We start from the raw sequence: 52,104 nt of genomic DNA on the forward strand, positions 1-52,104 counted from the left end.
CTAGGCCGCAATATTAAGCCGAGGAACGGGACGGAGACCCCCGAATCACCAGGGCAAGCGCACCAAGCTCGGCTTAACGTTTTCCTCGGCATAATCGCTATTAAGCCGAGCTCGGCTTAACAGCGACAGAGGAGTGCAGTATCGAGCCATCCGCTATACCGAACGCCTTGCCGAGGCCGAAGCCGTCGCCTCCGTAGGAGCTAAGGGTGATAGTTACGACAACGCCATGGCAGAGGCACTCAATTCACTCTTCAAAGCCGAGCTGATCCGCAACAAGGGACCATGGACCGGGATCAACGACCTCGAAGTGGCCGTCGCTGAATACATTGACTGGTACAACCATCGCCGCCTCCACGGAGAGATCGGCTACATCCCACCGGTGGAAGCAGAAACCAATTTCTACTCAAACCTGCCCGCCATCAAAATGATGGAACGGGTCTAACAAACCCTCCACCAAACCCGGGGCTTGACAGAGGATCCAGCAAAGCTCTCGTACGGTTCGATTGATCACCAAAGTCCGGTAAGGGTCGGTTACGAGAACGCGGTCCGAGCTGGCAGCGCCACATTGCGACGCGAATACGCGGCCGTCTCTTTTGTGATTCACAGGCAGGGTCTGAATACGTGAGATCCGTCTCCCCCTAAGCGTTAATACATCGGTCTGCCCAGTCGCACGCGTTAGGCGGCGAAGGCCGGAAACACAAAATTGAGAAGCAATGGCGCGAGCAGAAAGGCGGGTTCTGCGAAGTCTGCTGGATATACCCCACGCAGCTCCTCGATGTCACCAGACGCGACCGGCGAGATCGACACGCCACTGAGGCAGATAGTCGCGTCAATGTTCGTGTCGAACTCATTCGCAGCGGAGGCTGTCCAGCTGCCGAGCAAGGTGAAATCGGCCATCACTATCTCCACGCCCAACTCCTCGTATACTTCGCGGAGGGCAGCCGAATCAGGCCTTTCCCCGCACTCCAACTTGCAGCCACTGGTCAAAACCACTACCGCGAACGGTCAATCCAAATTGCCGTCTCCGGTCAGTTTAAAGTCGCACCTGACAGTTTTCGGCGGCTTACCTGATGACCACGAGCACCCCTGTCATCTCCGCGGCGCAGCCACAGCACCAGCTCGGGATAGTTGACGTTCTACTCTTCACTGCGAAGCTCTGCCCTGGATGGCGGCGCAACATGACCGGCGCCATACTGAGACTCGCATTCACCGCGAAAAAACATCCGGTCTAGTGTCGAGTAGGAGACGGAAAGTGAAACCCTAACGAGATATGGGAGCAATACCATGAAAATCGGAGTCATAGGGGCCGGCGGAGTTGGTGCCTATTTCGCCGCTGTCCTTTCCAAAAGCGGCAACGAAGTACACCTCCTAAGCACTAAGCGCCACGTCGAACCAATAGCCACCCACGGGCTGACCGTCACCAAGGGAGATGGAAGCCCAAGCTTCAAAACTTCCCTCGCCAGTGTCAGTTCTCAGGCAGAGTCCATCGGGGCCTGCGACGCCGTGATCCTTGCCTGCAAAGCCGGTCAGGTCTCCGAGGCAATAGCCGCCGGCCGCGCGCTCATCGGCCGTGAAACAGCAGTTCTTCCACTTCAAAACGGCGTGACGGCCTCGGAACGAATCACCGAAACTGTGGGTCCGGGCCACGCACTCGGTGGAGTCTGCATGATCATTTCCTACCTAGAAGAGCCAGGGGTCGTGCACCATGTGGGTGGCCAAGCGGCGATTACCCTGGGCGAACTCGACGGCGTGACCACAGCCCGGGTCAAGCGGCTTGCCGAGGCCCTCAGCGCGGCTGGGGTGGCCGCCACCGTCTCGGCGGACATCGTGACCGATACTTGGCGGAAGTTCATGCTCATCACCTCCTACGGCGGAGTCGGTGCCCTCTGCCGGGAACCCGTTGGCCGGACCCGGAACAACGCGCTAACGCGGTCTCTGGTGCAGGATGCCATGCGGGAAGTCGCTGACCTGGCCAGAAGTTCCGGCGCCCACCTGGGGGAATCGGATGTGACCCGAATGATGGCGCAGTTCGATGCCTTCAGCCCCGAGAGCACGGCCTCGATGCAACGCGACTTGGCAGCTGGCCGGCTTTCCGAATTGGAAGAGCAAAATGGGGCGGTGGTCCGCCTCGCGCAAAAGCATCAGGTAGCGGTACCGATCCACACCACGATCTACCGTGCCATGACCCTGCTCGATGGAGCAGCCGATCATAACACTGCACAGGGCGCCTAGCGTATTTCAAAGGGTCACCCTTCATGCTCGTGGTACCCACCCTATTTGCGGCTTCCCCCGAGTACCCCTGACTGAGCGTGTCCCGCAGAGGGTTCCGCTTACGGACTAGGTGAGAGGCCCCGATCTTGTCATGCACAGGTCAATTCCCTCGGGCCCTTCAGCGCTGTCCAGAACCTGGTGCTGGTTAGACTGGCAGGCATGGTTCCGATGCATGGCGCACCCAAAGCGACCAGCCAAAGCGCTGTTCTGCATGATGCTGTTCGCCCCGACTGGTCGGCAGAGGTGGTTTCGTGGCTGTTAGGGTCACCCCCGCCCGGCAACCGGCTAGAAGTCTTGGATCTGGGAGCCGGCACAGGATTAGGAACCCGGACCATCGCAACTCTCGGACACGCCGTCACCGCAGTCGATACAGACCAAGACATGCTGTCAATACTCCGAAAGGTCCGCCACCAGCTCCCGCCCAGGATAGCTGGTCACATCACTACGGCTAGCGGATCGGCGGAACGCATCCCTTTAGAGGATCAGAGTGTCGACGCCATTACGTGCCTCCAAGCCTGGCACTGGGTAGACCCCGAACGAGCAACGTCTGAATGCGATCGTGTACTCAAGCCCAACGGCATGCTGGGCATGGCTTGGCATACTTGGGACCGCACCGACGAATGGGTGAGAGCACTTGCGGCAATCGTAGAGCCGGAGGGAGCTCCCGTTGACCAAACCCACAGCGTACCCCGAGAGTTTGCCGAACGAGGCACCTTTGCACGTAAGGATTTCTCTTTCAATTACGAGCTGCAGGTAGAGCAACTCGTTCAACTCGCCAGCTCATGGGCTTTCGTCGCACAGAGATCCGACCAACGCGCCGTCTTGGCGGAAATCCGGTGTCTCGGCGAACTAGCAGTGTCGTTAGACACGGGCGTTCTTAGATTCCCGCACATCACGGCCGCCTTTCGCCTACAACGACCAAGGAGCGACGTCTCGGTATAGACGGAGGAGCTTTTCACAACGGTGGCTCACCTACGTCGAAAAGTGTCCCAGTAGCGGTTCCGCTACGGACAAGCGGCTAGACAGCATGGTTGCCTCTTCAACAGACCAATAAACCGTGTGACTCAGGACAGGCACGAGGGAGAATATCGGCGAGTGAGTAGAACACGTCCATATATCGCGGCGGTGCGTTCCGCATGGCTCAGAGGCCTCCGGCGACCCGCAGGTTTGCTCCGGTGACGTAGCTTGCCTCGGCTGACAACAGCCAAGCCACCGCCCCTGCGATTTCGTCGCCCTCCCCGGCACGACCCAACGGGATGACGGAGGCTACCTGCGCGGGACGGTCGGGGTCTTGGTGGAATTGCGTCCAAACAGTTCCCGGGGAAACCGCGTTCACACGAATTTCGGGTGCCAGCTCCTTCGACAGACCGACGGTTAACGCATCCACACCCGCCTTGGCAGCCGCGTAGTGCACGTAGGTGTTCGGGCTCCCGAGCGTCGCTGCTGCGGACGAGATATTGACGATCGCCCCGCCCCCGAGCTTCCCGAGTGATGTTTGAGCGTATTTGCAACAGAGAATGATACTAAACAGATTGACATCTATGTCTCGGTGGATCGCTGCCAGATCGTTGTGTTCGAGCCGCCCCACCGCAGTCGCAGCGCCCGCGTTGTTGACCACGCCCGTAACTTTGCCGAATCGGTCGGCGGCATTAAACATCGCAGCCACTGACACTTCCTCGACGGTATCGACCTGCACGCACAGCGCTCGCTGATCCAGAGCACGGATCTCCACTGCAACAGATTCTGCAGACTCGGCATCGGACCGGAAACCAATCACGACATCACGGCCCGCTTGGGCCAGTCTCAGACAGATCGCTCGACCGATCCCGCGCCCGCCACCGGTCACCACCACCACTTCCGAGTTACTCATTTCACAATGGTAGCTGCGCTCCAAGGGCAGTCTTTCAGGAAGGGTTTTCTCTGAGGATGTCCGCCAGGGTGCCATATTGTCGAGGTTCGGGTGATGATCTTTCCTTCTGTAAGCAGTTAGATATTGGAGCCGATGGCTTTGCCGAGCTTGGCGATGGTCTGCTCATTGCGTCGGTAGTGGGAGAACTGGCCGATGCGAGTGCAGATCACGAGATCTGCGCGCTGCAGCGTCGCCATGAACTGTGAAGCGGTGGATTGAGACACTTCCGCACGAGCTTGGATATGCTTCAAGCACACTCCGACCTCCTCCGCTGGCCGGTCCTGCGGCGGAAATGAATTGCCGTCCTTGAGCCAGCCCAGAATCGCCAAGCGAGTTGGGTGGCCGAGCGCTTTGAACGCGCTCACCAGCTGATCATCACTAAGTTCTCCCATACCTCCACTCTAACTCTAAATCGTAATATCACGATCTCACGATGATGTGCTACAACTTAGATCGGTACATCACGATTTTACGATGAAGGAGAAGTCATGGCAACGAAAACTGCTTTGGTCGCCGGCGCGCGGGGTGTGATCGGCGGAAACCTGATCGAGCATCTGGACCGTGCTGGAGATTGGAAGATCATCGGACTATCACGGCGGGGAGGAGCCAGTCAGGGTTCGATTCGACATCTTGCCGTCGATCTCCTGGACAGAGAAGACACCGCAGTGAAGCTCTCCAGCCTGACCGGAGTCACTCATATTTTCTATGCCGCCTATCAGGATCGCACCAGCTGGGCAGAGCTCGTGCCACCCAACGTGGCGATGCTCACCAACGTTATCGATGCGATCGAACCCGTGGCCCCGCACCTGGAACACATCAGCTTGATGCAAGGGTACAAAGTTTACGGCGCTCATCTAGGGGCATTCTCTACCCCCGCCCGCGAAGACGATCCCCCGCACATGCCGCCGGAGTTCAACGTCGACCAGCAACAGTTCCTTCAACGCCGAAAGGTCAACGCCAAGTGGTCGTGGTCCGCACTCCGACCCTCAGTAGTGGCTGGTATTGGACTCGGTAACCCCATGAACCTGGCCATGGTGATTGCCGTGTACGCCTCCATCAGCAAAGAACTCGGCGTCCCCTTCCGGTTCCCCGGCAAACCCGGAGCCTACACAAGCCTGATCGAAATGACCGACTCAGGACTACTGGCTGAAGCGACCGTCTGGGCTGCAACGAACCCCGACAGCAGGAACCAAGCTTTCAACATCACCAACGGAGACATGTTCCGCTGGTCCTCGATGTGGCCAAAAATTGCCGCGTTCTTCGACCTCGACGTCGCCCCACCTCTGCAGATGAGCCTGAGCGACGTGATGGCAGACAAATCTGACATCTGGGATGCAATGGTGGCAAAGCACGCACTGACGAAAACGCCCTACTCTGACGTGTCCTCCTGGCAGTTCGGCGACTTCGTCTTTGCCTGGGACTACGACGTCATCGCCGACACCTCGAAGTCCAGACGTTTTGGCTTCCACACCTATGTCGACAGCGAGGCGATGTTCCTGAAAATCTTCCAAAACCTCCGAGACCAACGGATGATTCCTTAAGGAACCGGCAGAAGCTTCGCAGCCAAAGGGCCTGCCTGCAAGCTGTCCTGACGCGGCCGCTGCTCGAGCTGCGGCCGCGTCAAGACGGTGGTGGCTAACGACGAGACAGTGTTGCACGAGCTCGGATTGAGTCTCACGGATCTTTTACGCACCACGATCTATTGACGGACTACAAGGACTTTGAAGCGATCAATACCGTATATCCCAACCGTATATCCCAACCGCTTGCGTGAACCCTTCCCTGTGCGGACAACACTTCAAGTGGCGGCGCTACCGCTTGGTGCGAAGGTCCAAATCGATACCGTTATCGGTCTCTAGAATCTGATCGCTCAGGCTTCCCCTGCGGGCTCTCGTCTCGATCTCGCAGCGTCCCGGGCTTAGATTCCTTGACGGCCCCCAGCTGACCGCTAGGGCAGAGTAGTCAATATAGCGACAGTTACTGACCTCGTGCGGATGCAGCAGCAGCGGCCAACGGGTCTCGCGGTGCCCGGCCAAGAATCCGGGTGATGTCATCGGTGGTTTCATCAAGGAATCCGTGGGCATCGGCCGTGTGGATGGAGCCACCAGAGCCTCGGGTCGACGGTGGGTCGGATCAGCGGCGCGATCTACGGGCCCGGGTGCGGCTGTTCTCGAGCACATCTTGCGAGTACGACCAATGGGAGTTGCTATCATCGCAGAAGTGAAGACTTCTTCCTTGCCACTCACCCTTGATCCCCGCGCCGCACTGGTGATCGTCGACGTTCAAGAGGCCTTCGATGACGCCGCCTACTGGGGTCCGCGCGATAACCCCTCCTGCGAGGTGAACATCGGCGCCCTGCTGACGCGCTGGCGGGAAACCGGCCGCCCCATCGTTTTCGTTCGCCACGACTCCACCACGCCCTCCTCGCCCCTGCATCCGGACAACCCCGGCAACGCGTTCAAGGAAATTATCACCGGCGCCCCGGATCTCCTGGTGCGCAAGAACGTCAACTCCAGCTTTCACGGCACCCCTGACCTGCATTCCTGGCTGCAGGAGAACGGCATCAAGGAGCTGGTCGTTTGCGGAATCACCACCAATCACTGCTGCGAGACTACTGCCCGAGTCGGGGGCAACCTCGGCTATCGGGTGTACTTCGCCCTGGATGCCACCCACACCTTTGACCGCACCGCTCCGGACGGTGAGAACGTTGCCGCAGCTGTGCTGTCCCGGATGACCGGGGTGAATTTACACGAAGAGTTCGCCACGGTCGTCACCACCGCCGGCTTGCTCGAACAGGTACAGCAACCCGCCACCGCCCGGTAACCGGAGCGGACAGGACTGTCTGTCGCACGTTTTCCCTACGGGACGGCCACGCTGCGAAGTCTTCAACGCCAGCACGCCTTGTTTCGGCGGCGCGGTCCACGACCGGCTGAGGGTAGAGCTGAAAGGTTGGCGTCTCGAACGGAGCGAGAACGTGCTCGGTCTTCCATATTGGGCTGTTACCGCTCAGACGGTTTCGTTCTGTCCTGAGTCCGCCAGGGTGACGCCGGCGACGGACCAGTTCTCACGAGGGAGGTCGTGCAAAACCAACCGGATAATGTAGGGGCGGATTTCCATGGCTTCCAGGTAAGCGGCCGTCGGTGCAGTACGGAATCGGCGCTTTTTAAGCGGAGGAGGGGTGCGCACTGAAAGCCTGAATAAGCGGCTTGTTCAGGCTCTCACGCTGTCCGCGAAAGAACAGGTTAGGGTCGGGGCCCGCGGGCCCCGCAGTGAAGGCGCAAACAAGGGGCGGAAAGCCCGGAACCAATACCGACCGGTGCCCGGTAAAGGCACGGCAACTGCGACATTGCATGCGATGATGGCCGGCTTCATCCCACCTTGTACTTAAAACCACGGTGTGATCCAACGAATCCCAATCGCTCATAAAAGCGGTGTGCGTCCTGACGTGCCTCGTCAGACGTGAGTTGGACAAGCGACGCCTCAACGGCGGGGGCAGCACTTCCAGTGACCCACCGCATCATGGCTGATCCGACGCCACTTGACCTCTTGTCGCTGCGGACACGGACAGCTTCGATCAGAAGCCGAGTCGACCCACGTCGGGCCATGCCAGGTATCCGGGTGAGCTGCATTGTGGCCAGGGGCTCGTCTGTCTCATTCACGACAACGAGTAGGTCGTTGGAGGGGTCTGCGCCGATCGCGGTTAATGCAGACCGGTAAGCGGCGGCATCAGAATCGTCGGCCTTGTCACCCCTCGTTGCGCTGATTGCATCGTCCGCGAGAAGGAGCATCAGTGCACTGAGGTCATTGTCGGAGGCCCTGCGCAGGGTGAACTTCTGTGCCTTAGCGCTGAGGGTAACGGGTAGGTTCAGAGTACGAATCATTCTTTCAGTCTCCCATTTATCGTCCTGTGGAGCCGCCCGGTAAAGGATCCCCTTGTGAAGCACCGCAGTACCCATGTCCGCGCCCGTCGGCAAACCCGTACCGGCCCGCGACTCTCCGGCAGAAAAGCCTCGACCGAGAGTAGTTGGGTCTGTTTGCGTAATCTGAACAGATGCATGCAGCTATAGAGGTACGGCGCGCGGTGGAGTCGGACGCGGACGGCATCGCCCATGTCCACATCCAAGCGTGGCGTGAGGCATACGCTCACCTACTTGAAGAAGAGACATTGGCCGGCCTCCAGGAAAAGCCTCGAGCCGACCGCTGGCGAGACATTATTGGCGACGACGCAACCCACGTGTGGGTCGCCGTCGACGAAGAGGTCATCGTCGGATGGGCAACCGCAAGTGCCGGGCGAGACAACGACGCACCACACCCATTGGAGCTGGAGGGCATCTACGTGCTGGCGAGCCATTACGGCAGTGGAACAGGACAATCCCTTCTCAATGCCAGCATCGACCAACGGCACGCCTACCTCTGGATGGCAGCGGACAACCCACGTGCTCACGCGTTTTACCGGCGAAATGGGTTCACGCACGACGGCGCCACAGAGACTAAAAGCCTTGCCGGACATCCCGTAGAAGTGATCAGACTCAGTCGATAACACCCGGCGAACACAGAGATGTTCCGCTCAGCGTTCCCCTGCGGGACCCGTTTGCTGCACATGGAAGGGCAATTACTTCGCGACCAAGCTTGTCTGTTCCTGGTCACGTTGGCCCTGCTAACGGGGTGCTGCACCTCAGCTACCCCCAAGATGGCTCTTGGAGCTAAGGACATGGTTGAGTTCCAGCAACGAGGCCACGACTTTGCCCCGACCGGCTCTTACGCCAAGATGGAGCAGACCCAAAGGAGCGCAACGCCGCAGTGGGCTAATTCGATAGGGCTGTGACCCTGAAAGCCACGCGAGACGAGGTGTACTTACACGTTATACGCTGGCGTCATGGCACCACCGGAGAAAGGGCCGCTGAAGAATGACTCACGGCAATGGCCAGCAGGTTCGCTCGAGGGGATGCCGCCGAAAAAACGCCGATTCATCGTCTGGTGGCTCGTCTTCTCCTGCCTGTTGTATCCGGTCGTGGCCTTTCCATTGAAGCTTATTGGCGTCCCATATTCTATCGCGGTGTTACTTTCATTCCTCGTCTTCTTTGTCGTCGCTATCCCGGTCATAAGGGCTGCGCGGAGAGAGAAGCGCGAGCTCTTCCAGACAAAGGACGAGGAGCTCCCAGAAAATGACGCGCCAGGATCTGTTTCGCCCCATGCCTAACCAGGCGCAGTTGGGGCAACCTAAGAACCATGCAGGGTTCGTTGCAATGGCACTCAGCCTGCGGAAGTGTGGCCCGCGACATCATCATGGCCTGATTGCGAGTAACCGGAGATTAAAGGCGCAGGGCCCATCATCGTTGTTCACGAAATGGAGGATGGCCGCGCTATCGAGCTGGAAGGCCGGCGGGACGTGTAGCGGTCTGCAGGGGGTGTTGTTTGATGAGGCAAGAAACCGCAAGCACCCCACGCTTAGTGTCCATTTTACCAGCCGGTCGGGCGCGACAAGGCTAGCGGGGGCGTTCAGCCTTGGCCAGTTATGCTTCAGCCGTCGCCCGGGCTCGGCAGTGCTCATGGGCTGCATCTCTGCGGCAGCGTCGTGGGGAGTACATGACCTCATCGATTTCGCTGGGGTCATTACGGCGGACAAGGCGCCGGCATCGATGTCACCTTCCTTCACGTCGCTCGAGAAGGGCCCAGAAAACCGAGCGACACCCGTTACCACGAAGATGCCCACCCAGACGAATGACGCCAGCTGCGTGGCATCTCTTCGACCAACCATTCTGGTCGATGCGCGGGGCCTTGCGCCATGTCTTCTATCACTCTAAGAAATCCTCTGCGCAAGTTTGATTAACCGAATCGAACGACGGCAAAGCGCAGCACGCGTCCTGGCTGGAGGTAGGTGACGCCACTCTCGTGCGCGAAACAGGGGCGAAAATGGTGGCCCGTGACCATGCAGTTCGGTCATGGTTTGAATGTACCGTTTAGCCTCCGCGGGATTCTATCGATCGAAGCAACACCTATTTCAAGGTGATTCGATATGCATTTGAGTTCTTCTTCTCCAACAGGCATCAGGTTTTTGGCTTCAATTAAGCATGGACATGGTCTCAAACCTTCCGCACGGGCGGCCGGAATCCACCGGGAAGTCGGATATCGCTGGTTGCGTGAAAGTTATTTGGGATTCCGTCGCGATGGATTGAGCCCGGCCGAGGCAACGGAGACGTTGGGGTTCACGACCTCCAGGCTCCCGGCGTGGGAGGCGGCAGTCGGCGCGGCCTCAGGCCGCCATCATCTGCAGGTCAGCGTTGAAGCCGAAGCCACATTCTGGGAGGCATTTGTTGCTGGCAAAAACCTTGCCCAGTCGGCTCTTGCGGCTGGCGTTGGCCGCTCGACGGCGTACCGGTGGCTGCAGGCACGCTTCGACCGGCTCCGAGGCCAGAAGGTCACCCTGAAGCGTTGTCAGGCGCTGCTGCGGCTATCGGACCAGCGCTGCCACGGCTTGGAACATGAACGCCTCATCCGACTAGCAACGAAGCGAAATGCGGCTGCCGCGGCACAACACGCCGCCGTCTTGTCCTCGGGGCACTACGCGGACCAGGTGCTGACTTCAACGGTGTCGGAGGCGAAACAGCGCCGCGCCGATCGGAACACGAAGTATTGGCAGCACATGCGGGAAGGCAAAAGCAACGCGGAAGCATGCAGACTTCTGGGTATGCACCGACGGACAGGCACCATGCTGCGGCAAGCCAATAACTACCGAATCCCCTCCCATAAACCTGAAAAAGTAGCGGCGGGCCGCTACCTTGAGACGCGGGAACGGCTGCAGATCGCCGACCTGCTGGACCTAGGTCATTCCATGCGTGCGGTGGCCCGTGAGTTGGGCCGACATCCTTCCACCATCAAACGGGAATTGGACCGCCACAGGGATCTCGAAGGGCGGTATCTTCCGCACACCGCCGACCACGATGCCCGGGCGCAACGGGCCCGGCCCAAGGCCTACAAACTCGTTGCCAATTCACGGCTGCGCAGGCTCGTTCAACGCAAGCTAAACCGCTGCTGGTCCCCGGACGAAATCTGCGGATGGATGAAGAAGACCTATCCCGACGACTGCTCGCTGCGGCTCTGTCCCGAGACCATCTATCGGTCACTGTTACTGCGGGAGGGGCAGGGACTGAACAAGCGCTATGCCACCAAGCTGCGGACCGGTCGAAGGATCCGCAAGACCCGCTGGCGGAACCGGACTGGGCAAGGCTCAAGGATCCGCAACATGACGATGATCGACCAGCGTCCGGCCGAGGTTGAAACCCGTTTGGAGGCCGGCCATTGGGAGGGGGATTTGGTGATCGGGGTTGGATCCGTTTCAGCGATGGTGACCTTGCGAGAGCGGAAGACCCAGTATGGAATCGTCGTTAATCTGCCGCATGACCATACCGCGGCAAGTGTGAACGCAGCTATCATCGGTGCGTTCACAAAGCTGCCGCCTGCCTTGAAGCGAACGCTGACATGGGACCAAGGCGTGGAAATGGCGTCGCATGAGGATCTCACCGAGGAAACCGGGGTGCCGGTGTATTTCGCCGAGCGTTCCAGTCCCTGGCAACGCGGCGCAAACGAGAACTTCAACGGCCTTCTTCGCCAATATTTCCCCAAGGGCACCAATCTCGCCGTTCACAGCACCCAGCACGTCTCGAACGTCATGCGCGCACTCAACACGCGGCCCAGGAAGACCATGGGCTACGACACCCCCGCTGCACGGTTCAGGGCCGAACGCGGTGCATCAATTACAACTATGAGGTAGCCTCGAAATATCGGGACAACGGCCCCAATTTCATTCAATTGTTGCGTCGACCGATGGAATCCGCCCTCCCTTCACCGGGCATTATTGGGGGCGGGTCTTACGGGAATCGGAGGGTTGTGGAAACGCGCTATTTTTAGTCCGGAGAAATTAGGTGGCCCCTGCGCTGTTGGGGGACCGGCTAACGGGCGCTGGCACGGAGCGTTTTTCCAGCATCCGGACTCTTAGCCGCGTGGGGGCAGTGCCAGCCAGTTTTGCGACGCGGGCTATGGCTGTCAGCCGTTAGATACGCCGGCTTCGTCTCGAGGGGGAGCCGGACATGAGCGTTGTAGCGTTAGGGGCTGCACGGCTGCCGGGCAACGTCGCCGACCCCTTAAGGCATGAGTGCATCCACTACAAATGCCTGGGTCAGCTCCTTATGTCGATAGCGGCAACCAAGGGGAAAATAGCACGGCTGCCTGCCCGTATGGCGTGCGGGCAGGCAGCCGGTCATGGTGAGTATGGGCTGTTCCAAGCCCCTTGTGTTTGGGCTGGAATCGCCGGGGTTGTTTTGCGGGTCAGGGGCGGAAGAGCTCCTCGAAAGTTCCCGATGTGGTGGGCGAGCATGTGTTGTCCAGGCAGCCCAGGTGCCACAGGTGCTCGATGGTGGAGAGCAGGGTGTAGTGGTCTGAAAGCTTGTCCGTTGTCTTGTGCGGGCCTTCAGCTGAGTTGATCACGATCATCGGTGCGTGCCCGCCGCCGAGGACGGCGCCGTTCTGACCGACCGGGCTGCCCGGTCCGCCGGTGGATCCGGAGTAGTCGTTCTCGTCCCAGGCCAGGACGATACTGGATTTGGTCGTCTTCCACGTCGGGGAGTCCGTGATCTGCTGGACCGTCTGCTTGACGTAGGCGTCCCCGAGCTGGATCGCGCCGTGGTCAAGGCCCGAGTCCGGGAAGCCGCACTGGGGCAGGTTGATGAGGGCCGCCCCGGAGGGGGAGATCCCGTGCATGTCGTGGCACTGGTTCGGGCTGATCCAGACGAAGTTCGGCACGTTGCCGCTCGCCAGGTCGGTCTTGAGGTTGTTCTCCTGCGGCACGATGTTTTGCAGGCGCGGGCTTCCCGGGTAGTTGATGTCCGAGAAGTACATGAATGGGTTGTGCTTCTGGGCGTACAGCTTCACCGTGGCTGAGCCGATCGTGGGCGCGTACTCGACCTGGGAGCCGGCGCTCGGAAGGCTCTCCATGTACGCCTTCCAGCTCAGGCCCTTATTCTCGAGCTGGTCAACAATGTTCTTGCCCGAGAACATGTGCGGGGTGGACGAGGCGCTGTCGACCTGCGCCGGGGTGAGGAGCCCTGTGGCTCCCGGGTCGCCGGAGCCCGGGACGAACTCTTCCGGGGCGCACGTGACATTCGCCCCGGCCTTGCAGTCGTCCCAGATGCCCTGGGTGCTTCCCGAAATGGTTGCAAGGTAGTTCGGCATGCTCGGGTGGGTGACGCCGTGGTAGTTCGCCGCGGTGTTGTAGCGCCGGGCGAGGGTATTGATGTAGGGCGCGTCGGCGGTGTTGCCGATGACCTGGTCGTAGCCGTGGTTCTCCATCATGATGACGAAAACATGGTCAGGACCATTCGCCCCCTGCCCGCCGGCCTGGGCGACAGAGCCCGACGTCGTCTGCGCATCCGCGGGTGCAGCCGCACCGGCGACTGCAAATCCAGTGAACGCGACGGCGGCAGCAAACGCCGCAGCGCCTGCCCTCCGGCTCTTTAGCACATTGAGCATTGGATATTCCTTTCGGGTGCGCCCCGGACGGGCGCCTGTTTCTCGAATAAATCAGCAAGGTAAGGCACAGTCCTCGGCGAAGGGAACGGCAGTCGCCAGCACTCGCGCCGACACTGGTCCGGTTATCGGCCCAGCTGGGGATCGCTCGTGAGCTGACGGCCGTTCTCGAGCCGGCCGGCGAGGACGCGGACGAGCTTCGGGTCGCTGGCGGAGGTGATCGTCAGGTCGTACCAGCCGCCCTGGGTCGGGATAACGACGGGCTTGCTCTGGCCCGGGTTGAGCGAGAGGGTCTGGGTACCGGCGCCGTACGCATCCTTCAGGGTCAGGGCCATCCCTGCAGGGCCGGTGTTCTCGATCCGGAACTGCGCGTGCGGTGACTTGCCGTCAGTGGTGACGGTGACGCGGAGGTCCGCGGCCGCCGTCGTGCCGGCAAGGTGCCGGTACCAGCCGGCCGGGCCGTGCATGTGCACGTCGTACTCGGCACCGAGCGTCCAGGCCGCGTCCAGTGAGGCCGACGCCCCGATGGTGTATGAATACGGAGCCTGCGCCAGCAGGTTCGATCGGACCTGCACATGCGCGCCGAGGCTGCCCCGGTTCAACCAACGCGCCGTGAGTTTACCTGCCTCGATCTTCGTTTCGACGTCCAGGGCGTAACCGAGCGGGCGGGACGGACGCGTGCCTTTCTCCTGGGACGGCATTGAATTCGTCGCCGGGGGCGTCGGCACGTAGCTCGGGTGTCGGCTGTGGTCCACCGGCTTGTAGGCCGAGGTGTCCGGCAGGGCCGGGGCCGTACCGCCGGCCGCAGAGAAGTCGAACGCGCTGGTGAGGTCGCCGCTGACCGTGCGGCGCCACGGTGTGATGTTCGGCGACGCCACGCCGAAGCGGGTCTCGAGGAAGCGGATGATCGATGTGTGGTCGAACGTTTCCGAACAGACCCAGCCGCCCATGCTCCACGGGGAGACGACGATCATCGGCACGCGAACGCCAAGGCCGAAGTGTCCCGGGACGTCCTTGCTGCCGTAGAAGGTCGGGGTACCGTCGTACCACTCACCGGCCGTCGAGACCGTGGATGCACCCGGGATCTGCGGGGTGTTCGGGTGCGGCGGGACAACGTGGTCAAAGAACCCGTCGTTCTCGTCATACATGAACAGCACAGCCGTCTTGCTCCAGACATCCGGGGTGGAGGTGAGGATGTCCAGGACGTTAGCCGCGTACCAGGCGCCGAAGTTCGGCGGCCAGTTCGAGTGCTCCGAGTAGGCCTCCGGAGCCACAATGTAGGACACCTGCGGAAGTTTCCCTGCGGAGACGTCCTCACGGAAGATGCTGAAGAGGTCCTCTCCGGCCTTCGCGTTCGTACCGGTCCGCGCCTTCTCATACAACGGCGTGCCCGGCTTCGCGTCCTGGTACTGCTTGAAATACAGGAGCGAGTTGTCCCCATAGTTGCCGATGTACGGGTCACCGGTCCAGCCCTCATAGTGCGCCGGGTCCAGGCCCTCGCCGCTGTCCTGATAGACCTTCCAGCTCACGCCGGCCTTCTCAAGCTCCTCTGGGTAGGTGCTCCACCAGTAGCCTTTCTCGTCGTTCCACAGGTCCGGCCCGCCGCCCTTGCGGTCCGGGTCGTCGCCGCCAGCGAACATGAAGTAGCGGTTCGGGTCCGTCGGACCCAGCACGGAGCAGTGGTACTGGTCACATACCGTGAACGCGTCCGCGAGTGCGAAATGGAACGGAATGTCCTGACGCCCGTAAAAGGCCATGGTCGCATCCGACTTCGCGGGCAGCCACCGGTCATACTTGCCCGCGTTGAAGGCCTCGTGGGTCATCTTCCACGAGTGGTCGAGGTCCTCCATGAACTGCATGCCCAGGTTCGGCGCGTCCGGGTGGTACGGGAGGACATCACGCGTGCCGTTGTTCTGGTGAAAGGCGTCCTTGCCGCTGGGCAGGACCGCGGGGTGCGGGTCCGAGAACCCGCGCACACCCTTCAACGTGCCGAAATAGTGATCAAATGCCCGGTTCTCCTGCATGAAGATCACCACATGCTCAATATCCTTGATCGAGCCGGTAGCCCGGTTGGCCGGGATCGAGGCAGCGCGTGCAACGCTTTGGCCGAGCATCTCGGCGATCGCGGTACTCGCAGCACCCGCTCCCGCGAGCTGAAGAAAACGTCGACGATCGAGACCGGGCATGAATTGCTCCTCGTACTAGATATGGCTGGCGACCCCCCAAGGCAGTGTTCCAGCACCAGGTAAAGCACAGGTATCGACACGGTAAACTCTCGGTGGCGTCCACGATGGGAAAACACCAGCAGCAACCACGGGCAATGAACCTCCACGCAACGAACGCTCATGAGACAAAGACGTTCCCGGCTAACTCGTCCAGCGCGGGAGGCACCAGCAACCTCACCACCCCTGCCCCACGCACGTCCACAGTGTTGACGTCAACCCCTATGCCCCAGCTGCACCTCCAGGACCCTGGTGCTCAATTACAGCGAATCACCGAACTTTCGGTCATTCGCCGGAGTTGGACGGTGCCCGGTAAAGGATCGGCTTACGGGCGGCCACATGAGTGAGCTCATATGACGGATGAGCCATAAACGAGTCCTTGGGCATGCCCCTTGTGATTGGTCGTGTGTATGTGATGCAGTGAGTCGATGCATCGCATCCTTCTCCGCGAGGTTGTCATAGACGCCCCGGATGACGTGTTCACCGCAACTCGGCAATTCTGGTCCTCCGCGCTGCTCGCGGAAGCGAGGTTAGTGGAGGATTACCCCGAGTTCACTGGCCTCGCCCACCCGGCCGCGATGTCCTGGGTTGGACTCCAAATCGTGGGCGACGCAGCCGCGCGACTACACCTCGATATCGAAACCGACGACGTAGACGATGCTGAAGTACGACGACTGGCGGACTTAGGTGCAACAATCGTTGCCCAAAGGCGGGCATGGGTAGTGCTGAAAGACCCCGCCGGATTATTGTTCTGCGTTGTTTCCCACGACTCCCCCTGGTTCGAAGAGCGAGCACGCGTCGTTCCCTGACACACGCGATGCTGGCGAGAAACCCTCGATGATCATTAGGCTCAACCCATGACCGGATACCCGCAGCTGCTCCACACGGTCCTCGACACTACTGATGTGCGAGGACTGGCGGACTTCTACCGCCTGCTTCTCGGACTCCAGTACCGGCCAGGAGACGAGCCTCCGACAGAGGGCACGCTCGATGACGTCGATTGGTTGGTACTGACCGACGCGCACGGCAACCGCAAGCTCGCTTTCCAGCACGTTGATCACCTGAAGCGGACAACATGGCCCTTGCCTGATGTGCCGATGCAGATGCACCTCGACCTCAGCGTTCCCGACCGGGAAACACTCGCATACCAACACTCCAGAGCATTGGCGTTAGGAGCTGAGCTCCTCTTCCACCGCACGGAAGACCCCGACGAGCCGTTATACGTCTACGCCGATCCGGCCGGCCATCCGTTCTGCATTTTCGTCGCCTGAAGCAGACTCGAGTCTTTCCGCACGTTTGGCAGACGATGGGCTTGCGGGATTACTTGACCGGCCACATATCGCTGCGGAAACCGTGCCACTTACCGCTGCAACTCACATTTTTGCGGCCGGGGAGTGGGACGGGGTGTCGCGGTAGGGGTTCCCCTCTGGAACTGCCATGGAGCGGCTTTTCAGCTCCAGCGCGCGCATGAATCCACGGGTCGGTGTCCGACCGGCTTACCGGTCGTTTCTGATGCTTCCCGTTGAGTCCTGCCGTCGATCGGCTTGGTAGGGCTGTCGTGCGGGGCGTGGTCTTGGAGCTGGCCGGTTATTGGTGGTTGTGTTTTAGGGCTTGGCCGAGGATGTGTGCGCCTTGTGGATAGGCGCCGGGATTTGGTCCTGAGTAGTTGAGGCGAATGAAGGGACCGGTGGGTTCGGCGGGGAACCATTCGTTGCCGGCAGCGATAATGACTCCGTCTTTCTCGCAGTCGCTGGTGAGCCGTTCGAGGTTGGTTCCGTCGGGCAGGCGCAGCCACAGGTTTAGTCCGCCTTGGGGGATGGTTTCGATATGTGCTTCCGGGGTGTGGTCCCTGAGGCTGCTGACCAACAGGTCGCGGCGTGATTGAAGGAGGTGGCGCAGGTTGCGTAGGTGGGTTTGCCAGCTAGGCTGTGTGACAACTTCCAGGGCGGCTGCTTGGAGAATGCCGCTGACATACATCGTTTCGGCGCCCCTGTCGGCGAGGATGCGGTCTTTGGCCGGGCCGCGGGCGATGATGGCTGCGATGCGGATTGCCGGGGAGACGCTCTTGGTAAGGGATCGAAGGTAGATGACGTGGCCGGAATCGTCATGTGCAGCTACGGGGGCGGGGGTGGTAGTGATGCCGAAGTCATGGGCCCAATCGTCCTCGACAAGGAACGCTCCATGGCTAAGAACGACGTCCAATATTTGCTCTGCCCGTTCCCTGGACCATTGTGACCCTGTGGGGTTGGCGTAGTGGGGTTGTGCGTAGAACATGCGTGCACCGGATTCCTCGAAAGCCCTGGCCAGTTCGACCGGGTCCGGTCCGTCGGGACCGCTGGGTACCGGGATGAGCCGAACACCGGCGTTCCGTGCGGCCAGGATGGCGCCCCAATAGGTAGGAGATTCAATCAGCAAAGGCTGTCCGCTCCCGAGCAGGGCGCTGAAGATCGAGCTAAGTCCGCTCTGGCTTCCCGGCAGCACGATGACATCGCTGGGGGTGGGCGGGTTGATCCCGGCAGGAGTGGCGGCGCCCAGTTCGCGGGCGAACCACGATTGCAGCTCCGGCAGGCCCGCGACGGGCGGGCGGGACAGTGCCGTATCTCCCCGGGCGGCTCGCGTCAGAGCAGCCTGCACCAGTCGTTCCGGCAACAGTTCCCGGTCCGGATAGCCCGAATGGAAACCTATTGCTTCGTTGGAGACGGTGCGCATCGTAGAGGAAGCCGGCGGTAGCAGTACCTGGAGTGAACCCAGCGCGGTGCTTTGCCACCCATAGTCAGAAGGGCGTGCTGTCCGCACGGCTCGCACGAAGGTCCCTACTCCGGGCCGGCTCTCGATCAACCCTTGCATCGTGAGGACTTGCAAGGCCTTCTGCACGGTGACGGGACTGGCTTGAAATTCAGCAACAAGTGCCCTGGTGGAGGGCAAGCGGGATCCCGGTGGGGACGTGGAGATCCATTCCTTAAGTCGCGTCACAATACGGGAGCTGCTATCGTTGTTCATGAGAAGCAATGATAGCGCTACTACGTTTGTTCGCCCAGTGCTACCAAATCGCGCCCCTACGGGCCTCTGGTGGGGGCTGCTGGGTGTAGCGGCCTTTTCCTTTACTGTGCCGCTCACCCGGGTTGCCGTTGGCGGGTTGTCACCGCTGTTTGTTGGTTCAGGCCGCGCGGTGGTCGCCGCCATTTTGGCTGCCCTTGCCCTTGCCCTCACCCGCCAGCATCCTCCGCGCGGGAAGCAGTGGCTGCGGTTGTCCGTGATTGCCGGCGGTATTGTTGTCGGCTTCCCGCTCCTGACATCCTTTGCGCTCACGACGGCTCCGGCCAGCCACGGTGCCGTCGTCATCGCGCTGCTCCCGGCAGCAACGGCCACGGCTGCGGTCCTTCGCGGCCGCGAACACCCCTCGAAAGCCTTCTGGGCGGCCACCAGCGTTGGGGCGCTGGCAGCCCTTGGCTTCGCTTTCCGCCAATCAGGAGGGCTCGGGGCTCTCGGCTGGACTGACCTGCTCCTCTTTGGTGCCGTGATCGCCGCAGCCATCGGGTATGCCGAAGGAGGTCTGCTGGCCCGAGAGCTCGGCGCCTGGCAAACCGTGTCCTGGGCCCTGGTCCTGGCATCCCCACTCATGATCACCCTGACCGGAGTGGCCATGGCCCAACAACCCGCATCAGCCACACCGATTCAATGGGCTTCGTTCGCCTACCTGGGCGTGATCAGTATGTTCTTGGGCTTCTTCGCCTGGTACCACGGGCTCGCTATCGGGCCCATGGCCCAAGTCAGTCAGATTCAACTCGTACAACCCGTCCTCAGCATTTGCTGGGCCTGGCTCTTACTGGGCGAAACCCTGAACTGGACCACCATCTTGGGCGGCCTGGCCGTGATCCTGTGCGCGGGCTCTGCCGTCCGGACCCGGCTCAGCGCATCGCGGAAACCGAAAAATCCCTGACCACCCGCATCTTCTCTTGAAGGAACACTGCCATGTATGTCCCGGAACACTTCACTGCCAGCCCCACCGACATCCACGACCTGCTTAATGGACCATCCGCCGCCAACCTGATCACCATGACGCAGGAAGGGCTGCTCGCCACACTGCTGCCGTTCGTCTACGACGCCACCATCGGTGACCATGGAGCACTGCACACCCACGTGGCCAGAAACAACACCCAATGGTCCGAACCTACAATCAGTGAATCCCTGGCCATCATCCAAGGTCCGGACGCCTACATCTCCCCATCCTGGTACGCAGCAAAGACCGAACACGGACGCGTCGTACCAACCTGGAACTACTCCACCGCCCACGTATACGGCAACCTCATGATCCACGAGGATCCGGCCTGGCTTGGCAACCACATCCGTGCACTGACCAACACCAATGAAGCCGGATCAGAGCCTCCCTGGACGGTGGACGATGCACCCAAGAAATACATCGCCGGTCAACTCCGAGCCATTGTCGGAATCGAACTGGTCATCACCAGAATCGATGCGAAGAAAAAACTCAGCCAAAACCGCCCCGAGACCGACATCCACGGAGTCATAGCAGGGCTCCAAGGACGCGGCCATTTCCACATGACCACCCAAATAGAGCAAACCAGAGCCCGAATAACCAAGTAGCCCAACGGTCCCAACACAAACACCAAGCAAAAGAGAAAAACATGAATTAGGAGAGCACGCAACGCGAAGCTTCAATCACATCGCATCAACCGTCCCGCATACCGTTCCGCTTACGAACGGTTCGTCGCTGTTCAAAGAACTTCGTGCATTCAGTGCCTTTTGACGGCTCTTCGCATTTGAGCATGGTTAGGGTGGCCTAAGAATCTCGGTTGGCGGGATTTTCTATGGCCTGTGTGGCGTGGCGGTGCGCGAGTGAGGTCAGGGTCCCCTTGAATTGGTAGCGACCAAGCTTCCGATCACAAAAGAGACCCTGACTTGTCTGATTCTATGTCCTGTCCCGGTGGGCAGTGGTGCGAACGCGCCGACACGATGTTCGGCCTCGACGGGGTGCACGTACTCTCCGCCGCCAACACTGCTAGCAGGCTCGTCCTTCATGTCGAAACCGATCAGAGTGCCACCGGCTGCCCGGACTGCGGGGTCGCCGCATCGGACGTGTTGCAGGATCTTGGGCCTCGCAGCCTGTTGACTTTGGGTGGAGACTGCACCGTGGAAGTAGCCTCGGTGTCCTGCCTGGCCTCGATCTATCCGAACCTGCATGTGGTATGGATCGACGCCCACGCCGATCTGAACACGCCGGAGTCCAGCCCCAGCGGACATGCGCACGGCATGCCGCTGCGGACACTGTTCGGCGACGGCCACCCGAGCCTTGTGCCGGCCACTACCGTGTCCCCGCAACAATGCGCTCTTCTGTGTGACCGCTCCATGGATCCGCCCGAATGGGCGTTCATCGATGAATACGAGTTGCCACTGCTGACCGGCAAGCAGTTGCAAAACGAACCGCATCGGCTGGAACAGCTCCTTGACCGGTGGCTGCCGGACGGTGTGCCGCTTGACGTGCACCTGGATCTGGACGTCCTGGACACCAAGGTGTGGCCGGCAGTCCCGGTTCCCGAGCCTGACGGCCTGGACATCGCCAGCTTGGTCGATGTGATCAACAAGCTTCGAGCTCGGGGCAAACTGGTCGGTGTTGGTATCACCGAATATGTACCTGGCGTGGACCACGATCCATTAACGCTTTGGCCGGTGCTGAAGGCCCTGGGCATCGCCGTCCATGGCCGTGAAGACAAGGAAGCTCTCGAGGGATGAGGGAGTCTCAGGCGAATACTGCGGATGTTGTAGAACAGCGGGAACCGGATGTGCGGGTCCGTTTTGTCGGCGACTCTTTCGTGGCAGGAGTTGGCGACGCACGGCACCTTGGCTGGGCAGGGCGCCTGGCAGCGCACAGCCATGCTCAAGGGCTGATCTTGACTTCGTACAATTTGGGGATTCGGCGTGACACCAGTGCCGACATTCTTCGCCGTTTCCAGGCCGAATGCACTCCCCATCTGCCCTTCGGCAGTCACGCGGGAGTCGTTTTGTCCTTCGGTGTCAATGACACCATGTTTGAATACGGAAGATCCCGGGTGGCGGCCGAAGACTCGGTCACGCATCTGCGCGCTTTGCTGCGGGGGCTGGATGCGGAGGGGTGGCCCGTGATGATGGCAGGGCCTCCAGCAGTCGATGACGAACAGCACAATGAACGCATCATTGCCCTTGATGCCTCGCTGGCGGCTGAATGCGATCGCCAATCCGTACCCTACGTCAGTGTCGTGCGAGAACTACAGAGTCATGACGCTTGGCGGCGGGAGGTCCGCGAGGGCGACGGCGCCCACCCTGGAGCCGGTGGCTACGGGACTCTGGCCAGCCTGCTGCGCCCGACCTGGGAGGACTGGCTTACTGCCGTGCGCTCCCAGCCGTCAAGAAACTAAATACCTGGCGTCCAGCGGCCTCCTTGGCAGCGTTTCGGCGCAGCTACCCATCACATGTCGGGAAGGTTTCCTTACGGTTTACGCTGTCACCTAACGCACTGGGGAAACGATTCGCCATGCCCCCTACTTAGATGCCCCTAAAGTGTCCGTCTACTATTCCGTTTTCGGAGGTGGTATGGAAGGGTGGTGCAGGCGACTTGGAAACTCAGTGCACTTGATATTGAGCGCCGACACCAAAGACGGCTCAGGTACGGCTGATGGGCAAACGCAGCGTTGGTTGCTCTCGGCGCGTCCAACCAAGAGATTCATAGAGGGCGAGCCCGTCCACACTGGCTGCAAGGTCAACTCTCGCAACAGAAGTTTCGTCACGGAACCATTCAATAAGGGCTTCAACACACGCGCGAGCATATCCTTGGCGACGGTGGCCCCTGAGGGTGATCACATTCGACAGGTGTCCGGTGACGGCGGCGCTACTTGATGGCGACGGCGGTGCCGTGTGCACGTAGCCAAGTGCGGCCGCAACAGCTGTGTCAGCGACGTAAACGACGTACGCGCAAGCGTCCACATTCAAGTGCTCCGCGAACCACTTCGACGCTTCGCAACGCCATGCGGCTTCTGGGCGGCCTTCGTGGTCCATAGTCTCGAACATCGCTGCCCGAAGTGCCACGAGGGTATTGACATCATCGATTGTCGCGCGCTGGATCATAAAGTAATTGTGCCAGAGCAGGTGCAGTGACAGAGCAAGGAAGAGGAAGAGCGTCGAGAGGGCGGCGCGGACATTCTGACCAGCTCACTGACACCGAGTTCCAGCTTGAGTTCCGTGCATCCCACAGAGACCCTTTGGATACCATCAGCCGGCTAACAACAATTCTCGATCAAGCACAAAATAGGGCACCAACTGGCCTTGTAAAACTTGCCAACCCAGTATGTCATCCGCGAATTCGCGAAGGTTACGCGCAACTACGACAGCGTCGTTGAAGGCCTGCGTAAGTCGGCTTTCTCGTATACCAGGCACAAACGCCGTTGACGAGGGGACTTTCGGCTGCTGTCAAACAGTGGGGATAGGCTCGATCGCTGATATCCGGGAGGGGTGTTGTTTGTTGAGGCAAGAAACCGCAAGCACCCACAACTCCTGTTGATCATACCAATCTTCGAACTGCGGACGCCCCCGACGACGGTGGCGCAACAAACGCGACGATACTGACGGAATTGCGATTGGTTTGGGTAAAAAGATCTCCTGGTTGCCGAGGACATCGGGTTGAGCGAGCGCGTCGGAGGGCTCCTAGCGATCATCTATGGGACGGCGCTGACCCGCATCGTCGGGTCTGCCCAGGTTCTGGTTGACAGTTTGGGTTGATATTTTGGTGACCGGTTGAGTGGTCTTGTTATTGTCTCAAACTCGATCGGTGTTAGTTTGCCGAGTCGGCGTTGGCGGCGTCGGCGGTGGTAGATTTTCTCGATCCAGACCACGATGGCCAGGCGTAGTTCTTCCTGTGTTTCCCAGCGTTTTTGGTTCAGCACGTTCTTTTGCAGCAGCGAGAAGAAACTTTCCATCGCGGCATTATCTGCGCGTGCCCCGACCCTGCCCATGGACCCTCGCAGGCCTGCGGAGTCGATCAGGCGGGTGTATTTCTTGGACCGGAACTGCGAGCCCCGGTCCGAATGTATGAGGGTTCCTTGCGGGTTCCGTTGACTGATCGCCGCAGTCAGCGCGTCAACGGCCAGAGCCGCTTTCATTCGGGAATCGATGGAGTACCCCACGATCCTGTTGGAGTAGACATCCTTGACCGCACACAGATACAGCTTGCCCTCACTGGTGTGGTGCTCGGTAATGTCCGTCAGCCACAATTTATTGGCGGCTGTGGCTGTGAAGTCACGCTGGACGTGATCGTCATGAACGGGCGGGCCGGCTTTCTTCCCGGTCCCGCGCCGGCGGTGGATGACCGAGAGAATCCTGTTCTCGCTGCACAGCCGCCCCACCCGGGTCTCGGAAGCCACGAGGCCTTGTTCGTGGACGAGTTCGTCATGGATCAGCCGGTACCCGAACGTCGGCTCCTCAGCATGGATGTCCAGGGCGGTGTTAACCAGGTGGGCTTCCTCCCAGTCCCGGTCACTGACCGGGTTCGCACACCACTGGTAGAAGGCTTGGCGGGAGAATCCCAAGACCCGGCAGGTCACCGCGACCGGCACCCGCACAGGGGCATCCGGGGCGGCCAGTTCAAGGACCAGCGGGTACATCATTTTGGGTTGACATCCCGGGACAGGTAAGCCACCGCCCGGCGCATCACCTCCGCCTCCTGCTCGAGGAGACGGATGCGTTTCTTCGCCTCACGCAACTCGGTCGATTCTTCCCTGGTGACACCGGGGACCACCCCGTCCTGAACGTCGGCGATCTTCAACCACCGATGCAAGGCAGCCGGCGAAACAACGAAGTCCTTTGCGATCTGGACCAGGGCCGATTCACCCTTACGGGCCACCGCGACCACATCACGGCGAAACTCTTCAGGAAAAGCTTTAGGCATGTCAAACATCCTTCCACCTGCAAGCCAAAACTCACAAGTCAGATGTCAATCAAACCCCGGGCAGACCCGGATATCCGACTGTGAGTCTTGATGTGGCTGGTCTGGGACTGGCCGGCAGGGTTGGTGTTGGTTGCCTGTCCCGGTAGTGGCTCGATATCCGACTGGCCGCGCTTCGCGTGCCTTCCTAGCGACTTGCCCGTACCGGGGTGGGCGGCCGACGCCGACCTGGCCCACCTCAATGGCTTGATCAGAGGATTGCCCAACCCTTGGGTTGTGGCCCGTCACAGTAATGCCTTGGAGTGATCTCTTTCCAGACCGGCGTCGGCCGCTTTGCGACCGGACTGTTGCCCCCTCATGGAAGGAATCCGATCACCTTGACCATCGTCGCGCACGCACACCCATTCGTCATCGGCGTGGACACCCACGCCCCGCACCCACACCCTCGCCGTCGTGTCCGCGTCGACGGGCGAGCAGCTCGCCTGCGAGCAGTTCCCAGCCACTGCCGCCGGCATGAAGCGGGCGATCGACTGGGCGGGCCGCCGCACCGTCGGGGACCTCTCCACGCTGTGGGCAATCGAGGGCATCGGCACCTACGGCGCCAAGCTGGCCCGCATGACTGCGGAGGCGGGCTATCCGACGGTCGAAGCTCCACGAACGAACACGCGGTCCCGCCGCGGGCTGGGCAAGTCGGACCCGCTGGACGCCCAGGCGATCGCCACCGCTGCCCTGTCTACCGATGTCACAGCGCTGCGCCACCCGCGTCAGGACGATGGGACACGCGCGGCCTTGCGCGTACTGGTGGCGGCCCGGGACCAGATGACGGCCGAGCGGACCGCGAACGTGAACGCCCTGCTCGCGCTCGTGCGGACGGTGGAACTCGGTGTCGACGCCCGCAAGCCCCTCAAAGCCGCCCAGATCGACGAGATCGCCCATTGGCGCGCACGCAGCGAGAGCCTCGCCGCCGCGACCGCACGGGTCGAGGCCGTCCGTCTCGCCAAGAGGGTCCTCGCCCTCACTGCGGAGCTCGAAGACAACCAGAACCGGACAGCCGACCTCATCCAGGCCAGCGAGGCAGCGCCCCTTCTGGACGAGACAGGGATCGGCCCGGTTATCGCTGCAGTTGTGCTCACCGCATGGTCCCATCCCGGCAGGGTCCGCTCCGAGGCAGCCTTCGCCGCTCTGGCCGGGGTGAACCCCATACCGGCATCGAGCGGGAACACGACCCGGCACAGGCTCAACCGTGGCGGCGACCGACGCCTCAACCGGGCACTCCACCAGGCCACCATCGTCAGAATGACCCACGACCCCGGAACCCGCGCGTACGTTGAACGCCGCACTGCCGAAGGCAAGACCCGACGCGAGATCCGTCGCTGCCTCAAACGCTATCTCGCCCGCCATCTCTACCGGACCCTGAACACCCTCCACGCTCAATCCACAACGCCTTGACAGATATAGAAGAGTCGCTGGGGTTTTGTCGTGAGCGGTGCAGCTCACGGATCCTGTGTCCGAAATCCTCCAAGCGGTCTTGGAGCAGGCCGACCCACAGCCCCTGACGGCAGTTACATAGGTGACCAGTTTTCGAAGATATTTCGGGAAGGGTCGATTAGGCGGGGTGGGTGGAGATCAGGTGGGCGTAGACCACGGTGTTTTCGGTGTAGAGGCGGGAGGAAGGGTCGTAGCCGCCGCAGGTGATTAGCCGGATTTCCGCGCGGTTGGTGTTGCCGTACACGTCTAGGGTGGGGAAGTCATCTTTTTTGAATTCGGCGGAGCGGTCCATCTGGAACACCGCGACTTTGTGGTCGACCCTGGTTACCGAGAATTGCGTTCCGGGCGCCAGCTCGTGCAGCCGGTAGAAGACGCCGACGTTGGTCAGGGTGGAGTTCACGTGGCCCAGGATGACGGAGGGGCCTTCAGTCCCGGGTGTGGGGGAGTACTGGTACCAGCCGGCTGGTGATCCGGGTTCCCCGGGCGGGACATCGGCGGTGCCGTCCGCGGCCTTGCCCAGCTGGATCAGCGGGGTGTGCACGCCGATAGAGGGTATGTCCAAGGCGACGGGGTCCGACGGCGGCAGTACCGGACCCGCTGGTGCAGCGGCCGGGGCGGGGGCCGGGGTGTAAAGGGAAGAGCCCGGTGATGTGGTGGCCGTGCTGATGGCGATGGCAGGGGTGTTCACGGGTGGTGCCTGCCCGGGATCGGCGTGCAGGCCGGCCCCAATAGTGACGGCGCCGCCGGCTAGGAGCATGGCGGCCGCCGCGGACGCTATGAAGCGTCCGCGGCGGCCGTTGTTCTTGGTGCTCATCGACGATCAGCTGAGGCTTAGGCCTTGTTGGCCTTGGCTCCCATCCGGCGGCGGACCGCGAAGGCACTCGCACCGGCAAGCAGCAGCCCGCCACCGGTAGCAATCATGCCAACGTCAGCACCGGTGGAAGACGTGGTCGCGGCTGCGTTCACCACGCCGGTTCCCGGAGCCCCACCGGGCATGGACGTCATCTGCGAAGCAACTAGCGTCCCACACAGTGCCGGGGACGTCGCCGCCAACGGCAGCGACGGCACCAGGTCACTAGGTTCCTTCTGCGCAGCAGCCGGCAGCGTCGCCGGATCCAGACCATGCACGACCACGACAGCGGTCCCGGCCTTCAGGGACGCAGCCGTATCAGCGTTGAGGGTGAACGTGCGCTGGTATGTGAAGGAAGAACCCATCCCGGCTACAGCCAAGTCAGTACCCGCAGCCGGAGAAGTATCGCCACTGGTGGAGAGCGTGGTCCCGATCCCACCATACGCCGGGGCACCCTCAGTGGTGCTGATCACACCGTCACCGCTGGTATCAGCCGACGGAGCCGGGCACGTACCCTTGGCGCCAATGTGGATGTGCTGAACGTGCGGGTACGGCTTGCCCCCAAACGTCTCGGCCAGACCAGAAACGTTCTCCGTCACCGTCGCCTGATCACCGGAAACACTCACCATCACCGAACCCGAAGCGGTACTGCCGTTTAGTGGCTGCAGGTTGGCCTGGTAGGAGGTATCGCCAGCCGCCATTGCTGGACTGCCGGCCAGTGCAAGTGCTCCCAACGCGAGAACGGGGGCAATCAGGAATGCTGATTTTTTCTTCATAAATAATTTCTCCTAGATCAAAGGTGCCTGTCCGGCGTGGTGCCGGGATCACGCCGAGCATAACAGGTTCGGTGTGATTCCGGCCACGGATGGCTTTTGGCGTAGCAATAAATGTAGCGGGCGATACTATGAGGGGCGGAGTTCGCTTCCACTATTGCTCGTGGACCTGGGGTGTCTCACCGATAGAGAAGGTCAATAATCAATGCCGAGCGTGAATTCAGATTTGGGTTTGGGCACTGGTCCGGGTTTGATGTTGGGCCGGCCAACCCAACCCCGACGTGCCCGCGTTTTCATGTCGAAGGTGTCGCCCTGGAAGGTTCTGCAGATTACTTTTCTGTTCTCCATCGCTCTGGGCATCCTCACTGTCGCGGTACGTGCGGGCTTATGGATGGTTTTGGATGCGACGGGACTTCTTGAGCAGTTGAGCGTTTTCCTGACCGGTGTGGTCGGAACGTCGTCGGGGTTTTCCGTGGACTTGCGGCACACCTTCCCTTTGAACCAGGTCGCAGCGGTTGCCTCCATCATCGCCCTCGTGGACGTTGTCCTGATCAGTGTGCTGGCCGTACTCGGGTCTGCGGTGTACAACTTCGTCGCAGTCCTGGGGGGAGGTGTGGAGGTCACTCTCACGGACGGCTACGCGACCGGGTAGAGGGCTGACACCAGCTGACGCCGCCCGCCCTGATCCGGACATTGATAGAAACGCCCATCGCCCATGTCGTTCCCGTCGAATGCTCCAGTTTACCGCCGCCTGGTTTGAGCTCAGCGCCGGTGAGCTCTCCCACGACCCCTAAAAACTCATCGTACGAATCGTAACCAAGGCGTGTCACCGTGGTCACCCTATTTAGATTAGATGCGATAGGCGGGGTGTTCAGTTGGACCTCGTCGATGTGTGTTCGGGGAGCCATGGTGTAAACGATTTGATGGTGGTGGAACGGAAACGGGAATACGGGCCAGCAGGGGGCAACTTGGTCTTTTCAGCAAGACCGTCCGCACCATGGGGCGCCTTTAGGATTGCTTTCAGTAGCTACGCCTCTTGCCGGGATGGGGATTTCTGGGTGCTTATTCCCTCGAGGAGGTATGCTTCGATAGCCGTCGCAGGGACTCGAATCGACTTCCCAAAGTGCACCGCTGGTAGCTCCGCGGACCGCACCTTGCGATACACAGTCATCCGGGAAACACGCAATTTTGTGGCCACCTCAGCCACTGTCAGCAGTTCTACCTCATCAAACTTTTTATCCATCATGTACCCCGTTTAGACCTTGTTGGCGGACGTGCGCCGTGCTTTGACCCATGGCCCGTTCTTCCCGTAGATGGCCTTCAACGCGGGCTGCAGCATGTAAGGGACAGTTAACTCTTGATTCGGAGAAATGAGGACGTCCGGATGGGTCCCGTGGGCGAGTTTGTCAGCAAAAGCGCAAAGACCGGATGCAGCGTTTGAATCACTGCGGTAGGACTCGGGTGGTCGCTTTGGTCATGCACTGCAGGCGACACGACTGATGCAACCATGGGCGCTGGGACCAACGAACGGAGCGATACCACGTGGTGACAGGTGGTGGAACCGTGATATATGGTGGGCCACGTGTCGACGCGAAACCGCTTTGACATCCTTGGATAGATTGCCTAACTCTGCCGCTGTCATCAAGGCCCGTTCAAGACGATCATCCGGCAGAGGCGGAGGGCCCAATATCGAATCCTTGAGAGAGGATTTTGGGGTTAAGACAATACAGCTCATTCCGAGAATGAATTTTCGGGAGAAGACTCTATGTCCGGGTGACTCCCATCCGAACCCGACAGCTAACTTCGCAGGCATTGGGAGAGGCAACAAACATGTCCACAAATACCAATACCGCACGCCATCGTGCTACCCCGGTCCGCCACAGCTCGCTGAAAACCATTTCAACAACCATTAGCTCCCACCGGCGCCTTATCGTAGGCCCGGCAGCCGTCATGGCAGTGGCCTGCGGCCTCACCCTCATGGGCGGCACCGCAGCCAATGCCTCCGGAGAGGTCAGCCCCGTTGCTGCTGCGGACACGTCGTCGAGTGCCAGCACATTCGGAGCCGGCACATACACGGTTCGTTCAGGGGATACTCTCGGTGCGATAGCCGCCCGGGCCGGCGTGAGCCTTGACACGGTGTTCGCCCTGAACCACCTCGGATGGGACTCCGTGATATATCCAGGGCAGACCCTTACCCTCTCCGGCAACGCCCCCCGGTCCGCGAGCGTTGGCAATTCAGTGGCGCCCATGCCTGCCTCCACCGGCTCTCAGTATGCCGGCGTAGGGGTGGGTACCGCTTCTTCTGGTGTGTATCCGATTCTAGGATCGGCTACTTCTGGTATCGCCGGCACCGCCCGGGCTTATGCTGGCGGCAGGTACGTGTGGGGTGGTTCGGTGCCGGGGGGCTGGGATTGCTCGGGGTTCGTTCAGTGGGTTTACGCCCAGCATGGCATTAACCTGCCGCGGACCTTTCAGTGGAACGTCATGACGCCAACAGGTAACCCGCGTCCGGGCGATCTGGTCGTCCAAAACGGGGGGAGCCATGTTGGGATCTACCTGGGCAACGGTCAAATGATCAGCGCGCTGAACCCCAGCCAGGGCACCATCGTCCACTCCGTGGATGCCATGCCCGTCATGGGCTACTACACCTACAACAAATAAAAGACCACGACCGGCTCCGTGCGAGCCGGTAACACACATGGCGGGACTCCGGGACTACCGGCCCGGGGTCTCGCTTCGTTATGCGCGTGAGAGTGTGTGGCCGCTCCCTGATCACGGCGGCGTTTCACATAGATCAGAGTTCGTGGACGGTGGGCACCCCTTGCGACGAGCGCCCTGACCTCGGGGCTACACCGTGGCCGCCCGGGGACGCTTGGGCGCCTACCGAACCTACTGCGGAACCGGAGCCTCTGGCCGCCTGCTCGGTGGATAAAGTGGCGCAGTACCATCAAGTGAATCCTAGTCTGCCGCTGAGGCAGACCTTTCTGGTTATAGTCGGCAGATGCGCTGTCATTGGACCGTACTGATTAGGGCCGGTCGGTCCGGTTAAATTTTGGGGATGATCCGGTCTCCGGTGGCGTTACCTGCCTGGATTTGCATGTTGTCGATGCGTGAGAGGGATGACCGGTAAGTGAAGAAGTGCCACAAGGAATCGATAACGGTCAAGTGATCGGGTAAACAGACCGGATCCGACGGGAGTGCACGTTTTGTGACCCTGAACAGCCGTCGTGGTAACGCATCCTTGGCCAGCACGGCTGGAACGAGATATGGCTCCTCACCCGGGTGCCTGGACCGGCGCGCGCCTTAAACGCTGAAGCATTACTAGATCATCGGTGGATGCAAATGAACCATACCGTTTTCTCACTCGCAGCCAAGGCCTGGCGCGAAGCGTCGTCCTGGAACTCGGCGCCAACCGGTGCCGTGCGCAGTTACAGCAGAGAAGTCGAATGGGACTACGGCGGCGGCGTGGATGTGGGTGGAGTGGCGGGCGCCCTAGGAGGCACTGATGCCGCCGGCGGTGTCGGCACTGGTGCTGGTGCTGGGACGGGTGCTGGGACGGGTGCTGGGACGGGGGCTGGGACGGGGGCTGGTGCTGGTGCTGGCGTTGGGGCCCGGAAGGGTGTTGGGGCCCGGAAGGGTGTCGGGGTGGGGGCTGGTTCTGGTGTCGGGAATCTGGGGAGGAAGGTCTGAGGCGGGGCGATTGTGGTGGTGATGCCGGTGAGCATGGAGGCAGGTGATTGGGCGAAAGCCTGGGTGTTGTATTTTGGGGCGGCGGTGTTCGTTAGTTCCGCCCATTGATTGCGGCGGTGCCATGGTAGGTACCGAACCAGGAATCCGTGACGATGCCGGAGGTTCCTCCAACTATCCAGGTGTTCATGTTGCCGTTGGTGGTCCCGGTTTTGGCGAACACGTTGTAGTTGTCCTTGACGACGGGGATGTTGTATCCCGAACCTTTGGTCAGGACGTCTTTGAGGGCATAAGTGACACCGGCTGCTACGTCCGGGTTGATGGCCTGATGACAGTTCGCGGAGGGTACGGGGTACGTTTGGCCCTGCGACCCGGTGATCGAAGTAAGGGCGATCGGGGTGCATTCGACGCCCTTGGCCGCGAAGGTCGCAAAAGCATTGGCCAAGGTCAGTGGGGCGACGTTGTTTGAGCCCAACAGGGCCGGGGCGATACTGAGGTCATAGGGTCGGGGCGTTCCGCCGTCGAGGAGCCCGGCCCTGGTCGCCAGTTTTTGGACTTCGCAGATGTCCAGGTTCGCTGCGGTCTGAAACGTGACGGTGTTGATTATTCAGAATCAGACGTTGATTGTAGTCGCAGAAATACGGTGCGGTTTTGGCTGAGACACAGCCTTGGCCGCTGCGGTGTATGTTTAGCGCGAGTGGAGTCTGGATGGCTTGATCATGGTCGCTGCGGGAGATTTTACCTCCGACCAGCATCTTATCCAGCACCGTATTGCGGCGGTTCGTGGCGCGCTGGGGTTCGGTGATCGGGTCGTAAAAGGACGGGTTGTTTACAACACCGGCCAGCGTGGCTGCTTGGGGCAGCGTCAGGTCCTTGGAGTGGACACCAAAATACAGGTTAGATGCAGCCTCGATGCCGTAGGCGCCGTTGTTGAAGTACACAATGTTCAGATACGCGCTGAGGATTTCGTCCTTGGAATATTTCTTCTCCAAAGCGATGGCGAGTTTTATTTCCCGGACTTTGTCAGTATCCGTTTTGGCCGAACTGAGTTTGACCTTTCCGTGTTTCCACCGGAGACCTGGGCTTCGATGATGGCGTTGTTCACATATTGCTCGGTGATGGTCGAGGCACCTTGCCGTCCGCACTGGACGGTAGCAGCCAGTGCACGGAGGGTGCTGGTCGGATCAATACCGCCATGATCATAGAAACGGGCGTCCTCTATGGAAACGATGCCTACCGCAATGAACGGAGACATTTGATCCAGAACGACCTGGACACGGTTCTGTGCATAGAAGCCAGCGATCACTGATTCGTCCGCGGCCAAAACCCGGGGGGCCTGCGCCGGGGCGTCAATCCGTGATCCTGTCGTCATGCCGTCGACCAGGCTGAGCGATGTGCTCATCGTCGTTCTGACTACCGTTACGGCAGGTATTGTCAGCCCAGCGGTGAGAACACCACAGACAAAGCTCACCAGCAACAACGCGAGAAGCTTGCCCCTGACGGTGGTCGCGCCGACCAAGTCGAACAAGACGTGCAAGGGTGCTGCCATGCTCACAGCCTGGAGGCAGCATCCAAGCCCTGCCATCCGCGAGCCTTCCGGCACCCGGCAACCGCGACCCCCAGGCAGCCGCTCCGTGAGAGACCGTCGTGATCGCCGGATTCCCTTACGGCCGGCTGCGTCGTCGTACAGTCCTCCGAGGCCAAGCCCTCTGCATTCCGATGGGCGAGCCGTGGTTGAAGCTTGCGACCGGGCCGAAGGACTGGGAACTGATAGCACTGTCCAGCAACTACAAACCCTACGGCGACATCCGTGCCCGGGGCATGAGAATGTCGGGGTGATACTCGGCCGGACTCACCGGGCGGGAAGTCGACAGCCCTCTCACTATCGCGCTCAAGGATCGTAAGCTGGCTGCGGGTATGTTTATTGATCACCTCATTTGTTATCCGTCTTCCCGGTGAGCAGGGATGCGGTTTGGGGGTCTAGGGCACGGAGTGAAACGCTGGGCCGCAGCTGAGGGTGGTCGCGATTGCTTCGTGGATCCCGCGCATCGTGATCGTTTGGGTCCGGGAGGTGGGTCACTTGAGCGCGTCGACTTCGGCTTCGGTGAGGAAGATTTCGAGGTTATGTTCGACGCGTTTGGGCGCAGGGGCGAGCACGCGTTGGATAGTGGCCGCATGCTCCGTGTGCCAGGCGGCGGCGTAGGCGAAGAGCGAGTGGATGGCGGCCAATCCGCGCACCAGTTTAAAACGTCTGTGGGGGAACAGACCCAGGTGGCTGCTGCTCCCTCCTCCCGTTAACGTCACCGCCGTTTTCGGCCTCGTGTGGTCTATCGGCCCGGTTTGGGAGGTCGCGGTTGGTTGTCAGCCGTTGTGTCAGGAAACTTTTCCCCGGTTTAGCCCATCCGTGATCTGATTCACACCGAATAAGTGTTGGGCGTCCCGGGCCCGGGACACCCAACATTGGCTGCAAAGGATATTTACATGTCTAGGAAATCACGCTTGTTGCTTGCTCCTGTGGTGCTTATGGGCGCCCTTGCCCTGGTCGGTGCGCCGGCGATGGCTGCGCCGTCGTCCTTGTTGACCGCGTCATCGATGACCGCTTTGCGGTCCAGCCCGGTGATGGCGGCCACCATCACGATCAAGAATTATGCTTACTCGGCAGCTCCCGCGGTGGCTCCCGGGGCGAAGATCACCATTATGAACCAGGACACGGTGGCGCATACCGTGACTTCCGATACCGCTGGCGCTTTCGACGTCACGGTCCCGGCCGGTGGATCGGCCACGATCACCGCCCCGGCTACGGCCGGCAGTTATGCCTTCCACTGCAACTTCCATTCAAACATGCACGGCTCTCTGGTGGTACAGCCGGCCGAAGCCGCAGCACCGGCCCCTGCACCGGCCCCAGCCCCGGCCCCGGCACCGGCGTCTGCCCCTGCGCCGGCCGCCGGGGCGGCAACGGCGTCGTACCAGGCGAATCTTGGTGCGATCAATGGCAGTAATGCCAGTGGTTCGGTGATGGTGAGTGTTTCCGGTGATCAGGCGACGGTGACGGAGAAGGTTTCTGGTCTGGCCGAGACGTTTGGGGGCAAGCCGTACCCGCACGTTCAGCACATTCACATTGGTGCCAAGGGTACGTGCCCGGCTCCGTCGGCTGATACCAGCGGTGACGGTGTGATCAGCACCACTGAGGGTGTTCCGGCGTATGGTGCGATTGGCGCCACGCTCTCCACCAGTGGCGATACTTCTCCGGCTGCGGGTACTGACCTGGCTGTAGCCGGGATGGGTTCTTCCTTCACTTACCAGCGCACGTTCACCCTCAACGCTGATACGGCTGCGTCGCTGAAGGCCGGGACCGCTGTCGTGGTCGTGCATGGTCTGGATCCGGCGACGCTGCCGGCTGCTGCGCAGAAGGAACCTAGTGACCTGGTGCCGTCGTTGCCGTTGGCGGCGACGTCCCCGGCCCTGTGTGGGACGTTGGTTGCTTCGCAGATGACGTCCATGCCCGGTGGGGCTCCGGGAACCGGCGTGGTGAACGCAGCCGCGACCACGTCTTCCACTGGTGCTGACGTTGGCATGATTGCTGCCGGTGGCGGGCTGCTGCTTGCTGCGGGTGCGACATTCATGCTCCGCCGCAAGACCGGGGCCAAGGCTTAGAGGGTTGCGGATCTGTCGGGAAGGATAGAACGGTTCCGATGAGCCGTTTTATCAGTGGCCGCCGTGGACGTTATGCGGTGTCCGCGGTGGCCACGGTTTTGTTGGCCGGTGGGGCGATAACGGTTGGTATCTGGTTTGCGTCCCGGTGCCGACACGGCCCCGCTGGCGGCCGCCGGAACCAGCGCTGTGATTTAACCAATTTTTGGAGATGGAACGGCATGCTTATCAGGACAAAAGGAACGTACGTTGCTCTTGCAGCAGCGGTGCTGCTGGTCAGTGGTTGCGGGGCATCCGGTAGCGGGGGCAGCCCCTCCCCAGCTGCGGCTGCCCCCGCGACATCTGCGTCGTCGCCGTCGTCGGCCGCAGTGGCCGGGTCCTTGGCCCCGGCATCCGCTGCTGCCACCGGATCTGACACGGCCGCCGCTGCCGCGACCATTCACATCAAGGACTTTGCTTATCAGGGCCCTGCCAGTGTCGCTGCCGGTGCGATGGTGACTGTGATGAACATGGACAGCCAGGCGCACACCGTTACCGCAGATGAGGGCAGCGCCTTCGACGTCACCATCAAGGCGGGTCAGAGCGCGACCTTCAAGGCGCCGGATAAGGCCGGGACCTACGGGTACCACTGCACTTTCCACAGCAACATGCACGGCATGCTGGTCGTCAAATGACGTCGCGGGTGCGGGCGCGTCGAAAGCGGATTTCCGTCATGGACGTCGTGCTGCGGATCCTGATCGCCGCCGCCCTTGTCATTGACGCGGTCGTCCATTTCACGCTTGCCCCCGGCTACCAGCTATCCGCGCCGGACGGGATCGGGGGTGGGAACTTGTTTCGCATCGAGGCGGTCGCAGCCCTTGTTGCAGCGATCTACCTCCTCATCCGCTCGAGCCGTCCCGCTTATGGTTTCGCCCTGCTGGTCGCCGGAGCGGGATTCATTGCCGTGATCCTCTACCGCTACGTCGACATTCCGGCGCTGGGACCGATTCCCGGCATGTATGAGCCCGTCTGGTTCTTCGAAAAATCCCTCAGCGCGATCGCCGAAGCCGCTGGCGCCATCCTCGCGGGGATCGGCTTGGCCCGAGTCCGGCGGGATCGTACCGCAGCCTGAGGGCGTTTGAGCCCAAGGGCGACACCAAGCTATTGATGAGTCTTGTCGTGGGCCAGGCCAGACCTCCAGGTGCAGCTACTATGACCTTGGGAGTTTCCTTGGTCGGGGAAAGGAAATGATAGTTATGGCAGATGGTCCTCTCACGGACACTTTTGGGATGGTGCTTGCTGGCCGGTACAAGATCGTTCGGTTGATCGGGCGGGGCATGACAGCGTCTGTGTACCAAGCGCGGGATGATGTTCTGGGCCGGGACGTGGCCTTGAAGCTGTTTCCCGCCCACCTGGTCGGCTCAGACGAGTTGCACCGGTACCGGGCAGAAATAGAGCTCCTGGCTACTTTCAACCATCCTGCCCTAGTCACTCTTTACGATGCCGGAACAGACACGCGTCTTCCGGATGAGCCTCGGACTTTCCTGGTCATGGAACTCATTGAAGGGACGGACCTCCACGCCCGGCTTCACAACGCCAAGCCACTCCCGCCGGAGTATGTTTCCCGGATCGGAGCGGAATTGACCTCGGCCCTTGACTACGTTCACGGCCGCGGGGTTATCCACCGTGACGTGAAACCGGGAAACATTCTTCTCACCTCCGATTGCGGTGGGAGTGCACCGGTGGCTAAACTAGCCGATTTCGGCATCGCCCGTATCATTGACGGCACGCGCGTGACCGCTACCGGGACCACCGTCGGAACGGCGGCGTATCTGAGCCCTGAGCAGGCCACCGGGCGTGTCCTTGGCCCTTCCAGCGATATTTACTCTTTGGGTCTTGTCCTTCTCGAATGCCTGACAGGGACTCTTGAGTACCCGGGGGGCGCGGTGGAATCAGCCGTTGCCAGGGTCCATCGCTCCCCGCGGGTTCCACCGGAACTTGGTTCCCAGTGGTCGTGGTTGCTCTCGGCCATGACGGCGATGGAACCATCAGCCCGGGCCACGGCCAAGGACGTTGAGGCCATGCTTCGACACATATCAGTCTCCGGAACACCGGAAGGGTTGAGTGGCGGTTCAACGATGGTCCTGCCCGAAGCCCCTACACAGCCTGTCCTGACCGGCGTCCCCACCATCCGCGCCCCCGCCCTGATTCCCACACTCCCCAGCGAAGACGAGGAGGCCGCCTGGCCCCCGCTCACTGGTGGGAGGCGGGTAGAGCGTGCTCCGGTGCGCAGGCGCCTATGGATGACGGCCGCGGGATTGGTCCTGGCCGTCCTGGCGGTCGTTGTCGTGGTCTTTTCAGTGTCATTTGCCCACCCCGCTGCGAGAAATCCTGGCCTAACAACGTATCCAAGTGTCCCCGGACCCCTCGGACAGCACCTGGAGCAGTTGCAAAAGAGCGTGAGGCCATGAGTAAGAAACAGAAGCTACGGTTGTGCGAGATAGCAATGGTGGTAATTGCTGCCTCCATCCTCACCGGCTGCACTTCCACCCCGGCGGACATCAAACCCGGTGCATCAGCGACACTGCAGGCACGGGTCCTGACATTGACCCAGCAAGCGGCCAACAAGGACTTCGGAGCCGCTGCTTTAACCCTGGACGGGCTCACCAGCGACCTGCAAAACGCGGCCGCGAATGGTGACATCTCATTTGCCCGTAACCAGGACATCAAAAACGCCATCGACCTTATCCGCGCAGATCTGGCCGCCACGGTACGCACCCCCACACCCCAAGTCACACTGGAACCCGTGCCCGTACCCGGACCTACACTCGTACCGGCGCCGGCGCCGGTGCCTGTCCCTGCACCCGCACCTATTCCAGCACCGGGGCCCTCAACCGCCCCCTCAACGTTGCCCTCACCCGCACCGGTGCAGCCCGCAACCGTACCGGCACCGTCACCCGTACCGGCACCGGCCCCCACCCCCGCACCGGCGCCCACCCCCGCACCAGCACCGGCACCGGCCTCCACCCCCGTACCGGCGCCTACCCCCGTACCGGCACCGTCCCCCGTACCGGCGCCCACCCCCGCACCAGCACCGGCACCGGCCCCCACCCTCGCACCGGCGCCTACCCCGGCACCGGCGCCTACGCCCGCACCGGTGCCTACCCCGGCACCGTCACCCCCCGCCGGCGCTTAGCCTTAATCCACCGCTGGACTGATGGTGTATCCCGGGATGGAGTTTGCTGAATTGTTCGGGTTTGTGCATGCGGAAGGCTCCGGCCCCGCTGCCGGTGGTGTTCCACGGTGGGTCCTTGATCGTTGTGGTCGGGGGCTGCGGGGTTAGGTCTTCGCCGGCTGGGGAAAGGTGCCGGTGACCAGGGCCGTCTAGGCTCTCTGCCAGGGCCGGTCGGCGGGGAGGTGAAGGCGGAGCTTCGTTGCGGAGGATGCGATTCTGTCCGGGACGCTGATCAGTTGGCGCCGGATCGTTCCGGTCCGGGCTTTCGCCAGCCCTTTCCCTGCCGCTGTTGCGGCGGCACGGGTGAGGCCATATCAGCCAGACTCGTTAGAGACCGCTTGAACGAGAATAGAGGCTGAAGGCGGGGGGATGCTTCACGATGACCACGGGCACCACCACTCCAGCAGGAACGGGCCGGCCCGTACCGGAGGAATCAATCAGTCAGGACCGGAGGCGCCGGAGCAGGGCCACCGAGCCAAACGGTCGGCACGCAGGACCTTTAGCGCCGAGTTCAAACGAGCGATCGTTCGAAAATACGATGCGGCACCGATGGGATCAAAGGGTGATGCCATGGCAGCATTCCTTTGCCGTATGAAGACCGGCACTTTCTGGGTCTGGCCATTGTTGACGCCAAACGGCTTCGCGCGGAAGGCGGACCGGGCGCTGGAGTCGGACCGGCGCCGAAGTATCAGCGACCAGCGGGAGTGTCGAGTTTGATGCGTTTGCTCCCAGGTTGCGGGAGTATTTAGTGAAGACGCAGACGATGCCGGCCGCGACACTCGCGGGGCGGTGTCGCAGAATCGAGGCAGGAACTCGAAGGTGCGAGATGGTCCACAAGCGTCGCTTCGAACCCGGTCATCCCGCGGATCTGTCGGAAATCCGGAAGTGACACGGCGCCGCTACATTAAGATCACGTCAGACTGTCCGCCATCAATGTCACGGATGATGAGCCGAAGGGTCTTGAGCAACGCAGCGGCTGGTTCGGCTCGACCGTTGACCCGCGGGGGAGGTGTGTTGTTTGTTGAGGCAAGAAACCGGAAGCACCCCACACTTCGTGTCCACTTTACCAGCGAGCCGGCTGCGATGAGTCGAGCGGGGGAGTTCAGCCTCGGCCATTTATGCTCCAGCCCTCGTCCTGGCACGGGGTTCCCTGCACGGCCCAGCACAGCCGCAGTGCCTCCATCACCGGCTCCCCATACAGCGGTGGCCGCGGCTTGACTTCCTTCAGGACCAGCGCCGGCCGCAACGTCTTCCTGGCATGGTCTCGATGCCACTGCGTCAGCGCACACAGCTCATCCAGAATCACCTATTTGCCGGCCCAGTCCGAACGAACATAGCGGGTCACCATGGCCTTCGTAACAGCTCGGCGCTCACTCATCAATAGCTCCATGGCTCACAGTGCCGGACCAGCAAACACCGTCCCGGCAGAGACCCCGCTACGCGGGCATTACCAAATGATTCTTCGATAGGAGCTACGCGGGCATCTTTGATGAGTAAATGCGCGGGCTATGCTGTCACGCGGGATTGTGTCATCATTTCCCCATGGTTGCTGGCCAGGCCGAGAAGGATGAACTCAAGCACGCGATCGAGCTGCTACCCAAGTTTGACGATCGTGTGATTGATCTTGGTGCCGAGGTAATTTCCGTGCTTGCTTTTCCTGAGCGGTGGATTCACTGGCGAAACGAAGCGCTCGACCTTTTGGAAGGGCGGAAAGCCAGGCGCCGAGTCGTGGTGGATTGCACTACGCCCGACATCAGTTGGGACCATGCGAATTGGTTCGATGTCGGTGCCACGGAAGCGGCCACGTTGTTACCGTTGGCTTTGATCCGTAAGCAGCCAGTTCTGGCCCTTGAGGTCAGAGACGGTTCCGGATTAATTGTTCCAACGCTGGGTCGCCGTGCCAATACATTGCTTGCCGCCGCGGCGATGACATTCATCGTTTGGCAGGCAGTGGAAGCTGATGCTGACCGAATCATGAGGTACTGGCCTCGTGTGGCCGCTGTGGCGACGGCAGATCCTGTTAGGGCGATGCAACACGCAAACATACTGATTCGTGATCTGGGCTTGCAGGAGATGAACAGCATGATCGTTCGGTCTCTCGCGGAATGCTTTCCGTTAGCACTGGTTTTACCGCGCGACACGCTAGGTCAGCGACGGGTCTTTCAGTATTCGTATCATTGGGAGATGTCTGCAACGGGCCACCGCTTGCGGCTATTCTTTGCGAGCCTCGGCTGGGCTTCGTTCAAATGGAAGACCGAATTGGGGCTGCTCTACTTTGCCGAGTCTTATCATTTTGAGTGCGCAGCACCACCGGGACTGATCATATCTGGATTGGAACTTCCGCGAGACGCCACTGGATCCGTCCGCAGAAGTGGCCGCAGCCGCTATGTGGCGCACGCTGGTGGCAAATACACCTACACGGCGCCGGCAGTCGCAGAGAACGCCTTGATTGCGTTCGACCTAGATCCGGGGAGGCTTCTCCCACGGGTTCTCGCGGCCACGATAGCGGTGGCCTTTCTCTACGTAATCATGTTAGCGATACCGGGTCTCTCTGTGACGCTGACGTCGAAGTCGGCCAGTGGTGCGGCCGTTGCGCTGCTGCTATTCCTGCCAGCCTTATTCGTGGCGCTCAACGCGCGGGCTCCGGAGAACGCGATCGTGGGGGCCATGCAGCTACCCTTGCGGGTGCTCACTTTGGGATTGTCCCTCTCGCTCTTTGTCACAGGTGCGATCCTCATCATCTGCCAGGACTCGGACCTGATTCGGGCTGAATGGTGGCTATCTCTTATATACGCTGCGCTCGGTGTGGTGTCATCATTAATAGGGATAACAAGACTGCATCTCAGGAACGGTGATAAAAATGTCTCACAAAAGCACGGTTAGCACGATACAACGCGGGTCTGATTCGGCGATGTACCTGATCCCCTCGGCCGAGGGCCGCCGCGACGATTCGGGCAATCCTCCGACTGTTGCCGGCTATCAAGAACAGAGGACCCAGTTGATGGCAGCGGTCCGAGACCGTTTGGCGCTCAGTTGCGAGACCGGAGACACAACCGCTCAGGGCAGCGGGACGTAAAGGGACGTAAATAGTCCAAAAGCCTTGCCGCGGGGGTCTCATACCCTTGCTGCACCTCAGTGCATTCTGGGATGTATGACCAGCGGGTATTGGGCAGCCGCAGCCGAGGCGTTCCGAAGAGGTTACAACGCTGAACACTAAAGTGTCTCCCTGCGGTACATCTCGTGGTGTTGTTTCGGCGGGAAGTTTGAATCCGACAGGTGCTGTTCGGTGGCCGTCTATGGGCAGTTTGCCATGGCCGCTAACGGAAGTCCTCTGCACAGCGGTGCATCACCGGCGGACGGCGCTGTTATAGGCCCAGGTCTTTGGCTGCGAGGACCCAGTTGCGGGCCATCTCGTTCTGCGCATCAACGAGCTTCACCCGGGCAGACCCCCCATGATGACACGACACCGTTCGTCTCACATGTTAAGACACTGCCGGCCCGCGAATGACTTTGCAGCCGCCCTGCTTCGAAGGTGGTCCCACGTGCTCGCCGACAAGTTGCACAACTTGATGACTGAAGCGGGAGCAGCGACTGACTAAGGTCTCTGGATGTACTGGGTTCAGAATGGGAAAGGCGACGGCCGCGCGATGGCTAGCCACTTGAATGCCGGGTAGCACGGCACGTCGAGAATCAGTGATCCACGCGTGTGCCTGATTTCTGGTCGAAGCAATGGATCCGTGCACGCGTCACGTTAATGTTTACATGATCGCCGACCGTGTAGTTACCGAATCCCGGCACCCTGGACATGAAAATTTGATCTCCTACGGTAACTAGGACATCGGATACGTTTCCAAGAGGTTCAACAGCTTTGACCACCCCGTGTCCCGGGGCCCCGTCGTCTGCAGGGTGCAGGTCACATTCTTCTGGCCGTAGGCCGACGCGCACCTGGTCCATTCCGATGTCTCCGATGTCGATGGTGAATGTTGTGCCAGGCAGTCCGTATCTACCGATTTCGGCCTTCGTGACTGTGAACAGATTCATCCGCGGTTTGCCGACGAAAGATGCGACGAACTCTGTGGCTGGTTCGTGGTAGACCTCGTACGGTGTGCCGAACTGTTCGAGCCGCCCTCGACTCATTACGGCAATCCGATCGGATAGGGTCATTGCCTCTTCTTGGTCGTGGGTGACGTAGACGCTCGTGGCGCCGAGCTCTCGGTGTAGGAGCTTCAATTCGCTGCGTGTTTGATCGCGAAGCAGTGCGTCGAGGTTTGAGAGCGGCTCGTCGAAGAGGAAGACCGACGGGCGCCGAGCGATTGCGCGTGCCAGTGCGACTCGTTGGCGTTGGCCGCCCGAGAGTTTTTTTGGTTTGGATTGCAGGGTCTGTTCGATCTCCAGACGACGAGCCGCATCTGTGACGCGCGTTTCGATCTCACTCTTTGGTACCTTTCGCATGCGAAGTCCGAAGGCAATGTTCTCGTAGACGCTCATGTGCGGGTACAGGGCATAATCCTGGAAGACGAAGGCAAGGTCGCGCTTATCTGGATCGAGATCATCGACCCGATGACTGTCGATCAAAATGGTCCCGGAAGAAATGTCCTCGAGGCCGGCGATCATGTTGAGGGTTGTCGATTTTCCGCAGCCTGACGGTCCAAGTAGTGATACAAAGTGGCCGTCTTCGATGACATAGCTGAGATCGCAGACTGCGGGTTCGGCGTTCCTTCCGTGCTTCGTCGGGCCGTAGGTTTTGCTGACGTGGATGAGTTCGATCTGCGCCATGACTAGCCTTTCACTGCACCTTCGGTAAGACCGCTAATGATCCATTTCTGTGCGATCAGGGTGAGGATGAGAACTGGAACGGCAGTGATTACGCCGGCGGTTGCTGCTGAGGTGTAGTCCATCGCGAAGAGGCCTTGGAATGCGGCTGTTCGCACTGGAAGTGTGGTGGCGGTGCTGATGGTGAGAACTTTGGCGAGGAAGAAGTCACTCCAGCTGGTGATGAATGCGAGGATGGCAGTTGCTGCCATTCCTGGTGCAGCCAGAGGAAACGCGATCTTGTACATGATCTGCAGCCGATTGCAGCCGTCGATTCGTGCGGCGCGTTCCAGGCTTGGCGGTATGTCCTCGAAGAAGCCGACGAGCATCCAGATCACGAGTGGAAGGATGAATGCCGTGTAGGTGATGATCAGACCGAAGAGTTGGTCGTACAACCCCACCGAGCGCAGCAAGATAAACAGCGGTACCGCAAGGACGATCACCGGTATAGCCTGCACCGTCATCATGCTCAGCAGGAGGGGTTGACGACCTCTGAATTTGAATCGCGCAATTGCATATGCGCTGGCTGCTCCGATCGTCATGCAGATGATCGTCGTCGACAGACCGACGATGGCTGAGTTGGCCATCGGCACGAGGAACGATGAGTCGGACAGTAGTCGGGAGTAGGAGTCGAAGGTGATGTTCGCGAACCCCATATCGAGCGTGCTGCCTTGGAGAGCTGCAGACGGGTAAAGACTGTACGCGATCATCCAGATGAACGGAGCAAGGAAAAAGACCATCAGTAGGACGACGAGAACACCGCAGACCCAGGCAACCAGACGTCGCTTCGCGTTTCGCGATATTCCGGAAGAGATCTCCCTGTGTTTGCGTTGTGTCCCCGGTGCTTCACGCCCGGGCTCTGACCGCGCAGAGACCGCCGAAACTGGGGATTGGGCCTCACCCATTGGCTTCCCTTCTCTTACGACTGAAGCCGCCAAAGACGAATATCCAGAACGCTGAGACAATCAACACAAGCAGCATGATGCCGACTGCCATAGCTGAACCGTAGCCACGGTCCAGGTTGCTGAAGGTGGTGATGTAGTCGAGGAAGTTGATAGTTGTGGTCCCGCTTACGGGACCTCCCGACCCTCCGCTGAGGACGTAGATGGTGTCGAACACTTTCAGTGACCACATTGATTGGACGATCAATGCGAACATTAGCGGTCCACGGATATTCGGCAGAGTGATCCGCCAAAACGTGTTCCAGGCATCTGCTCCGTCGATCGCGGCAGCACGGTAGATGCTCTCGGGTATGCCCTGTAGTGCGGCGAGCATGAGCAGGCACAAAAATGGCAGGAGCTTCCAGGTTTCCGCAAAGATCAGAATATTCATTGCGGCGGTCGGGTCTGCAAGCCATTGGATGTTTTCCTTGATAAGCCCGAGGCTTCTCAAGATGGTGTTGACGATGCCGACGCTTCCATCAAAGATCAGTTTCCACATGATGCCGTTCACGACTGGCGGCACCGCCCATGGCACAAGGAGCAGCACCCGGGCTAGTGTGCGGCCGCGGAATTTGCGGTTTAGCAAGATCGCGATGATCACAGCCAACGCGACCCCGCCGACCACGGTGATAACCGAGAAATACGCTGTGCGTTCCATCGCGGCCCACACTGCTGGATCGGTGATGAGCTGCCCGTAGTTGTTCAACCCGATGAATTGATGGTCAGCGCCCAGCTTGTCATTCCACTGATGGAAGGACATGAAGATGGCGTACCCCATTGGGTAGCCGAGGAGCATCAGGATGATGATTACTGACGGCGCGGTCAGCATCAGCCCGAATCGTAGATCGCGCTTCCTGCTTTTCTCGACGAGAGTGCCGGCCATGTCTTTGTCTCGCCCAGCGCTTAGCTCTTGAGGTATTTCTTGACTAAGTCCTGGGCCGTCTTCTGTGCCGTCGTCAGGGCATCCTTTGGACTCGTTTTCCCGTTCATCGCGTTGATGACCTGCACGGAGAGTGCTAGGTCGAACTCGTTGTCCCACGGAGTTCCGTAGCGTTTCGTCACATACTTGGTCGACTCTTTGTACGTCGTGAGGACGGGCAGCGCGGCAATGGCGGCCGGGTCATTGAGAACAGTTTTCGACACCGGGAACCAGCCCTCTTTTTCGACGATCTGCATCTGCACATCTCCGGTTGTTACGAACTGCAGCCAAGCCAGTGCCGCTTGCTTGTTCTTCGAATACTTATTGATTGCAAAGCCCTCGGAGCCGTCAATGGACGCGGAGCGCACCGAGATTCCCGGGATCAAGCCGTTGCCCAGGGTATCTTTGGTCAGTTTCGAGGTCGACGCAGTTGCAACGGCGAATTGGAAGGGCCAGTTAAATACGCTGCCGGTTTTGCCGCGCGCGAAAAGGTCTGCAAGGTCAGACGCATTCGTGATCTGCAGTGACGACGGATCCATGACTTTGTGGACTTGAAGCAGTTCTACCAACTTGGTCAGCCCTTCAACGCCTGCGTCACTCGCGAATGTCGGGTTGTAGTCGGCATCGTACATCTGGCCACCGCTGAGTAACAGCATCCTCAGGAAGTTCTGGTAGGCGCCAGCCGGGTTGCCCATGTCGCAGGCGTAGCCGAACTGGTCGCCGGATGTGAGCTTCTTTGCCGTCTGCACGAATTCGTCCCAGTTGGCCGGGGCAGCCGCGGGGTCTGCTCCCGCCTTGGTGTACAGGTCCTTGTTCCAGAACATCGTCTGAACGCTGACGAACTTCGGCAGGCCGTAAATCTTGCCGCGCCATGAGACGGCGTCAAGTGCCGGCTGGATCAGGTCGGTGGGCACATCCGACTTGGTCAGCTCTTCTAGCCAACCTGCCTGGCCAAACTCGGCTGACCATCCTGCCCATGTCATGACCACGTCAAACGAGGAATCTTGTGCCGCGAACATCGTGGCCATCTTGTCATGAAGGTCGTTGAAATTGCCCTGCTGATAGGTGGCGACCTTAATTCCGGTTTTTTGTTCGAACGCTTTGATTGTGGAGTTCTTGAAGACCATGTTTGTGTTGTCGTCGAGGATGCTGATTTGACCGGAGGGTTTGCCGGAGCTCTGCAGTGTTCCGCTAGTCGTCTGAGGAGACGTAGTTGAGCATCCTGCAAGAGTGAGGGCGCCGGCTGCGATTCCTCCCAGCTGGAACAGATTACGGCGGCTTAATGCTTTGTTTGTCGCGCGAGACGTTTCCATTGCTATTTCTCCCTTGGAATTTTGATGGTTGTTATTGCGAGTTCTTGGTTAGGTAGACGACGCCGCCGCAGGAGAGCGATTCATGCACGGCCTCAATTGCCTGGGTGACGAGCAGCCCATCCTGATGCGTCGGGACATTGACGCTGGCTCCTCTGACGTACTCGACGAAGTCGTTGACCATATCGATGGGGACTCCACCGATGTTTCCGTTGTGTTCGAACACTGCGAACTGAGGCCAGCTCACTCCATCAGCGCCGTAGTGAGTGACCCCTTGGTTTGCCCCATCGACGTGGAATACACCGGAGGTGGTCTGGATCTCGTACCGGAAGTCGTACACCGCCGGTGCGGTTTCGGGAAGGATCCAAGACGAGTTCAATACAACATACGATCCGTCATCCATTGTGAACGTTGCGCTGATGCTGTCCCAGGTGTCGATGCCGAGCTGACTCAATGTGCCTTTGCTCCCACGTGCATATACCGAAACCGGTGACGTTCCGCTGAGCCAGATGGCGAGGTCGAGCGTGTGTGGCATCAGGAACCACGCCGGCGAACTTCGCCCCGCCCAGGAAAGCATTTTTGATGGGACGAAGATGGTGTCGTTCAGATCGGCCTGTTGGTTGACTACTCTGCCGTTATCCGAGGACTCAAGTAGGTTTTTTACGGCAGTGAAGCGGGGATTCCAGCGGTTCTCGAAGCCCACCATTATTTGGGCTCCGGACTTCGCGGCGGCGGAGATAATTGCTTGGGCGTCGGCTTCCGATGTTGCTAATGGCTTCTCGATCATGAGGTCTAGCCCCACCTGTGCGCAGATGACAGCGGCTTCTCGATGTGCGAAGTCAGGTGTGGAAATGACTGCGGCTGTCAGCTCCGGATGGGCGCCCACCATTGCTTCCACTGAGGAATAGGTCAGAACGTTGAATCGCTCAGCTGCTGAGTCGCGCGTCTGTGAGTTCTGATCGCAGATTGCGATCAATCGCGCGGACGGATTCTCAAAGATCGCTCGCGCAAACATCGACCCGCGGATTCCACCTCCGATGATCCCAATGTTCGCTGCCTTGTCATCGCCCACAGGCTGACCTGCCTTCGGCTATCTTGGAACCAATCTGCGTCCAGATGGTGTTTTATAAGTCAGGCCCACCAGGACTCGCTTGGTATGTATGTTGGCCAATCTTACATACCGTTAATAGACTGTGTCTACGCTCTCCTCGATATTTTAAGTGAGGAGAACAATGGACCCGTAGGAGGTAGCCGAATCGTATGAGCATTGCTGACGAACCTGGGCTGAGCGTTGCTGGCGACTTAGGGCCCATCGCGGACGTGCGCTCCGTGGGTCTAACCAATCGTCTACTTACGGCGAGCCGCATTGGTACATCAAACCGTGGGCGCGTGCTTGAAACTCTGCATCGTTCCGGGCCAGCAAGCCGAGCCCAACTCGCGCGCGCGCTGAACGTAAATCGGGCAACCATTGCATCAATCTTGCAGCCATTGATCGACACGGGAAAACTCGTCGAAGGCCCCCCAGTGGCTGCATCTCGCAACGGCGGAAAACCGGCACGCCCACTGTGGTTCAGTCACGACGGTCCACTGATTGGCGGCGTACAACTATCACCCGACTTCGTAGCAGCGGCGCTCATGGGAATTGACGGTAGCGTGCGTCGGCAGGTCCAAGTCGATTATGAACGAACAGCGACTTCCCAGACCATTTCGGCCGCAATCTCGGAGGCAACTGCTGGCTGCTTCTCCAACACGGAGCTGATCGGAATCGGCGTCGCCGCTGCCGGGATGGTCAACACGCACACAGGCAGTATCATTTCAATGCACCTGAATCACGGACTCGATGGACTTGACGTGCGGGCCGCACTAAAGCAGCAATACGACGCACCGGTACTCGTCGATCACCACCCTAGGGTGCAAGCGCTTGGAGATTTGTGGTTTGGGCTCGGCCGCGGGGTACAGAATTTCGCATCGGTTTACACGGGTGAGGCACTCGGCTTCGGCATCGTATATCGCGACAAGATCGTACGTGGCCGTGAGGGGGCAGGTGGAGAGTCAGGGCACACGACAGTGCAGATCGATGGCCAGTTGTGCCGATGCGGGCGCACAGGATGCTGGGAGACAGTCGCCACACTTGGATGGCTCTGCAAAAAGTCTGCCCAGATGGGGCTTGATGAGGCGGCAACCATGACCTCGGAGAAACTCGCTGCACAAAGTGATGATGGAAACGCTCACGCGGCCGAGCTTATGGATCTCTACGCCCGCAACCTTGCCGTGGGGATGGCCAACAATGAGCAGGTCCTAGCGTCGGGCACTTACATAATGCACGGCGACGTGTGTGGAGGAGGCCCTCGAATGCTTTCGGCAGTACAGGGTTGGATGACACGCCTTGCCCCGGAAAGAGGCATGCCGCCGCTCGTCCTATTCGCCGAGCAACCGGACATAATTACGCTGCTTGGCGGTGCTGGCCTAGTCCTTTCATCGACGTTTGCTACGACCGTGTGAGCTTGGGGCGGATTTGTTGCCCCCAAATCGTTGTTGGGGTATAAGGAGCGGGATTGCCGTGCACTGTTAGCCTGGACGAGTTGGCAGATGAGCTTGGCACCTTTTCGAGATCTCTCTCGGCGACCTCGCCGGAGCGGTTCGCACCTGAAGGCGGTGCAGTCGTGGTTTCCGGTCTGCATTGTCGGTCAGTCTTTGTTCAGCTCCGAGAGGGGATTTTCAGCTGCTGGCCAATAGTCGGGATAGGCTCGACCGCCGATATCCGGGGGAGGGGTGTTGTTTGTTGAGGCAAGAAACCGGGAGCACCCCACGCTTCGTGTCCAGTTTACCAGCCAGTTCCGCGTGGACTGCGGCTCTAGTGCCACTCTGCCCCTCCCCGGCGGAAATTGCCTGAGAGGCGAGGGTGCTCGTTAGAGGCGGGAAGAAGAAATCCATTCAGGGCGGCGAGCACTGGCAGGTGTAGTCGCTTCTTCTAAAGCTGGTTCAGTCGGCTGCTCCGGGAATCTAGCAAGGGGGCCTCAATGCGGCTTAATACGATGATGCAGCACGGCCTGGCAGGGACGTAACCGACGCGGTTTCCCACTACCCTATGATTCAAGCTGGGCATTTTTTGCCGGTAAATCGCGGCTGGTCTCATCACTACAGGGGGCAACAGTGGATGCTCAAGACGAGTAGGTTCCGGAGTTTCAAGGGCGCATCATGTAAGTCCTAAAGCTGCGTTCAGAGCGATACACGAAGTCGGTTTCTGCGCAGATCAGATGGGTAGAAGAATACAGAGCGGGGCGGATCTCTGCGTCCCCGCCTGCTGTCAATCACCGGTACGACGAATATTTAGCAGACCGGGCCTCAATTGGGGATACGTCGTGAGTTCAGCTGCTCCCGCGTATGTCGCATCTGCGTTTCCACCAGCGGCTGCGGGTTGCGGCGTCAGACCAGGAGCCTGCCCCAGCGGGGGTCGAGGAGGGGTATTCCGGCGAGTTGAAGGCATCGCCAGAGGGTGACGGCGACGGAGTCGAGGATGGGTACTTGCGTGCGGTCTTCGAGGTCTTCGACAACGGGAGCCCCATAGAGGTTAGTACACAGGTAGATGAGCGCGTCGGGATGGTCGGCGGCGAGCTCGAGTGAGCCGGGGATGAGTTCTTCGGGTGCGACGCGTGCAAAGGATTCATTGTCGCTGAGTCCTAGGAAGCGGTGCCCGGCAACGCGGATTCCCTCGTCAGCGTATCGGGTGATGATTTTCTCGTTGACGTCCTGGGTATACGGGGTGATGAGACCAATCGATTGGATGCCGAAATCGGTAAATGCGTCGAAGTAGGCCAGAGTCGAGGTTGTTGCGGGCACGCCGGTGGCCGCGGTAATCTCGGCCGCGATCGCGCGGTCGTGTTCGGGGCTGAGCCAGGATCCGGAGGTTCCGTTCCAGGCGATGACGTCCACGTCGGCGGTTGCCAGCAGTTTTGCAGCGTCGCGCATACCCTCGATGTCGAACTGCTTGTCGGCGCTGGCGTCAATCCCGATTCGGGTGACGGGAATTCGTGTCGAGTGGATCGTAACGTCTTCGCGGCCGCCCAGGATGCGGTAGCTCTGGGGCTCGAGGCACGTGTTGGATGACGGGACGATCATGCCGATGCGCTTGGGGTGTGCGGTGTGGTTCATGACTGTGTCCTTCCGGCCGGGGCAGGCATGTTGCTGGGGGTTTCGTTGTCGGCCTGAGACTGTGAAGTTGTTGCGGTCGCGGTTTCGCGGTAGCCGAGCCGGGCAATGTAGCGGCCCACCGGGCCCGGGTCGTGGAAGCCTCGTTCGTCAAGGACAAGACGTCCGCCGGCGACGACGATCTGCGGCCAGCCTCGCATCTCCAGGCCGTGGAAAGGTGAGAAGTCCGTACCCATGTGCAGTGCTTCCCCGTTGACGGTGCGTGTTTCGTCCGGGTTGAAGACGACGAGATCGGCGTCGTAGCCGGCCGCGATGACGCCTTTGCCGGGGAGTGCGTTGATGCGCGCCGGGGCTGCGGAAAAAAGTTCCACGAATCGTTCCAGCAAATCTGTCTGCGCGGAGCTGGGCGCGCTGTCGGCGGGTTTTTCGCCCGTGGTCAGTGTTTCGGCTAGAGCAGTGAAGGCGACCGGCATACGTGTTTCGACGCCGGGCAAGCCATGCGGCATTTGCCGGATGTCTTCAGTCCTCTCACGCTTCTGGGTCAGGTCGTAGCACGAGTGATCGCTGGAGACGGTGTGGATAGAACCGTCGGCGAAGCGCCGCCTTAGGGCTGCGACGGTTTCGGCTGAGCGCATGGGCGGGCAGCATGAATACCATTCAGGGAAGCGGGAGGCGTAGACCCCGTCATCCAGGACAAGGTAGTGCGGGCATGTCTCGGAGTGGATGTCCAGACCCCGCGCCCTGGCCTCTGTAACCAGGTCCACGGCACGTGCCGTTGACTGGTGCACGAAGTACACAGGTGCCCCCGTGTACTCTGCCATCGCGAGGACTTCGCGGACAGAGGCCTCTTCGGCTAATTCAGGGCGGGTTTCATGCAGGTGTTCAATACCGATTTTTCCGGCTGCTGCATGCTCGGCGGTGCAGTCGACAATGATGGCGTCATGCTCGGCGTGAATATAGGTAAGCCCGTCAAGGCGGACCATCTCCTTCATGACCTTCAGCACTGTGTCGTTCTCCGCGATTGTGGTGCCGCGGTTCGTCATGTACATCTTCACTGAGCGGATGCCGAGTTCCGCGAGTTCCTCAAGCTGGTTCGGGACGGTCTCATCCCAATCAATGACGGCGCCATGGAGGGCGACGTCGCTGCGTGATTGGCGGGCCAACTCCAGCTTGGCCTTAGCCGCCTCTAGGGGGGACTCTGTCGAGTCGCGGGGAATGCCAAAGTCCATCACCGTGGTGGTGCCGCCCCACAAGGCGGCGATAGACGTTGAGGCATAGTCGTCAATGGTCCTGAAGCGGCCCGTCACCTGAGCGATATGACAGTGTCTGTGTGTGATCAACTATTTGTAGGCCGTTTTAGCTAGGAATGTAGGCCGAGTTAGCGGCTCGTTTCAGGCCAAAAGAGCGCTAAGAATCAGGCCAGTTTTTTCCCCTCCAAATCATGGTTTCGGGGT

At 60.4% G+C, this 52,104-nt stretch carries 46 protein-coding genes, 3 pseudogenes and 1 riboswitch; of the genes and pseudogenes, 25 read left to right on the top strand and 24 right to left on the bottom strand.

All coding sequences use genetic code 11. The annotated features are described in order from the left end of the window. The first annotated feature begins 133 nt into the window (after positions 1 to 133). Positions 134 to 442, top strand: coding sequence for an integrase core domain-containing protein (locus tag OS914_RS15295; protein ID WP_420713975.1), 309 nt, complete (start codon positions 134 to 136; stop codon positions 440 to 442). A 233-nt stretch (positions 443 to 675) separates the two neighbouring features. Here OS914_RS15295 and OS914_RS15300 read toward each other — a convergent pair whose 3' ends face one another. Further along, positions 676 to 993 carry an NUDIX domain-containing protein gene (locus OS914_RS15300; protein WP_267546927.1) on the bottom strand — a complete coding sequence of 106 codons (318 nt, stop codon included), beginning with the start codon at positions 991 to 993 and terminating at the stop codon, positions 676 to 678. A 291-nt stretch (positions 994 to 1,284) separates the two neighbouring features. On the opposite strand from OS914_RS15300, the gene OS914_RS15305 reads away from it, so the two are divergent. Both OS914_RS15305 and OS914_RS18330 read left to right on the top strand, forming a co-directional pair. Next, positions 1,285 to 2,232: a ketopantoate reductase family protein gene (locus tag OS914_RS15305; RefSeq protein ID WP_267546928.1), complete on the top strand. Its 948-nt coding sequence runs from the start codon at positions 1,285 to 1,287 to the stop codon at positions 2,230 to 2,232. 207 nt (positions 2,233 to 2,439) lie between these two features. Next, positions 2,440 to 3,213 carry a class I SAM-dependent methyltransferase gene (locus OS914_RS18330; RefSeq protein WP_420713979.1) on the top strand — a complete coding sequence of 258 codons (774 nt, stop codon included), beginning with the start codon at positions 2,440 to 2,442 and terminating at the stop codon, positions 3,211 to 3,213. Positions 3,214 to 3,412: 199 nt separating this feature from the next. Here the strand turns inward: OS914_RS18330 and OS914_RS15310 are convergent, their stop codons facing one another. Both OS914_RS15310 and OS914_RS15315 read right to left on the bottom strand, forming a co-directional pair. Then, entirely contained in the window at positions 3,413 to 4,141 is a 729-nt protein-coding gene (locus tag OS914_RS15310; protein WP_267546929.1) for an SDR family NAD(P)-dependent oxidoreductase, read from the bottom strand. A 116-nt stretch (positions 4,142 to 4,257) separates the two neighbouring features. Beyond that, positions 4,258 to 4,572: an ArsR/SmtB family transcription factor gene (locus OS914_RS15315; RefSeq protein WP_267546930.1), complete on the bottom strand. Its 315-nt coding sequence runs from the start codon at positions 4,570 to 4,572 to the stop codon at positions 4,258 to 4,260. Between the two features lie 96 nt (positions 4,573 to 4,668). Between OS914_RS15315 and OS914_RS15320 the strand changes: the two genes are divergently transcribed. Next, positions 4,669 to 5,721: an SDR family oxidoreductase gene (locus tag OS914_RS15320; RefSeq protein ID WP_267546931.1), complete on the top strand. Its 1,053-nt coding sequence runs from the start codon at positions 4,669 to 4,671 to the stop codon at positions 5,719 to 5,721. 694 nt (positions 5,722 to 6,415) lie between these two features. Then, positions 6,416 to 7,003, top strand: a complete 588-nt coding sequence (locus OS914_RS15325) for a cysteine hydrolase family protein (protein ID WP_267546932.1) — start codon at positions 6,416 to 6,418, stop codon at positions 7,001 to 7,003. Positions 7,004 to 7,548: 545 nt separating this feature from the next. On the opposite strand, the gene OS914_RS15330 is transcribed toward OS914_RS15325, so the two are convergent. Next, positions 7,549 to 8,061 carry a GNAT family N-acetyltransferase gene (locus tag OS914_RS15330; protein ID WP_267546933.1) on the bottom strand — a complete coding sequence of 171 codons (513 nt, stop codon included), beginning with the start codon at positions 8,059 to 8,061 and terminating at the stop codon, positions 7,549 to 7,551. Positions 8,062 to 8,231: 170 nt separating this feature from the next. Here OS914_RS15330 and OS914_RS15335 point away from each other — a divergent pair, with 170 nt between their 5' ends. The 3 genes from OS914_RS15335 (at position 8,232) to OS914_RS15345 (ending at position 11,951) form a co-directional block, all read left to right on the top strand. Further along, positions 8,232 to 8,720, top strand: a complete 489-nt coding sequence (locus OS914_RS15335) for a GNAT family N-acetyltransferase (protein WP_267546934.1) — start codon at positions 8,232 to 8,234, stop codon at positions 8,718 to 8,720. Positions 8,721 to 9,056: 336 nt separating this feature from the next. Next, entirely contained in the window at positions 9,057 to 9,380 is a 324-nt protein-coding gene (locus OS914_RS15340; RefSeq protein ID WP_267546935.1) for a hypothetical protein, read from the top strand. A gap of 936 nt (positions 9,381 to 10,316) precedes the next feature. Further along, a complete protein-coding gene (locus OS914_RS15345) occupies positions 10,317 to 11,951 on the top strand; it encodes an IS30 family transposase (RefSeq protein ID WP_267546936.1) in 1,635 nt (544 codons plus the stop codon). A 554-nt stretch (positions 11,952 to 12,505) separates the two neighbouring features. On the opposite strand, the gene OS914_RS15350 is transcribed toward OS914_RS15345, so the two are convergent. Further along, positions 12,506 to 13,705, bottom strand: a complete 1,200-nt coding sequence (locus OS914_RS15350; RefSeq protein ID WP_267546937.1) for an alkaline phosphatase family protein — start codon at positions 13,703 to 13,705, stop codon at positions 12,506 to 12,508. A 122-nt stretch (positions 13,706 to 13,827) separates the two neighbouring features. Beyond that, entirely contained in the window at positions 13,828 to 15,888 is a 2,061-nt protein-coding gene (locus OS914_RS15355; protein ID WP_267546938.1) for a phosphocholine-specific phospholipase C, read from the bottom strand. Between the two features lie 464 nt (positions 15,889 to 16,352). On the opposite strand from OS914_RS15355, the gene OS914_RS15360 reads away from it, so the two are divergent. After that, positions 16,353 to 16,733, top strand: a complete 381-nt coding sequence (locus OS914_RS15360; RefSeq protein ID WP_267546939.1) for a VOC family protein — start codon at positions 16,353 to 16,355, stop codon at positions 16,731 to 16,733. Positions 16,734 to 16,781: 48 nt separating this feature from the next. Further along, a complete protein-coding gene (locus OS914_RS15365) occupies positions 16,782 to 17,195 on the top strand; it encodes a VOC family protein (RefSeq protein WP_267546940.1) in 414 nt (137 codons plus the stop codon). 316 nt (positions 17,196 to 17,511) lie between these two features. Here the strand turns inward: OS914_RS15365 and OS914_RS15370 are convergent, their stop codons facing one another. Then, positions 17,512 to 18,924, bottom strand: a complete 1,413-nt coding sequence (locus OS914_RS15370; protein ID WP_267546941.1) for an aminotransferase-like domain-containing protein — start codon at positions 18,922 to 18,924, stop codon at positions 17,512 to 17,514. Between OS914_RS15370 and OS914_RS15375 the strand changes: the two genes are divergently transcribed. From OS914_RS15375 to OS914_RS15390, 4 genes are all read left to right on the top strand, one after another. Further along, positions 18,923 to 19,864, top strand: a complete 942-nt coding sequence (locus OS914_RS15375) for a DMT family transporter (protein ID WP_267546942.1) — start codon at positions 18,923 to 18,925, stop codon at positions 19,862 to 19,864. The genes OS914_RS15370 and OS914_RS15375 overlap by 2 nt on opposite strands. A 32-nt stretch (positions 19,865 to 19,896) precedes the next feature. After that, a complete protein-coding gene (locus tag OS914_RS15380; RefSeq protein ID WP_267546943.1) occupies positions 19,897 to 20,529 on the top strand; it encodes an FMN-binding negative transcriptional regulator in 633 nt (210 codons plus the stop codon). A gap of 315 nt (positions 20,530 to 20,844) precedes the next feature. Continuing rightward, on the top strand, positions 20,845 to 21,675 hold the full coding sequence (locus OS914_RS15385; protein WP_267546944.1) for an arginase family protein: 831 nt from the start codon (positions 20,845 to 20,847) through the stop codon (positions 21,673 to 21,675). Then, complete coding sequence (locus OS914_RS15390; RefSeq protein WP_267546945.1) at positions 21,672 to 22,337, top strand: DUF459 domain-containing protein; 666 nt, start codon at positions 21,672 to 21,674, stop codon at positions 22,335 to 22,337. Before OS914_RS15385 ends, OS914_RS15390 begins: the two co-directional genes overlap by 4 nt. Positions 22,338 to 22,581: 244 nt before the next feature. On the opposite strand, the gene OS914_RS15395 is transcribed toward OS914_RS15390, so the two are convergent. Together OS914_RS15395 and OS914_RS15400 are read right to left on the bottom strand one after the other, a co-directional pair. Continuing rightward, entirely contained in the window at positions 22,582 to 23,043 is a 462-nt protein-coding gene (locus tag OS914_RS15395) for a GNAT family N-acetyltransferase (RefSeq protein WP_267546946.1), read from the bottom strand. Between the two features lie 674 nt (positions 23,044 to 23,717). Continuing rightward, positions 23,718 to 24,859: pseudogene (locus OS914_RS15400) on the bottom strand (IS3 family transposase); the annotation flags it as partial. Positions 24,860 to 25,233: 374 nt separating this feature from the next. On the opposite strand from OS914_RS15400, the pseudogene OS914_RS15405 reads away from it, so the two are divergent. Then, positions 25,234 to 26,305 (top strand): annotated as a pseudogene (locus OS914_RS15405) (IS110 family RNA-guided transposase). A 157-nt stretch (positions 26,306 to 26,462) separates the two neighbouring features. On the opposite strand, the gene OS914_RS15410 reads toward OS914_RS15405, so the two are convergent. After that, positions 26,463 to 27,158, bottom strand: a complete 696-nt coding sequence (locus OS914_RS15410; protein WP_267546947.1) for a class F sortase — start codon at positions 27,156 to 27,158, stop codon at positions 26,463 to 26,465. A gap of 17 nt (positions 27,159 to 27,175) precedes the next feature. After that, on the bottom strand, positions 27,176 to 27,970 hold the full coding sequence (locus OS914_RS15415; RefSeq protein ID WP_267546948.1) for a hypothetical protein: 795 nt from the start codon (positions 27,968 to 27,970) through the stop codon (positions 27,176 to 27,178). 250 nt (positions 27,971 to 28,220) lie between these two features. On the opposite strand from OS914_RS15415, the gene OS914_RS15420 reads away from it, so the two are divergent. Further along, positions 28,221 to 28,619 (top strand): DUF3566 domain-containing protein, encoded by a 399-nt coding sequence (locus OS914_RS15420; protein ID WP_267546969.1) that lies wholly within the window; start codon positions 28,221 to 28,223, stop codon positions 28,617 to 28,619. 375 nt (positions 28,620 to 28,994) lie between these two features. Here the strand turns inward: OS914_RS15420 and OS914_RS15425 are convergent, their stop codons facing one another. After that, positions 28,995 to 29,210 carry a helix-turn-helix domain-containing protein gene (locus tag OS914_RS15425; protein ID WP_420713980.1) on the bottom strand — a complete coding sequence of 72 codons (216 nt, stop codon included), beginning with the start codon at positions 29,208 to 29,210 and terminating at the stop codon, positions 28,995 to 28,997. 393 nt (positions 29,211 to 29,603) lie between these two features. Further along, a riboswitch (cyclic di-AMP (ydaO/yuaA leader) is annotated at positions 29,604 to 29,793 on the top strand. 4 nt (positions 29,794 to 29,797) lie between these two features. On the opposite strand from OS914_RS15425, the gene OS914_RS15430 reads away from it, so the two are divergent. Then, entirely contained in the window at positions 29,798 to 30,628 is an 831-nt protein-coding gene (locus OS914_RS15430) for a C40 family peptidase (protein WP_267546950.1), read from the top strand. 844 nt (positions 30,629 to 31,472) lie between these two features. Further along, positions 31,473 to 31,679, top strand: coding sequence for a hypothetical protein (locus tag OS914_RS15435; RefSeq protein ID WP_267546951.1), 207 nt, complete (start codon positions 31,473 to 31,475; stop codon positions 31,677 to 31,679). 69 nt (positions 31,680 to 31,748) lie between these two features. Here OS914_RS15435 and OS914_RS15440 read toward each other — a convergent pair whose 3' ends face one another. From OS914_RS15440 to OS914_RS15455, 4 genes are all read right to left on the bottom strand, one after another. After that, positions 31,749 to 32,129 carry a penicillin-binding transpeptidase domain-containing protein gene (locus OS914_RS15440; RefSeq protein ID WP_267546952.1) on the bottom strand — a complete coding sequence of 127 codons (381 nt, stop codon included), beginning with the start codon at positions 32,127 to 32,129 and terminating at the stop codon, positions 31,749 to 31,751. Positions 32,130 to 32,151: 22 nt separating this feature from the next. After that, a complete protein-coding gene (locus tag OS914_RS15445) occupies positions 32,152 to 32,646 on the bottom strand; it encodes a transglycosylase domain-containing protein (RefSeq protein WP_267546953.1) in 495 nt (164 codons plus the stop codon). 14 nt (positions 32,647 to 32,660) lie between these two features. Continuing rightward, on the bottom strand, positions 32,661 to 33,203 hold the full coding sequence (locus tag OS914_RS15450) for a transglycosylase domain-containing protein (protein ID WP_267546954.1): 543 nt from the start codon (positions 33,201 to 33,203) through the stop codon (positions 32,661 to 32,663). A 527-nt stretch (positions 33,204 to 33,730) separates the two neighbouring features. Then, positions 33,731 to 33,883 (bottom strand): hypothetical protein, encoded by a 153-nt coding sequence (locus OS914_RS15455; protein ID WP_267546955.1) that lies wholly within the window; start codon positions 33,881 to 33,883, stop codon positions 33,731 to 33,733. Positions 33,884 to 34,135: 252 nt separating this feature from the next. Between OS914_RS15455 and OS914_RS15460 the strand changes: the two genes are divergently transcribed. The 5 genes from OS914_RS15460 to OS914_RS15480 all read left to right on the top strand — a co-directional run bounded on the left by OS914_RS15460 (position 34,136) and on the right by OS914_RS15480 (position 38,480). Next, positions 34,136 to 35,308 (top strand): cupredoxin domain-containing protein, encoded by a 1,173-nt coding sequence (locus tag OS914_RS15460; RefSeq protein ID WP_267546956.1) that lies wholly within the window; start codon positions 34,136 to 34,138, stop codon positions 35,306 to 35,308. Positions 35,309 to 35,526: 218 nt separating this feature from the next. Then, positions 35,527 to 35,979 carry a cupredoxin domain-containing protein gene (locus tag OS914_RS15465; protein ID WP_267546957.1) on the top strand — a complete coding sequence of 151 codons (453 nt, stop codon included), beginning with the start codon at positions 35,527 to 35,529 and terminating at the stop codon, positions 35,977 to 35,979. Continuing rightward, on the top strand, positions 35,976 to 36,416 hold the full coding sequence (locus tag OS914_RS15470) for a hypothetical protein (protein ID WP_267546958.1): 441 nt from the start codon (positions 35,976 to 35,978) through the stop codon (positions 36,414 to 36,416). The genes OS914_RS15465 and OS914_RS15470 overlap by 4 nt, the downstream gene beginning before the upstream one ends. 124 nt (positions 36,417 to 36,540) lie before the next feature. Beyond that, positions 36,541 to 37,755, top strand: coding sequence for a serine/threonine-protein kinase (locus OS914_RS15475; RefSeq protein WP_267546959.1), 1,215 nt, complete (start codon positions 36,541 to 36,543; stop codon positions 37,753 to 37,755). Beyond that, positions 37,752 to 38,480: a hypothetical protein gene (locus OS914_RS15480; protein WP_267546960.1), complete on the top strand. Its 729-nt coding sequence runs from the start codon at positions 37,752 to 37,754 to the stop codon at positions 38,478 to 38,480. Before OS914_RS15475 ends, OS914_RS15480 begins: the two co-directional genes overlap by 4 nt. Before the next feature lie 188 nt (positions 38,481 to 38,668). Here OS914_RS15480 and OS914_RS15485 read toward each other — a convergent pair. Continuing rightward, positions 38,669 to 38,833, bottom strand: a pseudogene (locus OS914_RS15485) (IS1380 family transposase); the annotation flags it as partial. A gap of 1,228 nt (positions 38,834 to 40,061) precedes the next feature. On the opposite strand from OS914_RS15485, the gene OS914_RS15490 reads away from it, so the two are divergent. Next, positions 40,062 to 41,402, top strand: coding sequence for a hypothetical protein (locus tag OS914_RS15490; protein ID WP_267546216.1), 1,341 nt, complete (start codon positions 40,062 to 40,064; stop codon positions 41,400 to 41,402). Positions 41,403 to 42,209: 807 nt separating this feature from the next. Here the strand turns inward: OS914_RS15490 and OS914_RS15495 are convergent. The 5 genes from OS914_RS15495 to OS914_RS15515 form a co-directional block, all read right to left on the bottom strand. Beyond that, positions 42,210 to 43,295: an ABC transporter ATP-binding protein gene (locus tag OS914_RS15495; RefSeq protein WP_267546961.1), complete on the bottom strand. Its 1,086-nt coding sequence runs from the start codon at positions 43,293 to 43,295 to the stop codon at positions 42,210 to 42,212. A 2-nt stretch (positions 43,296 to 43,297) separates the two neighbouring features. Then, on the bottom strand, positions 43,298 to 44,071 hold the full coding sequence (locus OS914_RS15500; RefSeq protein WP_267546962.1) for a carbohydrate ABC transporter permease: 774 nt from the start codon (positions 44,069 to 44,071) through the stop codon (positions 43,298 to 43,300). 157 nt (positions 44,072 to 44,228) lie between these two features. Continuing rightward, positions 44,229 to 45,155, bottom strand: a complete 927-nt coding sequence (locus OS914_RS15505) for a carbohydrate ABC transporter permease (RefSeq protein WP_267546963.1) — start codon at positions 45,153 to 45,155, stop codon at positions 44,229 to 44,231. Positions 45,156 to 45,175: 20 nt separating this feature from the next. Further along, positions 45,176 to 46,504 (bottom strand): sugar ABC transporter substrate-binding protein, encoded by a 1,329-nt coding sequence (locus OS914_RS15510; protein ID WP_267546964.1) that lies wholly within the window; start codon positions 46,502 to 46,504, stop codon positions 45,176 to 45,178. 31 nt (positions 46,505 to 46,535) lie between these two features. Continuing rightward, complete coding sequence (locus OS914_RS15515; protein WP_267546965.1) at positions 46,536 to 47,573, bottom strand: Gfo/Idh/MocA family protein; 1,038 nt, start codon at positions 47,571 to 47,573, stop codon at positions 46,536 to 46,538. Positions 47,574 to 47,761: 188 nt separating this feature from the next. Here OS914_RS15515 and OS914_RS15520 point away from each other — a divergent pair, with 188 nt between their 5' ends. Continuing rightward, positions 47,762 to 49,003, top strand: a complete 1,242-nt coding sequence (locus OS914_RS15520; RefSeq protein WP_267546966.1) for an ROK family transcriptional regulator — start codon at positions 47,762 to 47,764, stop codon at positions 49,001 to 49,003. A gap of 924 nt (positions 49,004 to 49,927) precedes the next feature. Here OS914_RS15520 and OS914_RS15525 read toward each other — a convergent pair. Both OS914_RS15525 and OS914_RS15530 read right to left on the bottom strand, forming a co-directional pair. Continuing rightward, positions 49,928 to 50,653, bottom strand: a complete 726-nt coding sequence (locus OS914_RS15525; protein WP_267546967.1) for a maleate cis-trans isomerase family protein — start codon at positions 50,651 to 50,653, stop codon at positions 49,928 to 49,930. Further along, positions 50,650 to 51,957, bottom strand: coding sequence for a dihydroorotase (locus tag OS914_RS15530; protein WP_267546968.1), 1,308 nt, complete (start codon positions 51,955 to 51,957; stop codon positions 50,650 to 50,652). The genes OS914_RS15525 and OS914_RS15530 overlap by 4 nt, the downstream gene beginning before the upstream one ends. Positions 51,958 to 52,104: the final 147 nt, after the last annotated feature.

Source organism: Arthrobacter endolithicus (assembly GCF_026627425.1).
Classification (GTDB): Bacteria; Actinomycetota; Actinomycetes; order Actinomycetales; family Micrococcaceae; genus Arthrobacter_M.

Bases quoted from the DNA above. Each gene is read 5' to 3' on its own strand.
- OS914_RS15510 (WP_267546964.1), bottom strand. From the start codon at position 46,504: ATGGAAACGTCTCGCGCGACAAACAAAGCATTAAGCCGCCGTAATCTG.
- OS914_RS15425 (WP_420713980.1), bottom strand. From the start codon at position 29,210: ATGGATAAAAAGTTTGATGAGGTAGAACTGCTGACAGTGGCTGAGGTG.
- OS914_RS15470 (WP_267546958.1), top strand. From the start codon at position 35,976: ATGACGTCGCGGGTGCGGGCGCGTCGAAAGCGGATTTCCGTCATGGAC.
- OS914_RS15495 (WP_267546961.1), bottom strand. From the start codon at position 43,295: ATGGCGCAGATCGAACTCATCCACGTCAGCAAAACCTACGGCCCGACG.
- OS914_RS15525 (WP_267546967.1), bottom strand. From the start codon at position 50,653: ATGAACCACACCGCACACCCCAAGCGCATCGGCATGATCGTCCCGTCA.
- OS914_RS15310 (WP_267546929.1), bottom strand. From the start codon at position 4,141: ATGAGTAACTCGGAAGTGGTGGTGGTGACCGGTGGCGGGCGCGGGATC.
- OS914_RS15355 (WP_267546938.1), bottom strand. From the start codon at position 15,888: ATGCCCGGTCTCGATCGTCGACGTTTTCTTCAGCTCGCGGGAGCGGGT.
- OS914_RS15380 (WP_267546943.1), top strand. From the start codon at position 19,897: ATGTATGTCCCGGAACACTTCACTGCCAGCCCCACCGACATCCACGAC.
- OS914_RS15480 (WP_267546960.1), top strand. From the start codon at position 37,752: ATGAGTAAGAAACAGAAGCTACGGTTGTGCGAGATAGCAATGGTGGTA.
- OS914_RS15465 (WP_267546957.1), top strand. From the start codon at position 35,527: ATGCTTATCAGGACAAAAGGAACGTACGTTGCTCTTGCAGCAGCGGTG.
- OS914_RS15375 (WP_267546942.1), top strand. From the start codon at position 18,923: ATGAGAAGCAATGATAGCGCTACTACGTTTGTTCGCCCAGTGCTACCA.
- OS914_RS15410 (WP_267546947.1), bottom strand. From the start codon at position 27,158: ATGAGCACCAAGAACAACGGCCGCCGCGGACGCTTCATAGCGTCCGCG.
- OS914_RS15315 (WP_267546930.1), bottom strand. From the start codon at position 4,572: ATGGGAGAACTTAGTGATGATCAGCTGGTGAGCGCGTTCAAAGCGCTC.
- OS914_RS15370 (WP_267546941.1), bottom strand. From the start codon at position 18,924: ATGAACAACGATAGCAGCTCCCGTATTGTGACGCGACTTAAGGAATGG.
- OS914_RS15365 (WP_267546940.1), top strand. From the start codon at position 16,782: ATGACCGGATACCCGCAGCTGCTCCACACGGTCCTCGACACTACTGAT.
- OS914_RS15320 (WP_267546931.1), top strand. From the start codon at position 4,669: ATGGCAACGAAAACTGCTTTGGTCGCCGGCGCGCGGGGTGTGATCGGC.
- OS914_RS15340 (WP_267546935.1), top strand. From the start codon at position 9,057: ATGGCACCACCGGAGAAAGGGCCGCTGAAGAATGACTCACGGCAATGG.
- OS914_RS15500 (WP_267546962.1), bottom strand. From the start codon at position 44,071: ATGGTCTTTTTCCTTGCTCCGTTCATCTGGATGATCGCGTACAGTCTT.
- OS914_RS15505 (WP_267546963.1), bottom strand. From the start codon at position 45,155: ATGGCCGGCACTCTCGTCGAGAAAAGCAGGAAGCGCGATCTACGATTC.
- OS914_RS15435 (WP_267546951.1), top strand. From the start codon at position 31,473: ATGCCGCCGGCGGTGTCGGCACTGGTGCTGGTGCTGGGACGGGTGCTG.
- OS914_RS15430 (WP_267546950.1), top strand. From the start codon at position 29,798: ATGTCCACAAATACCAATACCGCACGCCATCGTGCTACCCCGGTCCGC.
- OS914_RS15395 (WP_267546946.1), bottom strand. From the start codon at position 23,043: ATGATCCAGCGCGCGACAATCGATGATGTCAATACCCTCGTGGCACTT.
- OS914_RS15335 (WP_267546934.1), top strand. From the start codon at position 8,232: ATGCATGCAGCTATAGAGGTACGGCGCGCGGTGGAGTCGGACGCGGAC.
- OS914_RS15305 (WP_267546928.1), top strand. From the start codon at position 1,285: ATGAAAATCGGAGTCATAGGGGCCGGCGGAGTTGGTGCCTATTTCGCC.
- OS914_RS15450 (WP_267546954.1), bottom strand. From the start codon at position 33,203: ATGGCAGCACCCTTGCACGTCTTGTTCGACTTGGTCGGCGCGACCACC.
- OS914_RS15420 (WP_267546969.1), top strand. From the start codon at position 28,221: ATGTTGGGCCGGCCAACCCAACCCCGACGTGCCCGCGTTTTCATGTCG.
- OS914_RS15475 (WP_267546959.1), top strand. From the start codon at position 36,541: ATGGCAGATGGTCCTCTCACGGACACTTTTGGGATGGTGCTTGCTGGC.
- OS914_RS15415 (WP_267546948.1), bottom strand. From the start codon at position 27,970: ATGAAGAAAAAATCAGCATTCCTGATTGCCCCCGTTCTCGCGTTGGGA.
- OS914_RS15390 (WP_267546945.1), top strand. From the start codon at position 21,672: ATGAGGGAGTCTCAGGCGAATACTGCGGATGTTGTAGAACAGCGGGAA.
- OS914_RS15520 (WP_267546966.1), top strand. From the start codon at position 47,762: ATGAGCATTGCTGACGAACCTGGGCTGAGCGTTGCTGGCGACTTAGGG.
- OS914_RS15360 (WP_267546939.1), top strand. From the start codon at position 16,353: ATGCATCGCATCCTTCTCCGCGAGGTTGTCATAGACGCCCCGGATGAC.
- OS914_RS15490 (WP_267546216.1), top strand. From the start codon at position 40,062: ATGGTTGCTGGCCAGGCCGAGAAGGATGAACTCAAGCACGCGATCGAG.
- OS914_RS15330 (WP_267546933.1), bottom strand. From the start codon at position 8,061: ATGATTCGTACTCTGAACCTACCCGTTACCCTCAGCGCTAAGGCACAG.
- OS914_RS15460 (WP_267546956.1), top strand. From the start codon at position 34,136: ATGTCTAGGAAATCACGCTTGTTGCTTGCTCCTGTGGTGCTTATGGGC.
- OS914_RS18330 (WP_420713979.1), top strand. From the start codon at position 2,440: ATGCATGGCGCACCCAAAGCGACCAGCCAAAGCGCTGTTCTGCATGAT.
- OS914_RS15350 (WP_267546937.1), bottom strand. From the start codon at position 13,705: ATGCTCAATGTGCTAAAGAGCCGGAGGGCAGGCGCTGCGGCGTTTGCT.